Annotated in this window: 48 protein-coding genes and 1 pseudogene; 18 read left to right on the top strand and 31 right to left on the bottom strand. The window is 42.7% G+C overall.

Translation table 11 applies throughout. The features are described from left to right. Nucleotides 1-180: 180 nt before the first annotated feature. The 5 genes from AC1DIV_RS10005 to purT all read right to left on the bottom strand — a co-directional run bounded on the left by AC1DIV_RS10005 (nucleotide 181) and on the right by purT (nucleotide 4822). Nucleotides 181-561, bottom strand: a complete 381-nt coding sequence (locus AC1DIV_RS10005; protein WP_170946990.1) for a nucleotide excision repair endonuclease — start codon at nucleotides 559-561, stop codon at nucleotides 181-183. Between the two features lie 195 nt (nucleotides 562-756). Beyond that, a complete protein-coding gene (locus tag AC1DIV_RS10000; RefSeq protein WP_072272311.1) occupies nucleotides 757-909 on the bottom strand; it encodes a YpzG family protein in 153 nt (50 codons plus the stop codon). Nucleotides 910-1012: 103 nt separating this feature from the next. After that, nucleotides 1013-1660 (bottom strand): DUF4352 domain-containing protein, encoded by a 648-nt coding sequence (locus AC1DIV_RS09995; protein ID WP_340877928.1) that lies wholly within the window; start codon nucleotides 1658-1660, stop codon nucleotides 1013-1015. A 20-nt stretch (nucleotides 1661-1680) separates the two neighbouring features. Then, complete coding sequence (locus AC1DIV_RS09990) at nucleotides 1681-2997, bottom strand: alkaline phosphatase (RefSeq protein WP_445670173.1); 1317 nt, start codon at nucleotides 2995-2997, stop codon at nucleotides 1681-1683. A gap of 664 nt (nucleotides 2998-3661) precedes the next feature. Continuing rightward, nucleotides 3662-4822, bottom strand: coding sequence for a phosphoribosylglycinamide formyltransferase 2 (gene purT, locus AC1DIV_RS09985; protein WP_063595889.1), 1161 nt, complete (start codon nucleotides 4820-4822; stop codon nucleotides 3662-3664). Between the two features lie 276 nt (nucleotides 4823-5098). On the opposite strand from purT, the gene AC1DIV_RS09980 reads away from it, so the two are divergent. Beyond that, complete coding sequence (locus tag AC1DIV_RS09980) at nucleotides 5099-5425, top strand: hypothetical protein (protein WP_226990476.1); 327 nt, start codon at nucleotides 5099-5101, stop codon at nucleotides 5423-5425. A gap of 437 nt (nucleotides 5426-5862) precedes the next feature. Here the strand turns inward: AC1DIV_RS09980 and AC1DIV_RS09975 are convergent, their stop codons facing one another. The 4 genes from AC1DIV_RS09975 to katA form a co-directional block, all read right to left on the bottom strand. Continuing rightward, the gene (locus AC1DIV_RS09975; RefSeq protein WP_477576271.1) at nucleotides 5863-7056 is read right to left on the bottom strand and encodes a M14 family metallopeptidase; all 1194 of its coding nucleotides are present in this window, start codon (nucleotides 7054-7056) and stop codon (nucleotides 5863-5865) included. A gap of 60 nt (nucleotides 7057-7116) precedes the next feature. Continuing rightward, a complete protein-coding gene (locus AC1DIV_RS09970) occupies nucleotides 7117-7749 on the bottom strand; it encodes a glycosyltransferase (protein ID WP_477576270.1) in 633 nt (210 codons plus the stop codon). 138 nt (nucleotides 7750-7887) lie between these two features. Beyond that, entirely contained in the window at nucleotides 7888-8019 is a 132-nt protein-coding gene (locus AC1DIV_RS09965) for a hypothetical protein (RefSeq protein ID WP_477576268.1), read from the bottom strand. A gap of 198 nt (nucleotides 8020-8217) precedes the next feature. Then, on the bottom strand, nucleotides 8218-9672 hold the full coding sequence (gene katA / locus AC1DIV_RS09960; protein ID WP_477576266.1) for a catalase KatA: 1455 nt from the start codon (nucleotides 9670-9672) through the stop codon (nucleotides 8218-8220). 618 nt (nucleotides 9673-10290) lie between these two features. On the opposite strand from katA, the gene AC1DIV_RS09955 reads away from it, so the two are divergent. From AC1DIV_RS09955 to AC1DIV_RS09940, 4 genes are all read left to right on the top strand, one after another. Beyond that, nucleotides 10291-11181 (top strand): TetR/AcrR family transcriptional regulator, encoded by an 891-nt coding sequence (locus AC1DIV_RS09955; RefSeq protein WP_477576264.1) that lies wholly within the window; start codon nucleotides 10291-10293, stop codon nucleotides 11179-11181. A 471-nt stretch (nucleotides 11182-11652) separates the two neighbouring features. Further along, a complete protein-coding gene (locus AC1DIV_RS09950) occupies nucleotides 11653-12000 on the top strand; it encodes a phage holin family protein (RefSeq protein ID WP_048685276.1) in 348 nt (115 codons plus the stop codon). 200 nt (nucleotides 12001-12200) lie between these two features. After that, nucleotides 12201-13358 carry an endonuclease gene (locus tag AC1DIV_RS09945; RefSeq protein WP_477576262.1) on the top strand — a complete coding sequence of 386 codons (1158 nt, stop codon included), beginning with the start codon at nucleotides 12201-12203 and terminating at the stop codon, nucleotides 13356-13358. A 319-nt stretch (nucleotides 13359-13677) separates the two neighbouring features. Continuing rightward, on the top strand, nucleotides 13678-15045 hold the full coding sequence (locus tag AC1DIV_RS09940) for an amino acid permease (RefSeq protein WP_048685272.1): 1368 nt from the start codon (nucleotides 13678-13680) through the stop codon (nucleotides 15043-15045). Nucleotides 15046-15090: 45 nt separating this feature from the next. On the opposite strand, the gene AC1DIV_RS09935 is transcribed toward AC1DIV_RS09940, so the two are convergent. After that, nucleotides 15091-15954, bottom strand: coding sequence for a DUF4349 domain-containing protein (locus tag AC1DIV_RS09935; protein ID WP_477576260.1), 864 nt, complete (start codon nucleotides 15952-15954; stop codon nucleotides 15091-15093). A gap of 174 nt (nucleotides 15955-16128) precedes the next feature. Here AC1DIV_RS09935 and AC1DIV_RS09930 point away from each other — a divergent pair, with 174 nt between their 5' ends. Continuing rightward, nucleotides 16129-16527, top strand: coding sequence for a TspO/MBR family protein (locus AC1DIV_RS09930; protein WP_477576274.1), 399 nt, complete (start codon nucleotides 16129-16131; stop codon nucleotides 16525-16527). A gap of 348 nt (nucleotides 16528-16875) precedes the next feature. Here the strand turns inward: AC1DIV_RS09930 and AC1DIV_RS09925 are convergent, their stop codons facing one another. From AC1DIV_RS09925 to AC1DIV_RS09910, 4 genes are all read right to left on the bottom strand, one after another. Further along, complete coding sequence (locus tag AC1DIV_RS09925; protein ID WP_477576258.1) at nucleotides 16876-20694, bottom strand: bifunctional 2',3'-cyclic-nucleotide 2'-phosphodiesterase/3'-nucleotidase; 3819 nt, start codon at nucleotides 20692-20694, stop codon at nucleotides 16876-16878. Nucleotides 20695-21011: 317 nt separating this feature from the next. Beyond that, complete coding sequence (locus AC1DIV_RS09920) at nucleotides 21012-21470, bottom strand: DinB family protein (protein ID WP_477576257.1); 459 nt, start codon at nucleotides 21468-21470, stop codon at nucleotides 21012-21014. Nucleotides 21471-21510: 40 nt separating this feature from the next. Beyond that, nucleotides 21511-22329, bottom strand: coding sequence for a GNAT family N-acetyltransferase (locus tag AC1DIV_RS09915; RefSeq protein ID WP_477576255.1), 819 nt, complete (start codon nucleotides 22327-22329; stop codon nucleotides 21511-21513). A 410-nt stretch (nucleotides 22330-22739) separates the two neighbouring features. Further along, nucleotides 22740-22904 carry a YvrJ family protein gene (locus AC1DIV_RS09910; RefSeq protein WP_081088496.1) on the bottom strand — a complete coding sequence of 55 codons (165 nt, stop codon included), beginning with the start codon at nucleotides 22902-22904 and terminating at the stop codon, nucleotides 22740-22742. 156 nt (nucleotides 22905-23060) lie between these two features. Between AC1DIV_RS09910 and AC1DIV_RS09905 the strand changes: the two genes are divergently transcribed. Together AC1DIV_RS09905 and AC1DIV_RS09900 are read left to right on the top strand one after the other, a co-directional pair. Then, nucleotides 23061-23684, top strand: a complete 624-nt coding sequence (locus AC1DIV_RS09905) for a sigma-70 family RNA polymerase sigma factor (RefSeq protein WP_191929957.1) — start codon at nucleotides 23061-23063, stop codon at nucleotides 23682-23684. Next, complete coding sequence (locus AC1DIV_RS09900; protein ID WP_048678007.1) at nucleotides 23677-23895, top strand: hypothetical protein; 219 nt, start codon at nucleotides 23677-23679, stop codon at nucleotides 23893-23895. Before AC1DIV_RS09905 ends, AC1DIV_RS09900 begins: the two co-directional genes overlap by 8 nt. Before the next feature lie 52 nt (nucleotides 23896-23947). Here AC1DIV_RS09900 and AC1DIV_RS09895 read toward each other — a convergent pair whose 3' ends face one another. From AC1DIV_RS09895 to AC1DIV_RS09885, 3 genes are all read right to left on the bottom strand, one after another. Continuing rightward, a complete protein-coding gene (locus AC1DIV_RS09895; protein WP_477576253.1) occupies nucleotides 23948-26317 on the bottom strand; it encodes a penicillin acylase family protein in 2370 nt (789 codons plus the stop codon). 274 nt (nucleotides 26318-26591) lie between these two features. Continuing rightward, nucleotides 26592-27029, bottom strand: a complete 438-nt coding sequence (locus tag AC1DIV_RS09890) for a hypothetical protein (protein ID WP_477576251.1) — start codon at nucleotides 27027-27029, stop codon at nucleotides 26592-26594. A gap of 178 nt (nucleotides 27030-27207) precedes the next feature. Then, the gene (locus tag AC1DIV_RS09885; RefSeq protein WP_249598340.1) at nucleotides 27208-28071 is read right to left on the bottom strand and encodes an STAS domain-containing protein; all 864 of its coding nucleotides are present in this window, start codon (nucleotides 28069-28071) and stop codon (nucleotides 27208-27210) included. A 145-nt stretch (nucleotides 28072-28216) separates the two neighbouring features. Here AC1DIV_RS09885 and AC1DIV_RS09880 point away from each other — a divergent pair, with 145 nt between their 5' ends. After that, a complete protein-coding gene (locus tag AC1DIV_RS09880) occupies nucleotides 28217-28360 on the top strand; it encodes a hypothetical protein (protein ID WP_153246076.1) in 144 nt (47 codons plus the stop codon). Nucleotides 28361-28468: 108 nt separating this feature from the next. Here the strand turns inward: AC1DIV_RS09880 and AC1DIV_RS09875 are convergent, their stop codons facing one another. The 4 genes from AC1DIV_RS09875 to AC1DIV_RS09860 form a co-directional block, all read right to left on the bottom strand. Further along, entirely contained in the window at nucleotides 28469-28798 is a 330-nt protein-coding gene (locus AC1DIV_RS09875; RefSeq protein ID WP_048678011.1) for a hypothetical protein, read from the bottom strand. Between the two features lie 99 nt (nucleotides 28799-28897). Further along, nucleotides 28898-30091 (bottom strand): MFS transporter, encoded by a 1194-nt coding sequence (locus tag AC1DIV_RS09870; protein ID WP_063595872.1) that lies wholly within the window; start codon nucleotides 30089-30091, stop codon nucleotides 28898-28900. A 146-nt stretch (nucleotides 30092-30237) separates the two neighbouring features. Further along, nucleotides 30238-31560: an APC family permease gene (locus AC1DIV_RS09865; protein ID WP_477576249.1), complete on the bottom strand. Its 1323-nt coding sequence runs from the start codon at nucleotides 31558-31560 to the stop codon at nucleotides 30238-30240. A 375-nt stretch (nucleotides 31561-31935) separates the two neighbouring features. Next, entirely contained in the window at nucleotides 31936-32763 is an 828-nt protein-coding gene (locus tag AC1DIV_RS09860; protein WP_275452462.1) for an undecaprenyl-diphosphate phosphatase, read from the bottom strand. A gap of 153 nt (nucleotides 32764-32916) precedes the next feature. Here AC1DIV_RS09860 and AC1DIV_RS09855 point away from each other — a divergent pair, with 153 nt between their 5' ends. Further along, nucleotides 32917-33660 (top strand): glycerophosphodiester phosphodiesterase, encoded by a 744-nt coding sequence (locus AC1DIV_RS09855; RefSeq protein ID WP_477576247.1) that lies wholly within the window; start codon nucleotides 32917-32919, stop codon nucleotides 33658-33660. Nucleotides 33661-33720: 60 nt separating this feature from the next. Here AC1DIV_RS09855 and AC1DIV_RS09850 read toward each other — a convergent pair whose 3' ends face one another. Then, nucleotides 33721-33930, bottom strand: coding sequence for an alpha/beta-type small acid-soluble spore protein (locus tag AC1DIV_RS09850; RefSeq protein WP_034310322.1), 210 nt, complete (start codon nucleotides 33928-33930; stop codon nucleotides 33721-33723). Nucleotides 33931-34095: 165 nt separating this feature from the next. Here AC1DIV_RS09850 and AC1DIV_RS09845 point away from each other — a divergent pair, with 165 nt between their 5' ends. Both AC1DIV_RS09845 and AC1DIV_RS09840 read left to right on the top strand, forming a co-directional pair. Beyond that, nucleotides 34096-35382 (top strand): glycoside hydrolase family 18 protein, encoded by a 1287-nt coding sequence (locus AC1DIV_RS09845; protein WP_063595869.1) that lies wholly within the window; start codon nucleotides 34096-34098, stop codon nucleotides 35380-35382. 244 nt (nucleotides 35383-35626) lie between these two features. Further along, on the top strand, nucleotides 35627-36619 hold the full coding sequence (locus AC1DIV_RS09840) for a potassium channel family protein (protein ID WP_421163272.1): 993 nt from the start codon (nucleotides 35627-35629) through the stop codon (nucleotides 36617-36619). On the opposite strand, the gene AC1DIV_RS09835 is transcribed toward AC1DIV_RS09840, so the two are convergent. Further along, nucleotides 36616-37020 carry a YugN-like family protein gene (locus tag AC1DIV_RS09835; protein ID WP_048678017.1) on the bottom strand — a complete coding sequence of 135 codons (405 nt, stop codon included), beginning with the start codon at nucleotides 37018-37020 and terminating at the stop codon, nucleotides 36616-36618. The two genes, AC1DIV_RS09840 and AC1DIV_RS09835, sit on opposite strands and share 4 nt — an antisense overlap. A gap of 416 nt (nucleotides 37021-37436) precedes the next feature. Between AC1DIV_RS09835 and AC1DIV_RS09830 the strand changes: the two genes are divergently transcribed. Then, a complete protein-coding gene (locus AC1DIV_RS09830) occupies nucleotides 37437-38717 on the top strand; it encodes a M20 family metallopeptidase (RefSeq protein ID WP_477576245.1) in 1281 nt (426 codons plus the stop codon). 396 nt (nucleotides 38718-39113) lie between these two features. On the opposite strand, the pseudogene AC1DIV_RS09825 reads toward AC1DIV_RS09830, so the two are convergent. The 3 genes and pseudogenes from AC1DIV_RS09825 to AC1DIV_RS09815 form a co-directional block, all read right to left on the bottom strand. Next, a pseudogene (locus AC1DIV_RS09825) lies at nucleotides 39114-39476 on the bottom strand (cytochrome c biogenesis CcdA family protein); the annotation flags it as partial. Nucleotides 39477-39716: 240 nt separating this feature from the next. Continuing rightward, nucleotides 39717-41063: a glucose-6-phosphate isomerase gene (locus AC1DIV_RS09820; protein ID WP_048678018.1), complete on the bottom strand. Its 1347-nt coding sequence runs from the start codon at nucleotides 41061-41063 to the stop codon at nucleotides 39717-39719. A gap of 147 nt (nucleotides 41064-41210) precedes the next feature. Next, a complete protein-coding gene (locus tag AC1DIV_RS09815; protein WP_063595866.1) occupies nucleotides 41211-42374 on the bottom strand; it encodes an iron-containing alcohol dehydrogenase in 1164 nt (387 codons plus the stop codon). Between the two features lie 211 nt (nucleotides 42375-42585). On the opposite strand from AC1DIV_RS09815, the gene AC1DIV_RS09810 reads away from it, so the two are divergent. Beyond that, the gene (locus AC1DIV_RS09810; protein ID WP_034310308.1) at nucleotides 42586-42819 is read left to right on the top strand and encodes a DUF378 domain-containing protein; all 234 of its coding nucleotides are present in this window, start codon (nucleotides 42586-42588) and stop codon (nucleotides 42817-42819) included. Between the two features lie 137 nt (nucleotides 42820-42956). Here the strand turns inward: AC1DIV_RS09810 and yugI are convergent, their stop codons facing one another. Continuing rightward, nucleotides 42957-43361, bottom strand: a complete 405-nt coding sequence (gene yugI / locus AC1DIV_RS09805) for a S1 domain-containing post-transcriptional regulator GSP13 (protein WP_034310304.1) — start codon at nucleotides 43359-43361, stop codon at nucleotides 42957-42959. A 341-nt stretch (nucleotides 43362-43702) separates the two neighbouring features. On the opposite strand from yugI, the gene AC1DIV_RS09800 reads away from it, so the two are divergent. Together AC1DIV_RS09800 and AC1DIV_RS09795 are read left to right on the top strand one after the other, a co-directional pair. Next, nucleotides 43703-45046: a sodium-dependent transporter gene (locus tag AC1DIV_RS09800; protein ID WP_072272298.1), complete on the top strand. Its 1344-nt coding sequence runs from the start codon at nucleotides 43703-43705 to the stop codon at nucleotides 45044-45046. Nucleotides 45047-45185: 139 nt separating this feature from the next. After that, nucleotides 45186-45539 (top strand): helix-turn-helix domain-containing protein, encoded by a 354-nt coding sequence (locus AC1DIV_RS09795; protein WP_048678021.1) that lies wholly within the window; start codon nucleotides 45186-45188, stop codon nucleotides 45537-45539. A 158-nt stretch (nucleotides 45540-45697) separates the two neighbouring features. On the opposite strand, the gene AC1DIV_RS09790 is transcribed toward AC1DIV_RS09795, so the two are convergent. Beyond that, the gene (locus tag AC1DIV_RS09790; RefSeq protein ID WP_034310296.1) at nucleotides 45698-46867 is read right to left on the bottom strand and encodes an aminotransferase; all 1170 of its coding nucleotides are present in this window, start codon (nucleotides 46865-46867) and stop codon (nucleotides 45698-45700) included. Then, nucleotides 46864-47364, bottom strand: a complete 501-nt coding sequence (locus AC1DIV_RS09785; RefSeq protein ID WP_034310292.1) for an Lrp/AsnC family transcriptional regulator — start codon at nucleotides 47362-47364, stop codon at nucleotides 46864-46866. Before AC1DIV_RS09785 ends, AC1DIV_RS09790 begins: the two co-directional genes overlap by 4 nt. 304 nt (nucleotides 47365-47668) lie before the next feature. Between AC1DIV_RS09785 and AC1DIV_RS09780 the strand changes: the two genes are divergently transcribed. Further along, nucleotides 47669-48511: an alpha/beta fold hydrolase gene (locus tag AC1DIV_RS09780; RefSeq protein ID WP_340877968.1), complete on the top strand. Its 843-nt coding sequence runs from the start codon at nucleotides 47669-47671 to the stop codon at nucleotides 48509-48511. Between the two features lie 235 nt (nucleotides 48512-48746). Here the strand turns inward: AC1DIV_RS09780 and AC1DIV_RS09775 are convergent, their stop codons facing one another. Further along, entirely contained in the window at nucleotides 48747-49007 is a 261-nt protein-coding gene (locus AC1DIV_RS09775; RefSeq protein WP_340877969.1) for a DUF1871 family protein, read from the bottom strand. A gap of 103 nt (nucleotides 49008-49110) precedes the next feature. Here AC1DIV_RS09775 and AC1DIV_RS09770 point away from each other — a divergent pair, with 103 nt between their 5' ends. Next, nucleotides 49111-50286, top strand: coding sequence for a MalY/PatB family protein (locus AC1DIV_RS09770; protein WP_477576244.1), 1176 nt, complete (start codon nucleotides 49111-49113; stop codon nucleotides 50284-50286). 39 nt (nucleotides 50287-50325) lie between these two features. On the opposite strand, the gene AC1DIV_RS09765 is transcribed toward AC1DIV_RS09770, so the two are convergent. Next, nucleotides 50326-51081 (bottom strand): TraR/DksA C4-type zinc finger protein, encoded by a 756-nt coding sequence (locus AC1DIV_RS09765; RefSeq protein WP_340877970.1) that lies wholly within the window; start codon nucleotides 51079-51081, stop codon nucleotides 50326-50328. Nucleotides 51082-51161: the final 80 nt, after the last annotated feature.

Here is a 51161-nt window from a genome sequence, read left to right as displayed (position 1 = left end):
GTGAGTTGTGGTTGATTTCCCCTCCAGATGCTCGCTTTCCGCGGGGCGGGCGGTGAGCCTCCTCGGCGTAAACGCCTGTGGGGTCTCACCTGTCCCGCTGCTCCCGCAGGAGTCTCGCACTTCCGCTCCAATCAACCTTAAATAGTTTCGTTTTAAAACAACAATCTTTATGAAAACAGCTTATTTATAAAACACTTTATCGACGTTGTATTTAGCATGAAGCTTATTGATCATATACGTTTCATAGATTTCACGTTCCATAGCGTCTTCGACTAAAAGAATGTCAATTTTCTTGACTTCATTACGATGCTCTTTAATCGGAGAAACATTATCCTCAAAATGCTTCTTGACCCTTGGTCTTAATTTACGGGCTTTACCGACAAAAATCAGTTCATCGTTTTCATTGTAAAACAAGATGATGCCGCCTTTATCACGGGGAATCAAATGAAAATCGATAAACCCGTAAATTTCAGGAATGACAGCTTCGTCTCCTTCAATCACTTGCTTTCTTTGTTTGATGCTTATATCCGCTGCAGGGATTTCAATTTTAATCATTACAATTCACGTCCTCTATTTGTATAAGGTGAAACTTTCAATCGACTCCAGTTTCACGCCAAGCTCATCACTTCAATCTTAAAGGTAAATGGTATCATAATTATGAGTGAAAAGCCATGAATGCCTTGCTTGGTTTAAGCTGATTCTAAATATAAAGAAGAAGACTCGCTTGGGAGCCTCCTTCTTTATCGGAAATATCCGTTACCACCTGTGAGCCTTTGCATTGCTTCTTAGTATAATGTTTGTTTGTGATTCTTGCGTGTGGCCATTAACTTGAGATTTTGAACGCTTAGGTCTTGTCCAATTATGGTGAAACTTTTGAGAATGTGGATCTAATTGATCTTTATAGCTCATTCTGTGTCACCTCATCATTAGGATTTGGATATTCCGTTCAGTGATAGTAATCCCCATCACTTGTTCTAGTATTTTATTTTTCCCAGCCATTTATACATATTCTTTAAAAAGCGAATTCAGCTGACTTGCCTTTTGCAAGGACTTTCCCATCGTCATCCACCGCATCACTTGACATGACGGATATGCCTTTTATGTTTCCATCATTTAGAATGAAACCAATGTTTCCGCTTTTTGAACCGTTTCCTTCTATTTCACCAGTAAGTTCTTCCAAATAGATCTCATCTTCCCATGTCAGATGTTCTCCTCTGTCCGTTTCAAGGAAAGCAACTGGCGAAAACTTAATTTCTTTATCCGAATTGTTTTTGATTTCCACGTTCACTTTTACGATATCGAAATCTTCATCATGCGTATAGCCGTGGAAGAAATCGATCATGCTGTAATCCGGAGTGGCATGCATCACTTTCATTTCTTTGACTTTAACCTCGACCGGGCCAACATTCAACGTTTCATTCACTTTTTTATAGGCCTTCAAAGTTAATTCGCCTTTGGCATCGGAAACATTCTGATCGATTTGGTTCAAGTTTATATCATCAGGAAGCTGCGGATTCGGAACATAGACATCCTTTTTTTCCAGTGGTCGTGCAATTTCCTCTGTTTTTTCTTTAGCTGTTGTTTCTTCTTCGTAAGCTGGTTGGGTATTAAGAGCACCAAATGCCGTTAATAACAGGGCACCGATCATCAGTCTGTTCATTGAATCCCTCCCTGAAGTCATTATTTCTTTAATAGCTCAAAAATGATTTTGGCTTGATCCGTGTTATCGACTTGCCCGGCAAAACGTTCTTTATATGGCCCGTATGCGTAGACTGGAACATCTTCACCCGTATGTCCCCCAGTAGTCCAGGCAGTATTGGTCCGGTTATCGAATATGGCTTCGATGGCATTATCGACATTCGTCACATTTTTTGATTTGGCAGCTTCAGTTACCGTTTTGATTTCACCGTCAGTTAGCTTCACTACATTTTGGTTAATATATTGCTTTAACGTCTTTTCACCATCAGCGCCTTTGACGATGGCATCCGCCATGAAGTCAGGAGTGCGTTTGGCTGCCTTGATTGGCTCACCGTACCAGTTATATATTCCTTTTGCTCCGATCGAGAATCCTCCTGTAGAGTGATCCGCCGTAGCCACCACTAAGGTATGTTTGTCTTTCTTCGCAAATTCCATGGCCGCTTTGTATGCTTTTTCAAAGTCTTCCATTTCACTCATTGCACCTACGATATCATTATCATGTCCTGCCCAATCGACCTGGCTTCCCTCGACCATAAGGAAGAATCCATCTTTATCTTTATTCAAGCGCTGGATCGCCGAACTTGTCATGTCTGCCAAAGAAGGCGTATCACTTGGGCGGTCAATCATTTTCGGAAGTCCTTCAGAAGCGAATAAACCAAGGACCTGCTCATTTTTGTCCTTAAACATTTGATTTTTATCCGTCACATAACTGTAACCATCTTTTTCGAAGGCTTTCGCCAAATTGACATCAGGCCGGACAAAATTGGACTTCCCACCGCCCAATAGGACGTCAATTTTATGTTTGCCTTTGATTAATTCGTTATAATAATCGTCTGCGATTGAATTCATGTTTTTCCGATTTTCATCATGGGCGCCAAAAGATGCAGGCGTAGCATGAGTGATTTCCGAAGTGGCAACCAATCCCGTCGCTTTTCCTTTTTCCTTTGCTGCTTCCAATACGGTTTTGACTTCGGATTTATCATTATCCACTGCAATGGCAGCGTTATAAGTCTTCACTCCTGCAGACATTGCCGTAGCGGCTGAAGCTGAATCCGTTATATTTTGTGCAGAGTCTTCTGGGTAAGTCATCTGCTGGCCAACCAAGTATTTATCAAACTCTGTCCGCTCTGCCACCTTCGTACCAGGATTATCTTTTAAATACCGGTAAGCGGAGGTATAGGAAACACCCATGCCGTCACCGATCAGGAAAATAACGTTCTTGATTTCCGGTTCTTTATTTGGGTTCCCCTTTGCCGAAACACGATCCGCACCGGACCATGATAAACTTCCAAGTGCGATTCAAATGAATGACCTCCCGTAATGTTTTCTATTTAATTTAACTATAGGTGAAGAAAATGAACTCAATGTCAAGGCTATGTAAAAAAGCGACAGGATAATTGTTAAGACAAAGTAAAGACAGCATGCGGAATTGGTTATTCAGGGAAATCATCAGTAGCTGGGGTATATTACAGGCCATTCAACGTCTTCAAATCGGGTGGTTGTTAGGAGAGTTTAATGTGCTATTAATGGAGAAAAAAAATAAAGCATCCGAATAAGGATGCTTTAGAGTAAGACAGCAGACAAAGTCATCTTTGAGAAACGTTACATTTTTTTCGAAAATCCGCTTTTTTTCGCCGACTGACTGTCAAACCTCCTGTCGCAAGCATCTAGCGGAGTTTCGGCTAGCCAGTTATTCGGCAGGAAAATCATGAAGCACAAACTATTCTTAAACCGTTCGGGATGAGACCAGCCTACGTTTTACTTTAAAAACCATTCCAGTTGATTGGAATGGAAGGTACGAGACTCCTGCTGGAAAAACGTGTCCAAGGGAGACCCCACAGGTGCAAATGGCGCCGAGGAGGCTTCCGGACCGCCCGCGGAAAGCGAGTACCTGGAGTGAAGATCATGTTATTTATTTAAGAAATCCGCTCCCTCTTGTCGACAAGCTGGAGCGCTTTTTTCACTATTCTTTCTCTACAACTAAACATTCCAAAGCACGGGCCGCATTCACTCTCGCCACCTCGATGGAATCGGCAGACGACAGGGCGACCGCAACCCTTCTACCTGCCTTTGTAACTGGTTTTCCGAAAAGACGCACTTGTGTATTAGGTAAAGCCAAAGCCTGTTCAACACCGACTATTGAATATTCCGATAACTCATCTTGCGCTTTTAATGGACGGCTGGCACCCGGACTGATCAGCTTGATTTCCGGGATGGGGAATCCTAGAATCGCCCGAATATGAAGGGCAAACTCGGACAAATTCTGAGTCACCAATGTCACTAGCCCCGTATCGTGCGGACGTGGGGAAACTTCACTGAAATAGACTTTATCCCCTGAGAGGAAAAGCTCTACCCCGAATAATCCGTACCCGCCAAGTTCATCCGTAATGGCATGGGCAATTCTTTTCGCTTCCATTATTTGTGCTTCTGTCATATTATGCGGCTGCCAGGATTCAATATAATCCCCGCCCTGCTGAATGTGACCGATGGGAGCACAAAACATGGTACCATTTACGGTCCGGACAGTAAGCAGCGTGATTTCCGAATCAAAACGGATAAATTCTTCAATGATCACCCGTCCATTTTGAACCCGGCCGCCTTCCATCGCGATTTTCCAGCAATCCTCCAGGTCACCTTCCGTGCGGCACACACTTTGCCCTTTACCTGAAGAACTCATCAGAGGTTTGACGACATTGGGAAACCCAACTTCCTTGGCAGCTTGGACAAATTCTTCATAGGTGTTTGCGAATTTGTAGGCTGCTGTCGGAATCTCCAGCGTTTCAGAAGCCAGCCTCCTGATCCCTTCACGATCCATCGTCAATTTAGCGGCTCTTGCTGTCGGAATGACTTGAAAGCCTTCCTCTTCCAACTTGACTAATTCGGATGTAGCGATGGCTTCTATCTCCGGTACAATCAAATCGGGTTGTTCTTTCTCTACAACTCCCCTTAGTTGTTCCGCATCCAGCATATCGATCACATAACTGCGATGAGCGACTTGCATGGCAGGGGCATGTTCATAGCGGTCTACAGCAACGGTCTCCACACCAAGTCGCTGAGCTTCAAGTATGACCTCTTTCCCTAATTCACCCGAGCCCAATAATAAAATCTTTTTCGATTTATACATTCAGTCTCTCCTCCTTAATTCCTCAAAAACATTATATACGAACTATAAACGAATAAACATAAATATTTATTCGTATTTTCATTTAAAATCACACTGAAAACAGGAAATGAATATATTTATTTCCCGTTATCAAATACCAACTTGACAAATAGGATTAATACACTTTATACTGCTTTTATATAAGGAATATATATAAGCTGACTAGTCTACTGGAGGCTCTCTATTCAACAGGAATAGGGGGTTTTTTCGTTTTTATCAATGAGGGAGGAGTTTACTATGCAAAAGGAATTGCTAAGGACCATTTCCCCTGTCATGAATGAGAAGAAAAATGGAGGCTTAGAAGACATGGAGTACCTTAATCTTCCTGACAGACTATTTTTCCACTGGTGCCAGCAGAAATATCGACTGAATAGAGGGGTTTACAACACGATCGATCATTGGTTCTATGAATACGGCATTGTCCATATTCTTCACCGCCGGATCAACCTTTTAGCCTTCTTGGATTTCGCTTCTACCTCGGAACAGGAAGCCGGAAAGACAAAGTTCATTAAATTCGGCAATGGTGGCCTAAGGCAAAAGCTACAGGAATTCATTGCAGATTAACCTGAATCTTATAGGGCCCTTATCAGTAATATGCCCATTCTCCACCTACTGGTAAGGGACACTTATCGAATGTCGAAATTTGCAATACGATTACTTTTGAAAATGTAAGCGCTTTCTATTATAATGAAATTAGGTTGGATGGCATGCGTGGCCGTCACAGTATCTGGCGTAGGTGGGGCCAATACTAGCGCTAAGGAAGGTAACTTCTTTACCGTAAAACTATTAGATTCCTTTTGGTAGGGGCTGCAAAATCACCGGGGCATGGAAAATGTCCGTTCATTTCAAGCTAAAAAGCGAGTTAATCATGCAATCGATAAGTAAAGCATAACTTTACTTATTTTTTGCAGCAGCCCTCATCGTTTCAAGTCTGATAGTTTATAAGACTAAAAAGCTCTACCCCATGGAAACGGAGTTGAGCTTTTTCATTTGGTCAGATTTCACATATATAACCCTGCCAAGAAAATCCCAAGCGACTTCTGATAAATCTCATCGAACTGTGATATGGGAAGGGGATTCGTTCCTTTGCCCAGCTCCACGGTAAATCCCGGCCTGCGCCAATCCTGAATGAACCAATCCTTATACCCTGCATAACTATTGGCGGATTTGACAGGCTCATATCCACTGACCCTCGCAAACTCATTGACTATCGCTTCCGACTCGGGTGGTTCCAAACCTTCAAACCCCCAAAAAATCACCTCTCCTTGGGTGTGGAACGCAAGGACTTTGCCAAAATCACGTTTTTTTGTCAACTCTGACATTGCAATGGCCTCTGGCTGTGTAAGCGGCCCTTCCCCTGGATAATTAGCCGGACCTGGCTCCGTTACATTATTACGGGCTTGTTCCAGTTCCCATTCGGCGGGAAATTGATCATTCAAATCCACACCATTGATATTGGCTTTCCAGCCAGAGAAGTCTTCGCTTCCATTATTCCATTCGATGAGCCGTCCTCTCAATGTCTCATCTGCAGGCGGTCCTTTCAAAACCAACTCCACTCCGTCCGGATTCACCATTGGGACGATCGACAGCATCGTCTGTTGATAAAAGGGAAACATATCTAGACCGCGGATGTCGGCCTGATTCGTGATTGCGAGTAAATAATCATTTAAAAAGGTCATGATCACAGGCGTCGTTATCCACTCATTCGCATGAAAGGAACCATTATAGTGAACTCGTTTGTTGCCATTTCCAATCAGAACCTCGGGGATATCCCTTTCAAGCACGGAGTCCCCGATGGGGGAGGTTTTTATAAATGGATAGATTGTTTTCAAACGTCTAACATCGGTCATCATCGTCCCATAATCATATTCCCGATTACCTTGAATGAGCCTCCACGTAATCCTTAATGGCACAGAAATTGTCTGACCGACTTGCAAGGCATTCGGGTTGAGATTGGGATTAACTAAAAATAGGGCATCCATTGAAAGATTGCGTGACCTGGCAATTGCCCATAATGAATCACCTTGCTTTATGGTATAGCCGGTCGTCGTAAAGCCAGGTATTTTGATTTGTTGGCCAATCATAAGTGCAAGTGGATCAATCCCACTATTGGAATCAATGATAAGTTGGTAATTCACCTTGAATAATTGGCTATAATACCACAAGGAATCATTTTGCCGCACAAAAACGTCCATACTGCACCTCCTCTTAACCAAATGTATGCAGATTCGATTCAATTATTGCCAAAGCAAAAGTCACTCCTCAAAACGAACCAAATTGGGGTTTTCATCCAGAATGCTTTGATATTGCTCAGTACTTCCATACGTACCATCAGGGTCTAATTCCCGATATCTTTTGAATTTCGCCATCCGATCTTCTTTTTTGACCCAGCCCAGATGCTTCAATCGTATGTCGGATAACTTGTGAGGCAATTCAAAGACATTTTCCGTAAATCTACCGCAATGCTGCGGCCTATCGTTCCATTTGCATTCAAACCCCTCCCGATATCTGACCAGGAACGGCCGGTAATACTGGTGAGCGCACCAGTGTTCATCCCCCCTGTAATGGGTATCATTCCAAAAGTCATATAACCGGAAGCAATATACATCCACTTCTTGATCGCTTATCAGCTGCCTGACTTCCTCTTTGAAACTATTTTCAAACACTTCATCGGCGTCAAGATTTAATATCCACTCGGGATTTGACTTCACCGTCTCTTTCCATTGCATTTTACGAAGTTCAATTTCATTGGAGAACTTGGAGATATCATTCCTGATGATACGCACCGGCATCCCTTTCAAAACCTCTAAACAAACCTCTGCGGAATTGTCCGTGCTGCCGTCATCAATAATCACGGCTTCATCTTTTTGAAATCCGCGACCTTCCATACCAGATTTTCATTCCAGTAATGGGTAGTGCCATTACACACATAAATATCGCTTTGATTGGATGCTAGTAATTTGACATTGTTCTGCTCCTGACTGAAATCTTCGAGCATCTTGCTTGATCGCTCATCTTCATTGTCATCAATGAAGAAATAGGCAAGTTCCTTCCCCTCCGCATCCAACCGTTTGAGTGAAAGCAGAGAACTTTTGTAAAATATGTGATTTTTGGTAAATTGGACTGCCCACTAACACCCGAACCTTTTTACTGGTCATTAATACCACCCTTTACTGTTAATCTTGACTGGCCCCCAATTAATCTGACTGCAAGACTTTCCCTGAAGACATTTATAACTATATATTCTTACCGAACTTGTGGGGTGTCATTTAAAAACGGCGTCCTGTGTACACAAAACAGGCATCCATTCATGAATGGATGCCTGTTTGCATTTACTAGATTGGGAGTTTCATATTTTACACTTCTTGCGGTACAGATAAACCTAAACCTTCGGCTATGCGCGTTCCGTATTCCGGATCGGCTTTATAAAAATGACCGATTTGACGAAGCTTGATTTCCTCTAATTCCACAGGTTTCATTGCGCCCACGATCGTGTCAACAAGGCGCGTTTTCTCTTCGGCACTCAATAGACGGTATAAGTCACCTGCTTGAGTGTAGTGATCATCACTATTATGACCAACTTGTGCAGCTTTCCCGGTCACCTCGAAAGGAGTGACTTTATTTTCCTCTGATTCGGCAGGGCCGCCAAAACTATTCGGCTCATAATAAACAGATCCCTTGCCATTGTCATCTGCACGCATGAAGCCGTCACGCTGATAGTTGTTCGCTTCCACTTTCGGACGGTTAACCGGAAGCTGGTTATGATTCGAGCCCACACGGTAACGGTGTGCATCTCCGTATGCGAATAGACGACCTTGAAGCATCTTGTCCGGGGAAGCCTCAATTCCCGGTACGAATGTTCCCGGTGAGAATGTGGCTTGCTCTACTTCAGCAAAGTAGTTTTCAGGATTTCTGTTCAATTCCATACGGCCAAGCTCAATCAGCGGATAATCTTTTTGAGACCATACCTTCGTCACATCGAATGGATCGAAACGGTATGTATCCGCATCTTCCAGAGGCATGATTTGAACATATAATTTCCAGGCAGGGAAGTCCCCTTTTTCAATCGCATTGAAAAGATCTTCCGTATGGTAATCAGGGTTTTCACCTGCTAGTTTTGCAGCAAGATCCACATCAAGGTTTTTGATGCCCTGTTCTGTTTTGAAGTGGTATTTCACCCAAACGCCTTCTCCTTCAGCATTCACCCATTTAAATGTGTGGCTACCGAAACCATGTGTATGACGAAGTGTAGCAGGAATGCCCCGATCGGACATCAGGATCGTCACTTGGTGCAGAGATTCCGGTGAATGTGACCAGAAATCCCAAACAGCCGTAGGGTTTTTCAAATGTGTTTTAGGATCTCTCTTTTGTGTATGGATGAAGTCGGGGAATTTAATCGCATCGCGAATAAAGAATACTGGTGTATTATTACCGACGATATCGTAGTTTCCTTCTTCGGTGTAGAATTTAACGGCAAATCCACGCGGGTCACGGACTGTATCTGCAGAACCCAATTCACCTGCAACTGTGGAGAAACGGATAAAAAGATCTGTCTTCTTGCCCACACCATTGAAAAGCTTAGCTTTCGTGTACTGAGAAAGGTCGTTCGTTACTTCGAAAGTACCGTATGCACCGGCACCCTTCGCATGAACCACACGTTCAGGGACACGTTCACGGTTGAAGTGAGCTAGCTTTTCCAATAAGTGTACATCTTGAATGAGCACAGGGCCGCGTTCACCGGCAGTGATAGAGTTTTGATTGTCTCCAACTGGGGCTCCCCAGCTTGTAGTAAGGTTTTTCTTATTCGACATAATTGAACCACCTTTTCATTATTATTTATGTATATAATGATAAAGCTTCTCAGAAAAAAATCAATACTTATTTATAATAATTTTAATATAATAATCAATTCATTATTCACTCGCTGATGATATAACTCCAAAAACATCCATAATATGGATAGCCCAAAAGGTACAAACGCTGATGGAACAGCCTATTCAGATAATTGTATTCCTAATAATGGTATACGACCCTTATAGGCGATTTTCCTTCATGACGAGTGATTTTATCATTTCTCCTACCAATGGGATAGCAATCGAGAATGGTTAACGAATAATCATAGATACTTTGCGCTACTTCACCCTTTTCTTCTATTCATCTTATAACAAACCGAAGTGTTCTCCTGTGACTTTGTTCACTTCGTCAGCCTTTATTCACAGAATGACGAATAGCCGGATGCATAGAAACCGAATTTTTCATTGCTTTTGTAAACCCTATCTTTCAGCAGAACCCTTCCTGAATCCGCTGAAACAAAAGGCCATCCCCCTTATTTTACTAGAGAATTTGTAAACATACCGGTTTGTGTTCATATAGAAAATAAGATACTATTACGTTAAAATGACCGTCCAATAAGAGTAAGGGTGATATATATGAATGAGCGCAAACAACTGGTAGTTAAATATGCGCACCAATTATTTATTGAAAAGGGTTACCAAGCAACTTCCATTCAGGATATTTTAGATTATAGCGGCATTTCAAAAGGAACATTTTATAACTATTTTTCTTCTAAAAGCGAATTGCTTAAGGCAGTCTTCCTAACTTCGCAAGAAAAATTCGAAAAAGAGCGGAATGAATTGCTGATTGGGCAAAACCTTGCAGATATTGAAATATTCATCAAACAATCAGAATTACAAATGCACTCAAACAAAAACAACAAAATCTTTTTCTTATATGAAGAAGTAATGATTTCAAATGATAGCGAACTTAAGAACTTCATAACACATGCTAAATTCCAGCATATCCATTGGTTATCAAAACGGTTTCTGGACATTTTCGGTGCTGAAAAAAAACCTTATATTTTGGACTGTGCCATTCTTTACTCGGGAATGATGCATCAAACGATTCATTTTAATGCCTTGGCTAAAGAGCCTGAGTTCAACCCTACTGAAATTATCCGTTATTGTGTCGATAGGATTAAATCGATTTTCGAAGATGTCAGCAAGTCAAATGCACAGCTTTTGGAACCCGATCTCATCAAGCAATGGCTGCCTGAGTGCTTCCATAACCAGCAGGATTTTCATACAGCACTCCTGCACTCTGCAAATGACCTAAAAAAGATGATCTTGAGGCTTTGCCAAGATGATGAAGCGGAACGGGTTAAAAACTTAAAATTGATTCACTTTATCCAAGAGGAATTATTACAAAACGTTGAACCGCGAACCTTTCTTATTGAAAGTGCCCTTCTTTCCTTAAACACCAATCCCAAATTAAAAAACACTTTGGAATTAAGTGAATTCGAAAAGATCATTGCCAACAACTAAAGAGAACCTAATGAATCCCATTTTGTAGACAAATGGGGTTCGGAATGGCCTTATCACCAACCATAATTTTACAAGAAACCAAGTTATCCTTCATGGTTTTTTACTGTTTTATAAAATCCGCAACGAAGAAAACTAGCTGAAACGTCCTTTTTGAGGGTTTGTAAAAAGAAACGTTGATTTCCACTACAGGCACTCGCTTTCCGCGGGCGGTCCGGGAGCCTCCTCGGCGCAAGCGCCTGTGGGGTCTCCCGTGACGCGCTTTTTCCGCAGGAGTCTCGTACCTTCCGTTCCAATCAACTGGACTGTTTTTTAAAGAAGAACTCTTTTATGACCCTTAAAAGGGTTCTTTCCATTCTGGGGGAATGCTTATCGTATCCTCTTTTTTTTGTGACAATTCTGCAAACATATAACTGAAATTCATCAAATTTTAGTATAATGACTTGTAGAAAGTGACTTCAGGAGGAGTTTTTCATGAACATAATCATGCGTTTTCTTATCAACGGGCTGGTATTGCTCGTTATTGACTGGCTTCTCGACTCCATCACGATCAAATCTTACGGAACTGCCTTGCTGGCGGTTTTTATATTATCGATCATGAACTTGCTGGTTAGACCCATCCTCCAACTTATCACATTGCCGATCACCATCCTGACGTTCGGGTTGTTTTCTTTCATTATCAATGCCTTCACATTCCAAATCACTTCCTATGTTGTCAGTGGCTTTGTAATAGATTCTTTTTGGGGGGCTTTAATCGGATCATTGTTATTGAGTTTCATTCAAAGTCTTCTTATAAAACAGAGTAAAAAAAACCGTCAGTAGCATGCTGACGGTTTTTCATGTCATTTCCATGACAGCCTTCGATATTTCCCGGGCTATTTCACTAAATTCCGCTAAGCATCTCTAGCTGTTTTCTCTCATTTTTGACAATCCAGAAGGAAAAAGCGGCTAATATCCATAACTTTACATATACATGCCAATTTCTCTGGAAATGGGTATGAATCGAATTATGGAGGAATCACATGTTCACAAAACATGAATCAAGATTTGCCCTGTCCATTGTACTCGTGCTCGCTTTCCTTATTCCCGCTCTTTTCATCACTCCATCACTAGCCGCAGCTGGCGATGGCAGCTCGTCATCTCCTTACTCCGTTTCCCAAGCCATTACGAATCAAGACAGCATGATTAAAACGGTCAGTGGATATGTGGTAGGACAGCCCACGTCAGCCAATACCGTCATTACGAGCAGCTATCCGAATGATTATGCCATAGCACTTGCAGACAGCTCATCGGAAACAAACATTGCCAATATGGTTTATGTTCAGATTCCATCCTCCTTCCGCTCAGAATTTGGGTTAAAAACAAATCCTGCATTAAAAGGAAAAAAAGTCACCGTCACCGGTACACTGAGTGCCTATTTCACCCATCCAGGCTTAAAAGATGTATCTGCCATGTCTTCAGGGAATGATTCACCAGAACAGGAGACACCGGGGGTTGGCTCATACTATGATTCAGCCAGCGGTAAATCAGGGGCGTCATTAAAGAAAGCCCTCCATGAAATCATCGATGACCATACGGAAATATCGTATTCAAATGTCTGGGAAGCTTTACGGATAACCGATGAGGACCCGAATAACGCCAATAATGTCATTCTACTTTATACAGGGCGTTCCCAAGGAAAAACGCTGAACGGATCAGGTGTTAATGATTGGAATCGTGAGCATGTATGGGCAAAATCACATGGTGATTTTGGTACCACTTTAGGACCCGGCACCGACCTGCATCACCTTCGGCCTACTGATGCCTCCGTCAACAGTACAAGAAACAACCTGGACTTTGATAATGGAGGTTCTGAACATACCGAAGCGACAGGAAATTACTATGATTCTGATTCGTGGGAACCTCGCGATAGCGTAAAAGGTGACGTCGCCCGGATGCTGTTTTATATGGCGGTTCGTTACGAGGGTGATGCAGGGGAAGTCAATTTAGAGCTGAATAATCAAGTGAATAATGGCACCGCCCCTTATCATGGTAAATTGGCTGTCTTACTGGAGTGGAATGAACAGGATCCTGTAGATGCCTTCGAGCGTAACCGAAATGAGATCATTTATAATCAATATCAGCATAATCGCAACCCTTTCATTGATCATCCTGAATGGGCCTCCGCCATCTGGCAATGATGAAACGAATCAAGCTGTTGCTGATCTTCGGGACAGCTTTTTTTTATTTTTAAATGTCTAAATCTTTAGAAAAATCACATAATTATATTTTGTTTGTATAGCATTATAATTAGTTTCGAAAGATTATATTACGATGAAAAATCTTAGGAACACTTTCTTAGTAAGCGTTTTCATATTTTTCTTTACATTCTAACTATTAAAATATATTATTTAATTGTAATATTATGTGAAAAATCAATAAATAATATGTATTCACCTCTACTAGTGATAAAATGCTAGATAGAGAAAATTAAACTCCAACATAGAAAAGGGGAAAATTATGCAAAACTCCAAAGAATCTCAACTACATAGAGGTTTGGAAGAAAGACATATCGCATTAATGTCTCTTGGCGCAGCCATTGGAGTCGGTTTATTTCTCGGCTCGGCATCTGCGATTAAATTAGCCGGTCCAGCAATCATCATTTCTTATGCCATTGGCGGACTTATGATCTATCTTATCATGCGTGCACTAGGTGAAATGGCAATAAAAAATCCAGTCGCAGGCTCCTTCAGCCGTTACGCTAGCGAATTTGTCGGTCCTCTAGCCGGATATATAACCGGATGGAATTACTGGTTCGTTTGGATCGCCACCTGTATGGCTGAAATTACGGCAGTCGGAATCTACATGCAATTTTGGTTCCCTGATACTCCGCAATGGGCTTGGGCATTAGCCGCACTTGCCATCATGACAACGATTAACTTTCTTGCTGTAAAAGCTTACGGTGAATTGGAGTTCTGGTTCGCCCTTATTAAAATCGTAACAATCATCCTGATGATTGTCCTTGGCTTCGGAATGATCATCTTTGGTTTGGGGAACGGCGGAATCGCGGTCGGTTTCGGCAACCTTGTAGAAAATGGCGGATTTTTCCCTAATGGGATTTCTGGAGTCATCCTCTCGTTCCAAATGGTCATGTTCGCTTATTTGGGAATTGAAATGCTCGGTGTAACCGCAGGTGAAGTTAAAAACCCTGAAAAATCTTTAAAAAGAGCCATCGATACCGTTTTTTATCGGATTTTACTTTTTTACGTTTTAGCTCTGACGGTCATTTTATCGATCACTCCATGGGATGAAATGAATGGAGAAAACAGCCCATTCGTTATGATGTTTGATAAAATCGGTATACCAGGCGCAGCCGGAATCATTCAGTTTGTCGTACTGACAGCAGCCCTTTCATCTTGTAACAGCGGGATCTTCAGTACAGGAAGAATGTTATTCAACCTGGCACAGCAAGGTGAATCACCAAAAAGTTTCGAACGTACAACAAAGTCAGGCGTTCCTGGCGTTGCCATTATCGTTTCGGCTATCGTACTTCTTTTCGGCGTTTACCTTAACTACATGGAAGCCGATAAAGTTTTCACTTACGTCACAAGTGTCGCTACATTCGGCGCCCTCTGGACATGGGGAACGATACTTGTCACACAGATTATGTCTAGACGAAAAATGAGTCAGGGAGAAAAACAAGGCTTATCTTACAAAATGCCTCTTTTCCCATTCACTTCTTATTTCACTTTAGCCTTTTTGGTATTCGTAATGATAGTACTCGGTTTTTCAGCAGATACAAGAATCGCTCTAATCGTTGGTCCGATTTGGATCCTACTGTTGGTAGCCCTGTATTATGTGACCGGCTTGCATAAACGGAAAAGATAAATAGCAGAGGGTGCCCAGTCTAATTGGCACCCTCTATTAATTCCTTCACCTTTTACCCCTTCTTTTGATCACCCAATGGACCACCGCACCAGCTCCTCCTAAAATAATGAGGATCGGCAAGTTTCCTATTATAAAAACAATGATTCCTGAACCCGCTTTAAGTAATAGATTCGCACTCGTTGCAAGTTGTTTCTTCGTCCTCTCCCATGTATTCAATTCCTTATTATCAATGCCCGGCACAACTATCCTGTCCTGTGATAACGTGATGGTGACGGTGGAATACGAAGTCTGGTTTTCAAGATACTTGATTTGCCCGGTCAGCTGTTCTATTTCTTCTTGCACCACGGCAAGATTGGATGATATTTTCAGCAAATCTTCCGTCTTCTCAGCATCCTTCATGAATGCAAGCAACCTTTCCTCCACTGCCCTCTTTGACTTCAACCTTGCTTTTAAATCCACATATTGCTCCGTTACATCCTGTCCTGTCACATTCCTTCCGACCACTTCAGAAGCCTCGCCCTCGCTATCGGTTAGAAAAACCTGAAAATGGGCTTCAGGGACCCGAACAGTGATCGTTCCTTCCACCAGTTCTTCATCTTCCCTGTATACATTGGACTCAACAACATATCCGCCATATTCAGCCACCTTATTCTCAATCTTCATTTGTGCCTTTTCAAGGTTCTTCACCTTCAACTCAAGCTGGGCCTGATGGATGACCTTTCTTTCATCCGTCATCCCTTCCTTTTCCGCTACTTCTTCCTGCACCTTATTCCCGGAAATGGAAGCGTCCATTTTACTTTCCGCCTTTTCATCCTGTGATTCCGATGCTGAATCATCTTTTTCGTTACTGCTGCATCCAGCAAGTAAAAGGAACAAACTGAACAAGAGCATCATTGTTTTACGGTTCATCGGTATTCCCCCCCTTTTCTTACTAGTACCGACGTAAAGTTTGGAAGAAAGTTACACTTCTTGATTAAAGGGGATGTTTTATTTTCAGTTGCGAAGGTAAAGGTATAAGAACATACAAATAATGAAGAAAGAAGAGGATTGCATTATGAACTACGGAAAATTGGCTAAAAGTGTATTGGTACCTGTCGTCGGAGGTTCACTTGTGGGGATATTCGCCACAAGGAATTCAAAAGAAATGACAAACTCAAGAAACCTGCTTTTGCTCCTCCTTCCTGGACTTTCCCCGTTGCTTGGACCAGCCCTTATACAATCATGGGAATAGCGAAATATCGCATTGCATCCAAAGAAAAAGAATCGAAGTCCGCTGAACTCCTTTATGATACTCAATTAGGGTTGAATTTCTTATGGTCATTTTTATTCTTCAAATGGGGCTTGCGCGGAACAGCCTTTATTGAAATGGCTGCACTGCTGACCTTGATTACATTGACGGCATTCGAGTTTTATAAAATAGACCGTACATCAGGTTTAGCTTCAGAAACAATTAATCACAAAAAAGAGCGCCCCTTATATTAAGGAGCGCTCCCTTTTAGAGTTTCACGAGTAAAAGTTGAAAACTCACGAGTAAATGTGCATTTTTCACGAGTAAATGTGCTATTTTCACGAGTAAACCCGCTAAACTCACGAGTAAATGCCCAATTTCACGAGTAAACCTGCTAAACTCACGAGCAAATGCCCAATTTTACGAGTAAACCTGCTAAACTCACGAGTAAATGCCCAATTTTACGAGTAAACCCGCTAAACTCACGAGTAAATGCCCAATTTTACGAGTAAACCCGCTAAACTCACGAGTAAATCCCCAATTTTACGAGTAAATCCTCTGAACTTACGAGTAAATGTGCTAGTTTTACGAGTAAACCCCAACTAATTATTGATATTCGTAATTCTGCCTTCAATTTCTGCCGTGATCTTTCCGCCTTTAAAGGTTTCTTTCACATAGTTAACGAATGCTTCCAGGTCTGCATGTCCAAACACACGCTCTTTTCCTTTCAGGACGGTATAGTTATCACCGCCGCTTGCCATGAAATCATTGACGGCCACCGTGTATGTTTCGGTATCCTTGATTGGTGTTCCGTCCGCTTTCTTCAATAAGGTGACACGTTCCGTGACAGGTTTACTGAAGTCGGCTGTATAGCTCAGTCCAGAAATTTGCAAAGTTTTCGGAGATCCTTCCACGATCCATTGCTGTTGGAGCAGCGTTTTCACTTCGGCTCCAGTCAGTTCCAGCTTAACCAATACGTTTCCGAACGGCTGGATTTTCGCTAAATCGGAAAAAGTGACTTCCCCCTTTGGAATATCTGCACGGATTCCGCCTGGATTCATGAAGGCAAAATCGGAGTTCAAATCGGCCTTCATTGAATCGGCAATTAAATTCCCAAGGCCCGTTTCCTGCGTATAGGCATTGGTTCTTAAAATTTTCTCATCCGTTGTCCCAAGCGGAGCTTTCAGCTCGGGGAACATGTCCAGGTAGTCGTTGATGAATTTCGTCGTCCCGGCATCCGGTGTGATGCCATCTTGTGTAACCGTAACAATCTCAGCTGACTTTTTAACAATATCCTTTGTGCTTGGATCGATTTCCAAATCCACATCTTCAAAAGCCGTTCCATAAGAGTAAGCTTGTACGATCAATTTATTATCGACATAGTTATTGACCTTTGCATGATTATCTCCTGCTAAGATCACATCCACTTCATCATCCACGGCATTAGCAAGATCAGCCACTTCGCCTGTGATGACCCCTTCCTTTTCCGTGCCTGGGTCATGTGAGATGATCACGATCGATTTGACGCCTTTACCTTTCAACTCATTTACCGCCTTATTTACGGCAGGTGCCTGTTCTATGAATTCCACATTCTTAATGCCATCCGGACTTACTTTTTGAGGTGTGGCATTCGTGACTACACCTATGAACCCAATATCAACCCCGCCGACCTTTTTTATGACGTAAGGGTCCAAAATCGGTTTTTTCGTGTCTTTATATACGACATTGGCCACTACATATGGAAAGTTCAATTTATCGAATACCACATCGGATGTTGGCGACTTTCCGCCATTGATCTGAGCCATCAAGGTTTCTACCCCTTTGTCGAACTCATGGTTCCCGACAGTCCCGACATCGAATTTCATATTATTCAAAAACTGAAGCGTCGGTTTATCCTGGATCAAAGAAGAAACGGGTGCACTTGCCCCAACGGCATCCCCTGCCGAAAGTAAAAGTGTATTTTCAGGGTTTTCAGCTTTCCGCTGCTTCAAGTGTGCGGCTAAATAATCTGCACGCCCTTGTTTGATGCCGCCGAAATCGGAGGTGGTATCAAGCTGGCCGTGAAGATCATTGATCCCGAGCAGTTGCACCTTAACGTTTTCTTTGCCCAAATTGTATTTGTAAATGCCAAAGCCTTTATCATCCTTTTTGCCTGTATAGGAAATCGAGCTGTCTTCCTTTAAATATTCCGCACCTTTTGGCGATGAGGTGAAAGTAACGTTCACCTTGCCTGAAATCGGGGCTATCGACCAGTTATTATCAGCGGTTGGATTGATCTCACCCTCTTGTGTGATGTAATCCATCAAGATCTGGCGATTTTCATCCGCAGAGTCAACCACATATTCGCTGCCCTTGACTCCCGGGAAGTTCCCCCCGCCCGAAGCACGGTAATTATTCGTCACGACGATGAAATCTTGATTCGGGTCCACTGGTTCACCATTATATTTCAAATCTGCAATCCTGCTTGAATCCGACACTTTTATCCCTTTTTCATCATAGCGCGGAGCCTTGGTGACATCGATTTGGTACGTGACACCGTCAATCACATCAAAATTATAGACGGCAAACTTTCCATTAAGCAGCTCCTGTTCCTCAGACTTGGCAGGATCGATCGTATTATATTTCCCGGCTGACATCTCAAGCCACTCTTTAACCACGGACCCTTTGATCTTGATTGCCTTCAAGGTATTATCGTATAAATATAAATCACCGGCGCTGCGAATGGTCAGTCCGCCTTCCTTGATTTCCGTGAATTCCTCGACGCCATTGCGACCCGCTTTGAATGGGGCTCCTACAGAGAGGATGGGCAAGTCTTTGTATTCAGGGCGGTTGCTTTGAATGTATTTTTCTACATACCATTTCTGTGCGCTCGTCACGACCTGTACGGAAGGATCGTCTTGAACAAGGGCGAAATAACTATGAATTGGAGCTGTAGTCGTTCCGATTGGCGTGTTAACATACTTGATCGTTCCTTCGTGATCCTTCTTCACGGCTTTGACGACAGCTGCATCTTCAGCCGCTTTTTTTCCTGTTATTTTGTCGTTGATTGCCCGTGTTGATGAATCGGAATTGACGACTTTCCATTTTCCCTTGATATTTTGGATATCAAGATCGATGATCCCGAGATGACTGCCTCCATATCCTGCTTGAACGGCTGGTACACCATTGATGGTACCCTTTTTATTATCCACGCCTTCAAGGACTTTTCCTTGGCTATCTTTGAATAGGCTGTCTAAAGAAGCCTCATCTTGTGCCGGGAAGACTTTATGTGTGTGTGAGAACGTGATGGCATCGATGCCGGATACCTTGCTTAATGAATAGATGACATCCTCGGTATTCTTGGTATCGCCATTAAACCCGGAATGCGTGAGGGCCACGATGACATCCGCGCCTTTTTTCTTCATTTCAGGTACATATTTTTTTGCAGTCGTGACGATTTCCTTTGTCATGACCTTACCGTCTAGATTCGCTTTATCCCAATCCATGATTTGCGGAGGGGCAAATCCAATGTATCCTATTTTTACTGATTTTTCTTTTCCATTGATGTCCTTCACTTTCTTCGTGACGATTTTATAAGGAGCATATTTATTTTTATCATTCTTTGGATTATTGTCTTTATCCTTTTTATAAACATTGGCATTGACGTAAGGGAAGTTCGCATCGTTGATGGCCTCGTCCAAATAAGATAAACCATAATTGAATTCATGATTGCCGAATGTGGCCACATCATAGTCAAGCAAGTTCATCGCTTTATAAACGGGATGGACTTCACCCTTTTTCAGTGGCACTATTTTTGCTTTGTACGTACCTAGGGGGGTCCCTTGAATAAGGTCGCCGTTATCCACTAAAACGCTATTTTTCACTTCTTTTCGTGCCTGTTTGATTAAAGATGCCGTGCGGGAAAAGCCGACGGAGTCCGATACGGCATCCTTATAATAATCATAGCTCACCAGATTGGTGTGTATATCAGTCGTTTCCATGACCCTTAGTTCAAATGGGGCATCCGAAACGGAGGCTGCCAGGCTTTTGCCGAAGTCACTCGTATGGCCGTTATAATTGGAGACAACCGATACGTTAACCCAATAACCCGATTTGTACGAGTTGAAGTACGCCGAGAACTTTTGGGCCGATTTAATATCCGCCTCAACGGCTGATTGTGAAATGACCTTCGTCCCATTCATTAATTGAAAGACAACGGTTTCATTTCCTTTGTTCCCCTTTTTCGGTGTGACCGTTACAGTCGCTTTGGTGCCTTTTGAGTAATGAACAGTAGGAGCTGAAATGATAAATGGTTCAGTCGTGGCCGGTTTCTTATTAGACTCTTTGGCGGATGCCTCCCCCGGTACGGTAAATGGCGCTGTAATCAAACTCACAGCAAGGATCGGGGCGAGCATCTTCTTAACATGAATCTTGTACGACATACTTCACAACCCTTCTAGTTTTGTAAAATGCTAGAATAATATATCATGATTTTGTCGAATTATCGCCAAAATTTACCGTAATATTACGAATTTTGAATAAATGGTACTTTTTACTCATTCCCATCCAAAGCGCCTAGCTCGATATACCTTCAATCATGTAAATGAATCATCATAGAATCCCTATGAATCCTTAGGGATAATGTCCCCTGATAGAGAAAAGCTGGCCCATGAAAATGAACCAGCCTGCTAACATCGTATGGATTTTAAAGATCGTTCCTTACGCTCTTTTTTCAGGGAAACCCTTTGAAACGGCAAACCTATAAATCCCGATCTATTAAACTGGCGGATACCGGTTCGATGCCCATCTCCCTCGACCAGATGGACAGCTGGCCTATATGGTGAATTTCGTGCGCTATGAGATGGCGCAGTATCCTGCCTTTTTCATATGTCCCCTCCATCCAGGATGGCTGAACCATTCCATTCCCTTCTTCAATTGCATGCGAGTTCAAATAGTCCATGACCTCTGAGTGATATTGGTTAGATAAATCCTCCACTTTTCCGATCGTATCATAAGCATCCAAATCGATCGCGACATCAGGCCTCCCTTGTATGGCCCTGATCCAGCTGCATTCGACATCGATAATATGGGCAAGTGTCCGCAATATATTGCCCATCCCTCCCGTACGCTGCCGTTTCAGCTCCTCATTCGGTAAGGACCGGCACCACTTGAACCATTCCCTTCTCACCTGCCAGTTATAATGGAATAATGTCAACATCCATCCCAGCCCCCTAACACTCTTTGTCGTCAAATCCCCTTCAGCCTTTGTATTGATAATAATCCTGTCTTTGAATCGTTTTGAAGCCACAAGATTCATAGAGTCTTAACGCATGCTCATTAGTCGCCTCGACCTCGAGAAAAATTTCATATCCCAGCTGGCATTGTTCGGCTACAACCTTTTTCAATGCCTTTCTTCCAAGTCCTTTTCCCTGGTATTTTGGCAAAATGGAAAATCCATATATCCACGCTTCCCGGCCTGAGTGATCAACACGGATCTTACCGACTGCGCGTCCACCCTTTTCAATCATCATGGTTTTCAGAGTATCCTCATATAGGATGCGCTGATAATAATCCTTCGCCTCTCGTTTCGTAAATCGGAAACATTGAATATCCAGCTGAATTTCCGTTTCCTCATCATCTCTCCGTGAAGGGCGGACGACTGCATCATCATAATCATCAAGCTCCGTTTCGGACCACTTCATTTGAAACTCTGAGAAAGCAAACTCACATGGGAACTGTTTCAAAAATTCTGTCCCAGAATGTGATTGCGCAGGTGAGTTCAAGAGAATCACCTTATAGTTGCGCTCCACGGCGCTCCTTATCGCCTCTTCCAGCAGCTTAGTAAAAATGCCCTGCCTCCGGTAGTCAGGGTGCACCATCCCGCACATCTCCGCTTTGTTTCCAAAATCGTAAAGACCCAGAAAACCAACCAGCTTCAATCCATCATAGTGGAGAAAATCATTCTTATGAACACCATTTCGACTGCGAAGCGTTTCCCAATTCAGTTTTAACGTAAAACCTTCCCGTTCACATTCTTGCTGCAGGATCCGAATATCTTCCAGCTGTCCATTTTTCAAATTTGCCACCCCTTTTCCATATTATCAGTTTATTACCAAAAAATAAGAAAAGCAGCACCCTTTTACTTGGGTGCTGCAAACTATTCAGAAGTTTATTGATGAATGTTGTTTTTTTAAAAGTATTTTCACTTTAATCCATAAAACTAAAATCCTACGAGGGGAGGATTTCCTATCTAATTCCATTGACGGATGAATTATAGCAGTAAAATGATTCCAAATGACGATTATTTTTTACCTATTTTGTGCTATATTCCAAATAATGGTTTATTATTATTTTATTTTAGGTTAAGGGAGGGATTTAACAAAAGCTTGAATCAGTTAGTACCCATTTCTTTATACCCGAATTCCGGACCCTTTTTAGTATAGAATCCGAAATTCGGTGTTTACCATCCGGCACTTACGTCCTGAGGTTATCGTTTTTTCGTTTTATGAGCGGACTTTTTTAAGTTCTCTACGTCCGTTGTCAGTTCTTTTAATTGTTTACCGAAGCGGAAGAGCAAAAACATAGAAACGACGAATGGATAGCCAAATTCGCTAACTAATGAAACCCACATAGTAGCATCCTCAATCATCATCCTCTTCACCCCTTTTCTTGTATCTGATATCTAAAGTGAAACTTGTCAAAAAAAATCAATCTAGCACTATTGATTTATGGAAAAAAGAACGAATGTTCCTATATAATTGATTTATTCCCCTTGTCTATCACTTTATTAATAAAAGGAGGGATAACAATGAACCAATTAACTTCTCATTTTTTTTCTCATTCATTGGAGTTTCTGCAGCAACAGTACTCATCTTTCTTTGCACAACCGATCATTCAATTATTCTTACAGAACCCAGAGCATTTAAAGATTTTCACTGAAACTCTTGATTCCCCTTCTTCCCACAACATTGATCATCTCAACGAGACTTTCAAAATTTTCTATTACCGGGCTAAAGTATACAAATACATGTGCTCCTTAATTTACTTCTTCTCTGTTGATTTTGATAAAAGGGCACGGAAGCAGCGGGAACGCTATCATATGGTACTTGATGCGACACCAAGGGATACTGGCGGATTGATCGATCGAATCGGCACCTTGGATGTTCAACTTGAAAAGATGGGGGAATCGAATGAACTCGCTTCACACATAAGTGATGAAGAGATGATAAAAGCCTTGAAGAAGTTAACAGCCAAACAAAGCCTGGTGCTGACCATGATCTTTTCCTACGGCCTATCCAACAAGGAAATCGCTGCCTATTTCCAGGAGTCGCCACAGAATATCTCAAGCATTCGTAAACAAGCTCTAAAAAAACTTCGAAAGCACTATATGGATGAGGTATATGTTAGAAAGGAGAAAAGCCATTGTGGATAAAAAACTGTCAAAAGAAGAATTGTTGGACCTGATCGACTCTTTGAATCCTAAAATAAAAAAATCATTAAAAAACACGAACTATCAAGACCGGAATGATCTGGAGCAAGAAATTAAACTCAAGATCATTGAATCATATGAAAAAATCGCAGCAATCGAAGCCCCCAATTTTGAGGAGTTCCTTGCAGAATTCCTGACTAAGCAAAAACAATGAAAAAGTACCAAGTCCAGAGAAAGATGCTGGTCTTGGTACTTTTTTTTGAATCTCAGTATGATGGTTTCAATGTCAGCTTATCCCCTTTTGGATCGTCCATCGTGGTTTTGTGATAAGTACCCTCTGCCCAATCATCAAGCTGATCGTGATACCACTCACTTTTAACGTTACCTGATTGACCCGGACCAACAAGGTGATATCCTTGATTCATGTCGGCTAGGTCGATGACGAATCGCCAGGAGCCACCGTGATTAACGGTTCCATCATCTAAAAATGCTGCCGCCTGTACGGTGACACTGCTGCCGCCTACCGGAATGCCGCCGCCGCCGTTAAATAAATAATGTAACGGGGCGACACTTGATAGCGGGTGGTTAAACCTGACCTGATGATAGTCTCCCCATTCCCAATCTGCTATATCGTCACCTTGTGATTCTGCCAGTTCCGTTAACGTCACCTGTAACGACTTGGCAAGCACCTGCTCAAGTCCGCCTGCATCTTCAATCCAAGGGCCCGGCTTACCATCCAGTGCCCGCCTTAGCAGTTCATCAACGGCCGAACGCCTTCCATTAAAAAGGTTGAGGGTTTCTTCCGGTATTTCTTCTTTTAGCAGAACATCCCCTATATTTCGCATCCAGACATTAAAAATCATCGGTGCCGCTTCATCAGCGGAATCGATATGATTCCATTTCTTCAGAATCGTCAGTGCCTGGGCTTCCTGTTTCCCAGATGGACCTTTCAATACCTCCACGAATCGAGGAACAAACTCCTTAGCTTGCAAATTCACTTTATCCATCTGCAGGCTTTGCATATCCTCGGCCGTAAGCTTTTTATTCGCCTTTAAAAACTCCTGTATCCTCATCTGGCGGTATGGCTGTGCCCAGTTATTGCTGATATGGTAAGGGTAATCATCTGATATGACTTTATTATTCGCTGTCGAAATGAATCCCTCTTTTGGATTCACCGTTTTTGGAAGTTCATCAAAGGGAATATAGCCTTTCCACTCAAATTCATCCGTCCATCCAGGTACAGGCAGCATACTATCACCTTTTTTCCGGATTGGGATTTTCCCATTCGCCTTGTATGCAATGGTCCCATCGGCTGAGGCAAAGACGAAATTCTGTGCCGGCGTTTCGAATTTCAAGAGGGCCTTTTCGAATTCTTTCCAGCTTCCCGCCTTATTCATATTCAATACCGCTTCAAGCTCGGCAGATGGATCAAGTGCCGTCCACCTTAAGGCAAGCACGGTATCTTTTCCGCTTTTTCCGGCAAACTCGGAGACAACGGGTCCATGGCGGGTAACCGTCACTTGATAGTCAAGTGTTTTCCCATCCTTCACCTTGATGGGTTCGTCCAAGATTTCAGCTTTTTCCCATTTACCTTTGTAGGAGAATTCTTTCTCGTTTTCCGGGTTTCTCCTCTCAATATACAGATCCTGAACATCCGGACCGGTATTGGTCACACCCCAAGCGACCTTTTCGTTATGACCTAGTATGATTCCCGGAATCCCGGCAAAAATAACACCGCTCACATTGACTGACGGGGCCTCCAAATGCATTTGATACCAAACCGACGGTGTAGCCAATCCCAGATGGGGATCATCCGCCAATAACGGCTGACCGGATTGCGTTTTCTTGCCTGAAACGACCCAGTTATTGCTGCCGTTGAATTCATAAGGAATAACGGCCCCTGCAAAACTTTTTTCAATATCCAGTTCTTCCTTGCTGATGATATATGGAGCGTTCTTTGGATAATCAGGAAATAAATCATATGCCTTTTCCTTGGGGAACGTTTGCAGCAAATACTGCCTAAACGCCTGATCTTCCCAGTTCCCTCCTAAATCAAAGGCCATATATTTACCGATGGTCAGCGAATCGACGGGTGTCCAAGGCTCCGGTTCGTATCCAAGCAGAGTGAACTCCGCCGGCCATTTCCCATTCTCCTTCAATTCATCGATATAAAGATTTACACCCTCGGCAAACATATCCAAGGCTTCTTTTCCGTCACTTGAATATGCAGCATAAGAGGCTTCGGCCGCCCTCCTCAAACCAAGTGTGCGGAAATACTTATCATTTTTGACGGTTTTCTCACCAATCACTTCACTCAATCTACCTGACGCCTGACGCCTGCTTAAATCCATTTGAAATAAACGGTCCTGGGCTTGGATATATCCTTGGGCTAAATACAAATCATGTTCACTCGCTGCGTTTATATGCGGGACCCCACTTGAATCCCTCACCACCGTAACCGGTTTCAAAAGACCTGGAAGCGATATTTCCCCCTTTGTTTCCGGCAAGGATCTTGAAAGAAATACATTTGCGGCAATCAAGACTGACAGCGAAAGTATGATCAGGATTCCAAAACTCCATAGCGCCCGCTTTCTCCACTTCCGTTTTGGCTTTTGCTGAGGTACGGCAACTTCCATCGATTCATCTTCCTCTCCCCTTAAAACTCTCTTTCTTTCTATTTAAGATATTCCGCGTTTAACTCCATCTTTCCTACCACCCTCCTCACATTCTCTCTTTTTATTTCAAGAAGGAAGAAAGGCGCAAGTACGGATTATTTCGAGCAACGTCGAATTATTACACACAAGGTCGAATCAACTCGCTCAAGGTCGAATTTTTACCGTGAAATTACTCCGATAAACAGTAAATCAAATGCAAAAACACCGATACAATGTATCGATGTGGCAGGGAATGCTAGCTATTTGCAATAATGTATTCAATCACTTTATCTACATCGTCTGTATAAAAGAGAGCTTTATCAAAGTCATGGGCCGCCTTCGTCTCGGCTTCCATATATTCAATCGGGGAAAGGAGACCAAAGATCCTCTTCCATTTATGAGTTTTCTCCAGAAGTTTTCTTTCCTTTTTTATATCCTCTGGTATGAATTCATTAATGATAAACCATGGGTCGGAAAATGAGGGGTCCCCAAAACGTTCATTCAAGGCTCGCAATTTGTCCCGATCCCATTCCACCCTTACCAAGTCCGATATGACCGAGACATTTTGGACCGAGTCGAGGATGCGTTTGGACAAAACATCATATTCTTCATCCTCCAGCCCATTATCCGTCATGATTCCTACACAATACCATTTTTCGTAATGTTCAGGTTCTTCATTTTTCTTGAAAAACACTATTCAACCACCTTCCTTACACGCTTTACATGTCCTATTTAATTTAAATCAAAAACAACATGTCCGTCCACGCCACTTCACTATAACATGGAGAAATATCGATGGGCATTAAATATGGGGGCAGCAGGAATGTTAGCCTGACATAGAAAAAAAGATACCCTAAAAAAGGATACCTCCATCATACTGGCTGAAGAGCCAGCCCTCTTTGATTCAACAGATATTCAAGGGCCTGCCTGAACGATAGAAAGGCTTTTACCTGATTTGCAAAATCAAGTTTGACGATCTCTTTCACGACATCAGGGGTAAAACCGACAAACATCGTTTCCGTTCCCATCAAGGCCAATGCCCCCACTAATTGATCCAGCAGGGAGAGCATATCGCTTTCCTTCGTAAAGGTAATTCCCGAGAAATCCATGATCAATACTTCCGCATGCAGATCTGCACATTTTTGCAGCACCGTCGATTGAATCGACTCCATTCTCCAATCGTCAATGCGTCCGATCAAAGGTAAGAGCAGCACATCCTTTAATATGGTCTGAACAATCGGGGTGGACAATTCTTCCATGACTTCTTGGTTTTCTTTTATCTTCTGCAACGATTCGTTTGCCATTCTCGCCATTTCTTTATAATGATTCACGTAACTGATACTCACACAGTGTATGAACTGGTCCAGGATTGCATCAATTATTGAGCTTGCTTTTAACAGAATTTCAATGGAGTAATATCGGTTGCTCACCTCTTCTTCAATGAAACTCCAGAAAAGGTTACGCACAAGCTGCGCTTCCTCAATATTCTTATCTAAAGGAATGCCCATATCCACGATGCGCTTACCTATTTCCATACCCGTTATTTTCATGCTTTCCATCGCTTGTGCCTTTCCATGAATCAAGGCATCTGCATGAATTTGAATAAGTTTTGACCGTACCTCTTTACTGGTTTCTAAATCATAGAGCGGTTCCTCTTCTTCAAACAACTCGATATGCTCCACTAAGATATATTTAAATTTTTCAATTTTTTCGCCAATCATTCTTAATTCTTCCATATGGACCTCCCATACAGGGCTTTTATCATATTTTAGCAAATAATCGAGGGGTAAGGATATAAAATCCTTCTATTACCAATATGCTAATAGACGTTTACCCTTTTCTTGATAAGGGTATTATGATATATGACTTGGAGGGATGAACATGAAAAAAGATCAACAAGACTTCGAATCTGAAAACATGAGCGATTTAGTCGAGCTCATAAACAGTAAAAATAACAGCCGCAGAATCTTGAATGTACTTCGGCGTAATAAAAAGGATAAAAGTAAAGGCAAAGATAAAAAATGAAAAAGCCCAGTCCAAAATGGCCTGGGCTTTTTGAATGGGATCAAATAGAAGAGCTGAGCTGTTCATTAAGCAAACCCAGCTCTTTCGTCATTAAAAATCGATAAGCCACTACCTTTTTCTCCGGATCTCCTCAACATGGTTCCCTTCAGTAGTAATATAGACTGTTTCATCAATTTTGTATGTTAAATAACGGTCACAATCAATTTCAAACGTTTTCCCATTGTCGAATTTCATTGCGCAATTGGATCCCTCTTCGGTTTCCGTCACATCAATGACTTCGTTCGTCTTAAAACCGACTGCCTTGCCATCGGAGAAATGCGGATAGTATTTTTCAACAATCTGCACCTTTTGCAATCTGCCAGGACTTGTTAAGTATACAACGAATAATATAATTAAAACGGCTATTAACCCAATGAGAATTACTGCTTTTCGTTTCACTCTATCTAATACCCTCTTCTCTTATCAATCTATTATTCAATATCCATTTTCACTAGATTATATTCAGGATTCCGGAAAAACATGATAGAAAAGATCATTTTATTTAACGATTTTCACTTTTTCAACCATCATCGCACAAGCGGCAGCAAGGAGGATCAGAATGGATACAGCCGAGATGACCCCTCCCCAGCCGAACTTCATCAGGAATAAACCGCCAGATGCCCCCACTATACTTGATCCTGCATAGTAAAACAGGAGATATAATGCGGATGCTTGTGCCTTTTCACTCTTATCTGCCAAACTGCCGACCCAGCTGCTCGCAATGGAATGAGCTCCAAAAAAGCCAAATGTAAACAGGGCAAGCCCCATTATTTTCAGCAAAAGCGGGTCCAATAAGGTTAACAGGGCGCCCATCAGCATGATTGCGATGCCGATAAGAAGTACAACCCTCCGACTATATTGATCGGCAAGCTTCCCCATCCATGTTGAACTAAACGTCCCCACAAGATAGATTATGAATATGAAGCCAATCAATGTCTGTGATAAATGATATGGCGGTCCCATTAAAGGAATACCCACAAAGTTATAAACGGTAACGAACGAGCCCATTAATAGGAAGGCCATGCCGAATAAGAGTACTAGTCTGTTATTCCTTAAGTTATTGATAAGGGATGTTTTGATCCTTGATAATGAGACCCGTACGCGGACAGCATGCTGCGAAGGCGGAAGCATCCACCAAAAAGCCAGACTGATGATCAAACTTAAAGCTCCAAGGCTTCCAATCGCTATGTTCCATGAGAAATGGTCGGTCAGCACCCCGACAATCAGCCTGCCAGCCAAGCCGCCGATACTCGAACCGCTCACATAGATCCCCATCACATAGCCAAGGCTTTTCGGATGAAACTCTTCATTGATATAGGCCATCGCAATGGCCGGGAAACCTGCAAGCACCGCACCTTGAATCGCCCGTATTGCAATCAGGATGTATAGATCATCCTGGATGAAGCTGACACATATGGATAACAATGCAGACAGAGTGAGCGCCGTCCCCATTATTTTTTTCCTATCGATATTTTCTGAGAAAAAAGAAACAAGCAATAAACAGAGTGCAAGCGTTCCAGTTGCGAAAGATAATGTAAGGCTTGCCATTGCAGGAGAGACTCCGAATTGCTTGGCGAAAACCGGAATGACCGGTTGGGTACTATACAGATCCGCAAACGTTACAAAGCTACCAAGAAATAAAGCCAAGATCGTTTTCCTGAATGATTTACCAGCAGGCTCGATATAATTCACTTTTGTTCAGACCCTTCACTATTTAACTTTCCCCCTATGTTAATACGAACTTCCCGAGTTGTCTATTTCACCACTTTTGTCAAACGGGAAAATTTCATTCCAGCAACTAAAAAAAACCTTCACTGCATGCAGTGAAGGTTTTTTCATTAATTTGAACGTTTACCATCCCGCTCATTTTTCTTAAGGAGCCAGTACACTGGCATACCGATAATAAGGATGATCACTGAGTACAAGGCATTTAAAGGTGTTTGAATTAATGTGCTTAAAACAATATATATTGCACCAGCAATCGCCACAATGGGGATGAATGGGTAAAACGGCACTTTATACGTTTTTGCATCCGGATCTTTTCTGCGTAAGATGAAGACCGCAAAGAAGGCTAATCCATAAAAACAGAAGACAGAGAATACAGCCATATTGGTAAGTTTGTCAGGGTCTGTTGCAACCATCATGATGATTGCAATGATCACTTGCAATACCGTGGCATTTATAGGCGTTTTGAACTTGGGCGATATTTTTCCGATTTGTTTATGGCCTGGCATCATTTTATTAGTCGCCATCGCCAAGGTAATGCGCGGAAAGGTCAAAAGCTTTCCGTTCAAGCAACCGAAGATAGAAATCGCAATTCCGATCGATATCAATTTCCCGCCCAACTCTCCGAATAGAAGCGTTGCTGCAACATTCGCTGCATTCGTACCATGGGCTATGACTCCCTCCGCCCCCAATACATGAAGCATGGCAAGATTCACACCCAAGTAAGCGACCATGACCACGACCAATCCCGTTATGATTGCCCGCGGCAGCGTTTTCTGTGGATTTTTCATTTCCCCTGCCATGAAGCCGACATTCATCCAGCCATCATACGCCCAGAGCGTAGCCAAAATCGCACCGGCCATACTGATTTTCATTGAACTTTCGCTATCGATATTGAATACAGGCATATCACCTTGTGCGATACCGAACACCGCTATGAAAATGATCGGGATCAATTTAGCAACGGTCGATAAGGTTTGGATGATACCGCCGTATTTTGTCCCCAGCAAATTCATGCCTGCTATGAATACAATCGTCAGAATCCCTATCGCCAAAGAGTAGCTTGAAGCGATCTTAAATATTCCTGCAACTAATAACCCGAAGTATAAACTGAGGGCGCCCATGACTGCAGGTCCGTACACCAATGTCTGAACCCAGCCGCATAGGAATCCCCATGCTTTACCGTACACTTCTTCCATATAGACATATAAGCCGCCCGTTTTAGGAATTCGTGTACTCACTTCCGCAATCGTCAACCCGCTTGCAAGGGTAATGAGACCGCCTATCAGCCAAGCTAACAAGGCCATGGTTGAATTACCGCTCAATTCAAGCACGTCACCAGGTCTCATGAAAATACCAGAACCGATAACTGTACCAACTACAATAGATGTTCCTACCCAAAAGCCAATCGTTTTCTTCAATTGGTCATTTCCCATGTTGTCCTCCCCAGGTGTACACATGTACTTTATTTATACTAAAATTATATCATATAAACTATATGAAAATAGTTTATGTAATCATTTGAATATTCCGGAAAATACCCAAACACGTTGGTATCATTACGCTCAGGCAGCTTTATTTCATTTATATTTTTTTTACTAATTATGACTGGAACTGCACTAAAAACCGAATATTTTTTTGTTATAAAAAGATTTATTGAGTTTTTACTCAATAATAACGAATTAAAAACCCCAAAACTCAATTATCATTCGTAAAGAATTTTATGGGAATCCCGCTTATTTTCGGACACACAAAAAAACCACCCCGAATCAACGGGGTGGTCCATCTCCTCTTTCAAGCTTCATTTCGTATTACCAAATAATGAATAGAAGCACAACCGCCAAGACGATCCGGTAAATGGCAAAAGGAGTCAATTTAACTTTATTGATTAAAATCAAGAAAAAGCGGATACAGAATAACGCAAAGATAAATGCGCTGATGAAACCTGCAATAAAGAATGGCAGAACTTCAGGCGTGAAGCTATCCCAGTATTTCACGATTTTTAACAAACTGGCACCAGCCATGATCGGCACTGCCATGATGAACGTGAAATCGGAAGCAGCCCGGTAGCTCATCCCTAATAGCACACCGCCTGATATCGTTGAACCTGAACGGGAAAATCCCGGCCATAGTGACAAACATTGAATTAACCCTACACCAAAGGCTTGTTTATAAGTGATTTGGTCAACCGTCTCTGCAGTCAGCTTTGGACGGAATTTATCCGCAGCAATCATCAAAAACGCGCCAAGGAACAATCCGACGATAACCGTCTTCATCGTAAATAAATGATCATCAATGTAATCTTCGAATAATAGACCTAAAACGCCCGCCGGTAACAATCCGACAATGATCTGCAATAGGTTAAGCTTTTGGCCGTTCACAGCGGATGTGCCTTTCAGCTTCCTTAAACCAAGCAAGTCCATGAATCGCCCCCAGAAGAGCACGACAACGGCGAGTATCGATCCAAGCTGGATGACCACCTTGAAGGCATTAGCCACTTCACTCCCGAAAAGTTCTTTCGAATTCAACCATAAATCATCAACGATAATCATATGCCCTGTTGACGATACAGGAGCAAATTCAGTTAATCCTTCTACAAGACCAAGGATAACTGCAACAAAAATTTCCCACATATTCATTTTATTCACCTCATATTTCGAACACCTATTTATGGAAATATCATATGTATTTTACTCGTTGTTTAAAATATTGTCTATTAAACATTGCTGAAACAATTCAAGCGTACATGTATGATAGGGTTCAAGATAAAGTTTAAAGGGGAAGTGATGATTTTGCAAAACATACTGATTTTCGCCCATAGAGGGTCCAAGGGGACGCATCCTGAAAATACCATGGCAGCCTTTCAAAAGGCGGCAGAAATCGGGGCCGAGGGGATCGAGTTCGATGTCCACCTCAGTTCTGACGGGGAACTGGTCATCATCCATGACGAAACACTTGATCGAACGACCACCCTTACCGGTTATGTAAAAGATCATTCGGCACAAAAACTGAAAACGGCTGATGCCGGGAGCAAATTTTCCAATGAATTCCTTGGGGAGCGGATTCCTTTTTTAGTGGACGTTTTCGACTGGGCTAAGGGAAATGCTTTATTGATGAATATCGAGATCAAGACGGATAAACTCGCTTATGAAGGAATCGAACAGAAGATCATTGATTCAATTCGTCAATATGGAATGGAAAACCGGGTGATCCTCTCTTCCTTCAACCATCAAACCATTGAAAAAGTGAAGATGCTTGCCCCAGATCTTGAACGGGCCTTATTGTTCGAGGGGCTTCCTGAAAACTTCGAAGAAATCTTACGTGATAAAAAAGAATCGGGTTTTCATCCAGATAAAAACAGCCTGAATCCTGCGGTTAAAGAAAAAGCGAAAAAACTTGGATATAAAATCCGGCCTTGGGTCGCCAATGATGAAGCCGACATCGTCAGGCTGGCAGAGTTGGGAGTCGACGTCATCATGACCGATTTCCCTGAAAGGGCAATCAAGATTTTGAAAGCTTGTCAGTCACATGGCTGAGCCATGCGAAAGAGAAGGAGCGATGCCCCTTCTCTTTCTAATCCATATTTATTCAATTAATTAACGAGAAAAGTTTGAACCGCCTAGTTGTTGTTCAGCCATTTGAACCAAACGTTTTGTGATTTCCCCACCAACAGATCCGTTAGCGCGAGAAGTAGTGTCAGCACCTAGGTTTACACCAAATTCACTAGCGATTTCATTTTTCATTTGTTGTAGAGCTTGTTCTGCACCAGATACTAGAAGTTGATTGCTGTTATTGTTGTTTGCCATGTGTTTTCACCTCCTACTAATATTAATTAGCATTTTAAGCTTAAATTATTATTGCCAATTTATTGTATTTTTTTGTTTGCGTTTCTCTCAATCCTAAGCTCTTTATCATGAAATTCTTTTTATGCTCATAAACTGTTAGGAAACTTTCAGTAGGAGGGAAAAGAATTGCAAATACATGTGGTTAGGCCAGGCCAGACGTTATATGGCATCGCCCAGACGTACAGCGTAACCGTCGACAGGCTCGTTGAATCAAATAAGATCCCTAACCCAAATAATCTTGTTTCGGGGCAGGCCCTTGTCATTCCAATCGTCGGCAGTTATTATTTCGTTCAACCAGGTGATAGTCTTTATTCCATTTCCCAAAGGGTTGATGTCCCTGTTCAAGAATTGGCAAATATAAATGGCATTTCCGAAAATCAAATCCTATCCGTTGGATACCGGCTTTATATTCCGGCACGGAGGAAAAGGACTGCCGAATTCAACGGCTATGTCGAGCCGAGGGGCACGACGGTTGCACCGGCCCTTGAGACGGCCGCCAGGGAAGCTGCGCCCTATTTAACCTACTTAGCCCCTTTCAGCTTCCAGGCGCTGCGAGACGGCTCCTTAAAAGAGCCATTGCTCAATGACTTCCCTGCCATCGCCAGGGAAAATAAAAATGTCCTGATGATGGTGATCACAAATCAGGAGAATGACCAATTCAGCGATGAGCTCGGGCGAATCATCTTAACGAATACTTCCGTTCAGAATAAGTTCCTGAACAATATCGTTACAACGGCAAAGAAATACGGTTTCCGGGATATCCACTTTGACTTTGAGTATTTACGGCCGGCCGACAGAGAAGCCTATAATCAATTTCTCCGAAAAGCCAGGGATCGCTTCAAGAAGGAAGGATGGTTCATTTCCACGGCACTGGCCCCTAAAACAAGTGCTGAGCAAAAAGGCCGTTGGTATGAGGCCCATGACTATAAAGCACATGGTGAAATCGTCGACTTCGTCATCATCATGACATATGAATGGGGATATAGCGGCGGACCGCCAATGGCAGTGTCACCTATCGGACCTGTTCGGGATGTCCTCGAATATGCCGTCACCGATATTCCTTCCAACAAGATCCTGATGGGGCAAAACCTATATGGCTATGATTGGACCCTGCCTTTTGTACAGGGATCCACTGCCAGGGCCGTGAGTCCGCAGCAGGCCATCCAAATTGCGGCGGACAATGATGTTTCCATCGAGTATGACGAAACCGCACAGGCCCCTCACTTCAATTATACCGATATTGAGGATAGGCAGCATGAGGTGTGGTTTGAAGATGCCAGATCGATTCAGGCAAAATTCGATTTACTCAAAGAATTGAACTTAAGGGGAATGAGTTATTGGAAGCTCGGCTTAGCCTTCCCCCAAAACTGGCTGCTCATCAGTGATAACTTCAACGTACGGAGAAGGGTTTAACAAAAGATATAGGAATACCCAAGCTGAAATGGGCATATAATCAACCATCGAGCATGAAGTCCATTCAGGATACGTGACTCAGCACTATAAGCCTTCCGACATCTTCCGGAGGGCTTTTATCATTTACCGAAATTCGATCAGGCAATATGCCAATATTCATCATTCAAAGTTTGTCAGTCCGGACCCTTATGAGCCATGCCTTTTTTGACCATACTATAAGGAACAGCTCAAAGGGTGTGAAAAAATGATTAGAATCGGTCCATACATCAGTACCGTTCCCAGATTTCCGCGTTTCATCAGATTGCTTTCCATCATCGCATTATTTTTACTTTCATTCGGGGTCTTGATCCACATTGTGGAGCCGGAGAGATTCCCCACCTTACTTGATGGCATCTGGTGGGCAATCGTGACGATGTCAACGGTCGGCTATGGAGATTTCACTCCCGTGACCAATCTTGGCAAAATCATTGGGATGGTCCTCATTTTGTCAGGGGCCGGCCTGATTACTTCTTATTTTGCGTACATCGCTAAAATTTCCATATCCAATGAACAGCAATTTCTAACAGGAAAGAAAGTATTCGGCGGCGGCGGACATATTATCATTGTGGGCTGGAATGGCCGTTCCAAGAGAATCATCCAAAACATTCATGATCGCAAGCACCATCAATCCATTGTCCTTATCGATGATACACTGCAAAAGCACCCGCTTCCACGAACGAATATCCACTTTATCCAAGGAAAAGCTACATTGGATTCCGTTTTGCAGAAAGCCAATATTAAACAAGCCATACGCGTCCTTATTACGGCTGACCTTAAGCAGGACGAGCTGCAAACGGATATGTTCTCGATTTTAACGTTACTGGCCGTCAAAGGGCTGAATCCGCATGTGTATTGTCTTGTGGAAATTTTGACGCATGAACAAAAGGAAAATGCGTTACGGGCTGGGGCGGACGGCATAGTCGAAACGAATAAATTCGCGAGTGAATATATGCAGGATTGCTTATCGAAGGGGATCATAACGGAAGCCAGGGAACAAAATGAGCGGGATGGATTGAGCCTCAAACAGCTGCCCATCCAGGATGACTGGGTGGAATTGACGTTCAAACAGCTGAACGTTAAGCTATTCGATCAAGACATTTTATTGGTCGGCATCATTTCAGGAGGCAAGACCTTAATCAAGCCCCCCGGAGATGTAGTCATCCATCGTGATGACACTCTACTCATCATTGATGATTAATGTAATAAAAGCTTTTCCAGATCCCGGACAAGCGTTTTTCCTAATGAGATATAGTTTTCCGGAAATTCGGCATCCGGATTTTCAGGCTCGGCAAACTGATTGAAGGAAGCGGAGAGGTTTCCGATATTTCCTTCATCGTCAATCCCGTCCTCGTACTTATGAGATAACAAAAACGGTTGTAAGAGTTCGACCATTACCCCGTCCTGATCGAGTGAACCATCAACAGCCTTGAAAGGGACCCGCAAGAATTGGTAGCCATCACTGTCATCAATCTTATAATCAAAAGACCCGTGGTCATAATCCCATCCTCCGCCTATCGCATATCCTTCCGGTTTTAACTTTGTCTCCAGATCGAACAACCCGAATGTTTTCCCTTCCAACTGAGAAGAAATTTTAATCATTGTATAAAACCTCTTTCGCTAATTTTCTATTAGCTTAACCAAAGCGCTTAAAAAAAAACCTGGAATGACTCTATTGTCCCCTTGATCAGGCATAAAGGAAGATTGGCTTCCTCACTGATTTCCAAGCTTTCCTTACGCTTTTATTTCAGCTTCGTCGCTCCCTCCTCCTCCTCCATTCGTAATTACTGGACCTTCTGCTGGTAGCGTCAGGAAAATGCGGATATACAACGTTAAGCACATTTTCCTGACGCTACCCATATATAACTTTGGCTCTTTGGCTCATTAAGTTTAACTATAGCATTGAACGAGACTTTAAATTCCCCACTTTTAACCTCAGAAATATGAACTAGGAACAGCACATAGAATAGGTATAGAAATATTGCGGCTAATGCTGGACATGGAGGGGATGTATTTATATGAGTACCAGAATAATCCGGCAACTGATAAGGTCAAGGCAACAGGAATTAGTCGAACTTGCTGCTTCATTTATTCGAATTCCATCTGAAAATCCATCGCCCGAGTTTAAGAAGCGGTCAGCAGAAATGGGACGCCATATTAGCCGATACCTAGCAGCAAAAGGGTTCTTGATTACCGAGCACCGCCGTAGCGAAAATGCGCTGGTTACCGTGGTCTGTGATGCTCCCTTAACCAGGGTACCTGGTCCACGGCTCCTATTTTGTGGACATACAGATGTCGTACCTGCAGGCGATTGTTCACATTGGACCTTCGATCCTTTCTCAGGAGAAGTCAGAGCAGGTATGCTTTTGGGTAGGGGAGCCTCCGATATGAAAGGAGGCTTGGCAGCACTGATTTTTGTGGCTGGACTACTTCAGGAGTTCGCCCCCACTCTTAATTTGAAAGGTAGCCTAGGAGTTATTGCCTCTCCGGATGAAGAGACTGGCGGCATTGAGGTGGCCTCGCTCCTGGATCAAGGATTGATTAAGGGTGATGCTTGTCTGATTGGTGAACCAACGGACCGCTACCATCCGAATGCCGGTGAAAAGGGCAAGGCATGGATGCAGGTGATCATACCAGGTCAGACAGATCATGGCAGCCTACAACCGCTTTATGGAATCTCCGCCGTACGAAGGGGGGCAGCCGCGGTCGAAGCACTAACCAAGCTATGGGAGCTCAAGGCAACGCCTCCGCCAGAGCCTTGTCAACTTTTGTACAATACTGAGTGGCTCCTATCTCAGAGTCTAGGAAATCCCTTACTGTCACAGTTACTTTATCGTCCCTCTTACAATCCAGGTGTAATCCAGGGCGGAACAAATGTGAACGTCGTCGCAGACAAGTGTATCATTAAAGTGGATACCCGGGTTCCATTCGGTATGAAGCCCGAGTTTGTACTTGATATCGCTAGGAATCTTGTTAGTGCTGTAGCGCCAGGTGCGGTTGTAGAGCCAATGGTACCCTGTACTAACCCGAACTGGACCTTAGAGGATCGTCCAATTGTGAGGGCCATGGAACTGGGAATCCAGCGTGTCCTTGGAATGGAGGAACCCGTCTTCAGCGTACTTTTGCTTGGTTCAAGTGATGCCAGTCACTTCCGGCGCCATGGCATTGAAACCGTCCTTTACGGTCCTGGGCTGGAACACACTATCCATGGGTACGATGAGCGGGTTTCAGTGGAGAACTTAATAGAATCTGCCGAGATATATGCTGAGACTGCAGTCAAGTATCTTAGGTCATTTTAAATCTATTTTCACTAAACTTTATGCAGGTGCAGGGTATACTGCACGCGCTACTGCTAATGTTCTCTTTCAAGGTGTATATGGTGGTGGTGGTCATTGGTGGGAATATTTATATACTCGTTGGTATTAATTCTTTAGTTCAATGCTAAACTAGATATATTTATTGCGTGTTTTGATCAAACTTTGTTTCAAATTTACATGAAGACCAAAAGCTAAAAAAAGAGCCTGGAGCAGTAAAACCGCTTCAGGCTTTTTTCTTTTTGGGAAAAGTGGGAATTCCTTTTTTCTCTGAATGAACCAGGATTTTTTTTAATAATTCTTTGCCTTCTTTTTTAGTCAGGTTCACTTTTTGTATTATTAACATCTGACCTGTAGATAAACCAAGGGTTACAACGCCCCTAATATGGGGCCTATGCAAGGAGTCCAACCAGCAGCATATCCTATCCCAATTAAAATAGAACCTATCTAGCGGATGGGCGATTTTTATCCATCATTAAGAATTTTGGTTGAAAAACCCCAATAATCATTAAACCAAAAACAATTATCAAAATAGCACCTACTTGTCTAATTAAATCAATGTATTCATAAAAGAGATCGTAAATAAAATTGGCCTGCTATTTACTTTGTTATTATCTTCTTTTAATTCTGTAACTGATAATCCTGTAATATAAGATAAAAAGGCAGGATATACGGGCAAACAGCAAGGAGAGATAAAGGATAAACCCCAGCACCAAAAGATATAAAAATATTTAAGTCTCCCAATATGATTTCCTCCAGTTTTGATTTTGTCTTGTTTTAGCATCTTACATCTTCTTCTTTCCATCCGGCAGGCAGGCTTCTTGCGGACCGGGGAACCGTTAACAGTTTCTCTAGCTCCTCGATACTAATCACCCCCCACTTTCATATTCGATACCAGTATCGAATATGTTTATTCTTACCCTTTGGCGTTCAACAAAAAAAAGGCATCAAGCCGGATGTTATTCCGGCTTGATGCCTTTTATATTATAAGCGCTGTTCGAGCTCCGCTTTTTTCTTTTCATAACCCGGCTTGCCTAAAAGAGCAAACATGTTCACCTTATAGGCTTCCACTCCAGGCTGATCAAATGGATTTACACCCAGTAAGTAACCGCTCATTGCACAAGCTTTCTCGAAGAAATATACAAGGTAGCCAAAAGTATAAGCATCGAGCTGAGGAACCGTTACGATCAGGTTGGGAACGCCACCGTCCGTATGGGCTAACAGCGTACCCTCAAATGCTTTATTATTCACGAATTGCACCGTTTCACCTGCTAGGTAATTCAGGCCGTCCAAGTCATTGGCCGCTTCTTCAATCACGATTTCATGACGGGCCTTATCCACTTTGATGACCGTTTCAAAAAGATCACGCCGTCCTTCCTGGACATACTGCCCTAATGAATGCAGGTCAGTCGAGAAGTTAGCCGATGAAGGGAATATCCCTTTTTGATCCTTTCCTTCACTTTCTCCAAATAACTGTTTCCACCACTCAGAGAAGTATTGAAGTCCAGGCTCATAGTTTATCAGCATTTCAATCGTTTTCCCTTTATTGTAAAGGATATTCCGAACCGCCGCATATTGGTATGCCTGATTCTCCCCTAGCTCGGAAGAACTGAAGTCGGCCCTGGCACGCTCGGCTCCCTCCATGATTTGATCGATATCCGCCCCGCTGACAGCAATCGGAAGCAGCCCTACAGCCGTTAAGACCGAGTAACGTCCGCCAACATCATCAGGAATGACGAAAGTTTGGAAACCTTCCTCCGTTGCTACCGTTTTTAATGCGCCCTTCTCTTTATCAGTCGTAGCATAAATGCGGCTCTTAGCTTCTTCAACGCCGTATTTTTGTTCAAGCAGTTTCCTGAAAATCCTGAAGGCCAGTGCAGGCTCCGTGGTCGTACCGGATTTAGAGATGACGTTGATCGAGAAATCCCTATTTTCCAATAGGTCCATCACGTCCTGCATATATGTAGAGCTTATATTATTACCGACAAATAAAATTTGCGGTGCTTTCCTTTTATCCGAAGGTAGAATGTTATAAAAACTATGTTGAAGCATCTCAACTGCTGCCCGTGCTCCAAGATATGATCCACCGATTCCGATAACCAGCAGCACTTCTGAATCTTCTTTTATTTTCGCGGCCGCTTTTTTGATTCTTGAGAACTCTTCTTTATCATAATTGGCGGGTAAATCAAGCCAGCCAAGATATTCATTGCCTGCCCCTGTCTGCTCATGCAGGGAATGGTGTGCCACTTTTACAGCATCCTGTAGATAGGTAATTTCATGCTCCCCGAAAAACGGCAGGGCTTTTGAATAATCGAAACGAATATGGGCCATTCAAATTCCTCCTTGAATTCTTTAGTTTCCCTTTCACTTTATCTGATGTAATTCTCATAATCAAGAAATCGATCAAGTAAATAACGAATTATGCATATAAAGCAATCTCCCACCTGGCAAGGCGGGAGAGCGGATCATATCACTTGTTTATAAGGAAGCCCGTAAAATGGCAAGGACATCTTCACGGTTGAGGACTTTGAATCGTCCAAATTCCCCTCTGCTCATCGCTTTATCAGCCATGACTTCCAATTGTGAGTCATCGATGCCATAATCCGAAAGATTGGTCGGCGCCCCTAAGCTGCTCCAAAATGACCTAAGTCTTTCAATGCCTTCAAGGGCCGCTTCCTCATCCGTTTTACCTTCCGGATCTACATGGAATACACGGACTGCAACTTGTTTAAAGCGTGCGACATTTTCATGGAGCACATGCTTCATCCAATTTGGGAATAAGATGGCCAATCCTCCTGCATGCGGGATATCATAAACAGCTGAAACGGCATGTTCAATGTTATGCGTTGCCCAATCACCGCTATAACCAACCCCAAGCGACCCATTCAAGGCTAGGTTTCCGGCATACAGGATAGTGGCCCGATGCTCATAATCCTCCAGGTCTTCCAATAGTTTAGGTGCCGTTTCAATCACCGTCGATAACAGCGATTCACAAAAACGGTCTTGCAGCGGTGCATGCGTTTCCGGGTGGAAGTACGTTTCGAATACATGTGACATCATATCGACCATTCCGTATACCGTCTGGTCTTTTGGTACTGAAAAAGTATTTTCAGGGTCCAAAATGGAGAATTGCGGAAATACCAATGGACTTCCCCATCCATATTTCTCTTTCGTTTCCCAGTTTGTTATGACAGATCCCGAATTCGCCTCAGAGCCTGTTGCAGCTAAAGTCAGCACCGTTCCGAATGGAAGGGCCTCTTCGACTGGTGCCTTCTTAATCACAAGATCCCATGGATCCCCCTCATATTTAGCACCTGCAACGATGGCCTTTGTAGCGTCTATAACGCTTCCCCCTCCAACCGCAAGGACAAAGTCGATCCCATGTTCTTTACAAAGGTCAACACCCTTCCGGACTGTTGAGATGCGTGGGTTCGGCTCAACCCCGGAAAGTTCGTGCACCTCTGCATCGATCTCTTTCAAGGCATTGATCACTTTTTCATATAAGCCATTTTTCTTTATGCTTCCTCCACCATATACAAGTAAAACTTTATCGCCATAGGCGGGAATTTCAGTTTTTAAGCTTTCAAGCTGACCTTTCCCGAAAATTACTTTAGTAGGATTTTTATATGTGAAATTTTCCAATGGTATCTCTCCTTTAATGTTTAATGCCACATGGACTCCGTTTTCGAATGAATGACAGGGCCAAGTGCTAGTTTTTCTTTTATTCATTATGACCAATGTTCCATTTAAATACAAAATATCCGCCCGGAACTTTTGAGTGGATGTATATTTACATGCTGAAAATGCATGATAAGTAAAGAACTGATTTTTTCAAAAAAAAGGAGGCTGTACAATGAGTGGAATACAAAGAATTGCACTTGTTCTTACAATAATCGGGGCAATCAATTGGGGATTAATAGGGTTTTTCCAATTTGACTTGGTCGCTTCGATTTTCGGAGGGCAAGATGCTGGAATGGCCCGTATCGTTTATGGATTGGTTGGAATTGCCGGTCTCATTAATCTTGGTCTTCTCTTTAAACCAAGTCCTGAAATTTCCAGGGAGCCTGAAACCAAACCGACTCGTTGAGATCTTGATCATGGACAATGTTATGTTCTATAAAATAAAGCCGGACCATGGATAAACACATGACCCGGCTTTATTTCATTCATATGCCCCCTGGACAAAAAAAACCGGCTGATCAAGGATCTGCCGGTTCTAAAAAATTATTTTTTGATTAAGTCTTCGCGTTGAGATTGTTCAATCCACTCTTGAAGTTTGTCTTTCAATGTGTTGAAACCTTCAGTAGATTCGATGTGAGATGTCGCTTTAACAGATGCTTGGCGTTTTTTCGGAGCTTTTTTCGGAGCTTCAGTACGCTCAGGAGCTTCTTCTGTAGCGCGGATCGATAAGCCGATTTTTCCAGCAGCTGAATCGATGGAAAGAACTTTAACTTTCACTTCATCGCCCACTTTTAAATGTTCGTTGATATCTTTAACGAAGCCGTGAGTGATTTCAGAAATATGAACTAAACCTTGAGTTGATTCATCTAGAGCAACAAATGCACCGTATGGTTGAATACCAGTAACTTTACCAGCAACTACCGCACCAATTTCGAATTTTTCAGACATGGTAACACTCCTATTTTATATATATTTTTTCGTCTTTTCACGCAATAAAAAATTATATCACATAATTGGAAAATAATCAAAGTTAAGTATACCATACTTTTTGGGATTTTACTCATTAAAAATGTTTGTTTTTTGGAAATAATAAATATTATAAGATCTTTGTATATAACTTAACCTAAAAATTTGCAAATAACCTCTATTTCCCTTAAGATATTTATTCATTTTTCTAAAGATTGTAATATTAAACCTATCCAATTGCCCCTAATCATAGTAAGATGAGAAAATGTTTTAAAAAAAATATACAGCTAGATATTCTTTACATCTAAAGGAGTTTTTCCATCATGTCAAAACAAGATCAATGGACTTCAAAACTTGGGTTCATCCTGGCAGCCGCGGGATCCGCTATTGGATTGGGCGCCATCTGGAAGCTCCCGTATATGACTGGGGAAAATGGCGGTGGGGTCTTCTTCCTGCTCTTCATTATATTCACCCTGCTTATCGGGGCACCGATATTAATAGCGGAATTCACGATTGGCCGCAATGCACAGAAAGATGCCATTAGCGCATATAAACATATCGCCCCTGGAAAGCCTTGGGCATTGATTGGATATGGCGGTGTCGTAGCTTCAATCATTCTTCTTTCCTTCTTCAGTGTTGTTGGAGGCTGGATCATCTCCTATTTAGCAAGGAGCTTTACAGGTTCCCTCTCAAACTTGACGCAAGAGGAATATGGGAACTTCTTCAATACGATAATCAGTAATCCTTATGAAACGGTCATCGCTCAGTTATTATTCATGGTCTTTACCATTTGGGTCGTGCAAGGCGGCGTTTCCAAGGGAATTGAAAAGGCTAATAAATATATGATGCCTTCATTGTTCATTCTTTTCATCATCCTTCTTATCCGATCCTTGACTCTGGATGGAGCGATGGAAGGTGTTAAATTCTTCTTGAAACCGGACTTTTCCGCATTAACAGGGGAAACGATCCTATTGGCACTCGGCCAATCCTTCTTTGCACTAAGTGTCGGTGTTTCCGTAATGGTAACCTACGCATCCTATTTAAGTAAAAAAGAAGATATTACAAAATCGGCCTTTTCGGTAGTTGGACTGAATATCTTCATTTCCTTGCTGGCAGGTTTGGTCATTTTCCCGGCTGTTTTCGCACTGGGTTTCAGCCCTTCAAGCGGTCCTGGATTGGTATTTGTCGTGTTGCCTGCCGTCTTCAATGAAATGGCGCTTGGCGGGATCTTCATGTTCATTTTCTTCATATTATTATTATTTGCCACCCTTACGACGGCATTCTCCATTCTCGAAATCGTCGTTGCAGCCATGATCAAGGGGGATTCCGCAAAACGGAAGAAGGCTTCTTGGATTGCTGGTATCACCGTTTTCCTGATTGGAATTCCAAGCGCATTATCCTTTGGGGTGCTTTCGGATGTGAAGATTTTCAATTTATCCATATTCGATTTCGCTGATTATCTGACAAGCAATATCGCGCTGCCAGTCGGCGCCTTGTTCATATCCCTTTTCATCGGCTATCAAATGAAAAGGATCGAGGTACAAAAGGAGTTCGAAACTGGCGCTGATCCCGGCCGATCACTTTTTAAACTTTGGCACTTCCTGATTCGCTACATCGTGCCGATCATGATCATACTCGTATTCCTTAAGTCAACTAATCTCATTTAACAATCAACGTGCCGTTTCGTTAATCCCGATGCGGCATTTTTTTCACAAAACCTACATATTCCGTTCCTTCACTTAAGTAATAATATGGTAAAATAATTACATAATAAAAATATATTTCCTGAAAAAGGAGTGTCTGACCATGTCAAATATCGCGAAGAATATCCGTCAATACCGAGAAGATCACAACCTAACCCAACAGGAACTGGCTTTAAAATTACGAATCGGCACGAAGAAAATCGAAAAGTATGAATCGGGTGAATCGGTTCCTGATACACAAACCATTTTACGGCTTTCCACCGTTCTTGACATTCCGGCTTCAGAATTCCTGAAGGATGCCCAGACCGGTAACGCCGCTGGTATCGACGAGGACATAAAAAAATTGATTGAAGAAATCGGAACCAAAAAAGCGGAGCTCCTTTTAAGAACAGCCAAGGACTTTAGCGAAGAACAAATTCTGAAAGTTATGCATACTTTATATAATACACAAGCTTAATTCAAAAAATGGGTCGTAGTATGTGTATTTTTTTTCTGGGTACTGGATATACTATGATTAACACTTTCTATGTTAATCCATTAGATTAACTCTTTTTTCTAATTCCCCCTATGGAAAGGGATCCGGCAGCTAATGGCCGGATCCCTATTTTTTTGCTTTTATTGGCAATGGTTCTTCATGAAACGTTCCATTCTTCTGAGCGCCTCCTGAAGCTGTTCCATGGAGGATGCATAAGAACAGCGGATATGACCTTCACCGCTTTCCCCGAACACATCTCCCGGTACAACCGCAACAAGTTCTTCCGTCAAAAGTTTTTCAGCAAATTCCATCGAAGTCATCCCCGTTCTTTCGATTGATGGAAAAGCATAAAAAGCCCCGCCGGGATTATGGCAATCCAGACCCATATCGTTAAATGATTTCACGATATAATTTCGTCTTCTCCGATAACTCCGACGCATTTCTTCCACATCCTGCATCCCGTTCTTTAAAGCTTCCAATGCAGCATGCTGGGCAACGGTCGGCGCGCACATCATCGCATATTGGTGAAGCTTAAGCATCGCTTCGGAAATTTCCTTAGGTGCACAAACGAACCCAAGACGCCACCCAGTCATCGCAAACCCTTTCGAAAACCCATTGATGACAATTGTCCGCTCAAGCATGCCGTCAACGGCAGCAAAAGAAGTGAATTCCTCATCATAAGCAAGTTCGGCATAGATTTCATCGGAAATGACCAGCAAGTCATGCTTTTTAACGATGTCAGCAAGCATCACTAATTCTTCCTGCCCAAGCTGGGTTCCCGTCGGGTTATTCGGTGAACAGATTAAAACGGCCTTCGTTTTAGGCGTGATCGCCGCTTCGAGTTGTTGGGGAGTCAGCTTAAAGTCTTCTTCCTTGGATGTTTGGACCGTGACCGGTATTCCCCCTGCCATGGTCACAAGCGGTGCATAGGCGACGAAACAAGGTTCGACGACAATGACTTCTTCACCTGGATTCAAGATGGTCCTCAGGGCAATATCGAGGGCCTGGCTTGCTCCGACCGTGACAATGATTTGATCATCCGGTCTATACGAAACATGGAACTGCTTCTCCATATACCGGCTGATTTCCGACCTTAATTCAAATAATCCGGCATTGGCCGTATATGAGGTATATCCTTCCTCCAGGGAGTTGATCGCCGCTTCCCTTACCGCCCAAGATGTAACGAAATCCGGTTCACCTACACCAAGCGAAACGACCCCTTCCAAATTGGCTGCCAAGTCGAAAAAGCGGCGGATGCCTGATGGCTTAAGCTCTGCAATCGTTTTTGAAACATAACTCGTTTTAATCATGGTGACACCACTATCCGCTTATCTTCTTCAGTTTGATCAAAAATGGTGCCATCATGCTTGTATTTTTTCATTATGAAGTGAGTCGTCGTAGAAATGACGGAATCCAGTGTCGAAAGTTTTTCCGAAACGAAGCTTGCCACTTCGTTCATCGAACGCCCTTCGACAATGACTGAAAGATCATAAGCCCCAGACATTAAATAAACGGACTCGACTTCCTTGAATTTGTAAATCCTTTTTGCAACATCATCGAAACCGACGCCACGTTTTGGAGTGACCTTTACATCGATCATCGCTGTGACACCATGGTATTCATCCACTTTAGCCCAGTTAATGACTGTTAAGTAACGTACAATGACCCGCATATCTTCCAGTTTCTTCAATGTTATTTCAATGTCCGAATCTGATTGATCGGTCATTTTAGCCAAATCCTTCAGATCAATCCGGCTGTTATTTTCAATGATTCTCAAGACTTCCAATTCCTCTTCATTCAAGTGCATTGGAAAACCCCCCTTTTGGAATTCACTAATTTAGCTGTGATGGTTTGGCTGGCAGATAGTCTCACGAATTACCTTATTAGACTTTTTAAAAATCCTATATGACAATATAATTTAATAAGTCCTATGCTGTCAGGATAAACTTACACTATTATATCAAAATTGGCTGGTGACCTGTTATAGTAATTGTGTTTTTTCATCGTTATTATTACAATTACTGTTATGCAACAGTATTATAGGACCTTTTTTGGAATATTCAGGGTAACATAGGTTTTTATCATGGAACAATAACGGAGGAGGAGCTTATGTGGAAAGTCATACAACCAAAGGTCTCGAATGGGTAGGGAATATCGAAATCTATTTTGAATATGACCGAATCGATGATTCTCTCCCCACCCTTGTCCTGCTTCACGGATTTTTGTCATCGAGCTTCAGTTTCCGTAAATTAGTCCCCCATTTAATCAAGGAATACAATGTGATCTCCATAGACCTCCCGCCATTCGGGCAAAGCGGCAAAGATTATCGATATACATATTCATTCCGAAACATCGCTAAATCCATCGTTATGTTCCTGGAGGGAAAAGGAATCAGGAAATTCAGTATCATCGGCCATTCCATGGGCGGGCAGATTTCCCTGCAGCTCATCAAGTCATATCCTGACCTTGTCGACCATGCCATTCTACTTGCCGGCTCAGGCTATCAGCCCGGCTATTCGGAAAAAATGAAGATGGTCAGTTACCTGCCTTTCTTTTCATACGGGATAAAACGGTATCTGCAAAAATCAGGTATCGAAAAGAACTTGAAAAATGTCGTCCATGACCCGGCGATGATTGACGATGAAATGCGGCAGGGATATCTAAAGCCATTCATAAAGAAGCATGATATTTTCCGGGCATTGGGAAGAATGCTTCGAGATAAGGAAATCGATTTGCTGAAGGAGGACCTTAGTGATATTCATACACCATGCCTGCTTATTTGGGGAAGACATGATCGAGTGGTGCCATTGAATATCGGCGAAAGGCTCCATGAAGACCTGCCTAATTCCGAGCTTGTTGTCATTGAGGATACCGGGCACCTTCTTCCAGAAGAGAAACCTGAAGAAGTGTACCAACTAATTAAGGGGTTTATTGGAGTAGCCACCCCAACGTAAACTCACGAGTAAATCGCTGACCACTCACGAGTAAATCGCCAAAACTTACGAGTAAACTACACAAACTTACGAGTAAAAGCACAATTCACCAGTAAATCGCCGAATCTCACGAGTAAATCGCTGAAATTCACGAGTATACTGCACAAACCATCAGTTAACTGAACAAACTATGGGTATAGAGCAAAAAACTACGTAAAAAAGGTGCCCCTGATTTCCGGGTACACCTTTTTCACCTTTATATCGAACAGCTGGTATCATTTTTTATGATGAGCAGCTTTCGTGCAACGTCCAGGCACTTTTCCATCTGAATGGACTCATCAAATGCGAACTCGTAAATGGATTTTATTTTTTCCGCCAGTTCCTTCGGGTCATCTATATCCCGGATTGCTACGACCGTATCTGCAATTTCCGGCTCATATAGATCCCAACCTATCTTGAAAGGGTCCCATTCTTGTAAAACGGCAACCAACGCTAAATTCATTTGCTGTGTATCCATCTAATTTATCACCTGCTCAATATTTTCAAAGAACATGATATCATAGTATCATAACAACAGGCTTTTCGCGAAGACGACAAATTTTTATTCGGTGGTGGATATTTTGAACAAATCAATTTTTGAAGAACAAATCAACAGGGAAAATTCAGGGTCTGCAAAATGGGATAAAAACTCCCTCACATCCTTATATGGGCGCGAGGATGTTCTGCCAATGTGGGTTGCCGATATGGACTTCCCATCTCCTGAGGGCATTCAAAAGGCATTGATGGAACGCTTGAATCATCCGATTTTCGGCTATACCGTCCCTTCTGAAACGGTCTTCACTGAAATTCAAAGCTGGCTTAAAGACCGGCACTCCTGGCAAATCGATAAGAAGTGGATTTCATTCAGCTCCGGCGTCGTTTCCGCAATCGGTACAACCATCCAGGCATTCACGAACCCGGGCGATAAAATACTGTTACAATCTCCCGTCTATACCCCATTTTTTGATATGATCAAAAACAATGACCGGGAAGTGGTCAATAGTCCCCTTATCATTGAAAAGGACCGCTTCGAGATTGATTTCAACGATTTTGAGGACAAGCTGAAAAGCGGAGTGAAACTATTCCTTTTTTGCAGTCCGCATAACCCTGGCGGACGCGTTTGGACAAAGGACGAACTCCTACGGATCGGGGAGCTATGTGAAAAATATGATGTAGTCATCGTCAGTGATGAGATACATGCTGACTTATTCCATACAACATCCAAGCATTATCCGATTGGCTCCCTTTCAGAAAAATTAGCGGATAGGACCGTTACATTGATGGCGCCAAGCAAAACATTCAATATTGCCGGCCTTCAGGCCTCATTCCTGATCACCAGTAATGAAAGATTGCAGAAGCAACTGCAAATGGCGCAAACGAAACTGGCCTTCCATGGTCTTAACATCTTTGCCTTAACAGCAATGGAAGCCGCGTATCGGGAGGGCTTGGAATGGCTTGAAGACATGATAGGCTACATTGAGGAGAATATAAAAGTGGCAGAGGAATTCATTGCAGCCGAAATTCCTTCACTGCATGTCATGCATCCGGAAGCCTCTTACCTTTTATGGATTGACTGCCGTGACCTTGGATTGAACGACAAGGAAATAAAGGATCGGCTGATCCATCAAGGGAAGCTCGCATTGGAGCCTGGTTCTAAATACGGACCTGGCGGAGAAGGTTTCGTCCGAATGAATCTCGGTTGTTCACGCAGCGTCATGATGGATGGGCTAAACCGGTTGAAATTGGCTTTTTCTTAAATAAAAAAAGAACCAGGCTTAGAATCCTGGTTCTTCATTTTAATCTTTTTCTTCATCCACATAAGGATCATGCTCATATCGGGGCAAATCCCCAAACGGGGTTTGAATATTTTCTTCAAAAAGTTCTTCCTTCAATTCTTCATATTGGGAGTTTGGATAAACCGTTACCTCTTCCCCGTACATATCCACACCAACGAAATTTTCATAATTTTCGACATAGCCGACATTTTCTTCGGACTCGACATACATATCTTCGTAATCGTTTGGCGGATTTACGAAATCGGAAGGCGATTCAGATGTTCCATAACTGGCAACATCCTGCCAAGAATCTTCCGCATCGTAGGCAACCGATTCATGCCGGTCATCATAATCAAACCTCCCGAATGGGGGTCCGAGCACTTCCTCTTCCACCGGCCGATTGTCCGAAGTTTCCTGTGAGGGAGTATGCTCGACACAATAAGTCGTTGTAGGGATTGCTTTCAAACGTTCAAGAGGTATTTCCTTTGAACAAACCTCGCATTTGCCATACTCACCTGCCTCGATGGCAGAAAGCGCTCGTTCAATATCCCTTATTTCATCCCGATCATGCTCGGTAAGGGCCAAATCCTTTTCCCGTTCATATAACTCGGTTCCTTCATCTCCGGGATGATTATCGTAACTCGATAACTCACCAGTCGAATCCTCCAGGCTTCTTCTTAAATCGTGGTTGCCTGAATCATTTAATCGTTCTTCCAACTCTTGCTTCGTTTGCTGCAATTGCTGTTGAAATTCTTTTAGCTGCTGATTGGATAGCATGTGCAACATCCTTTCAAAATCGTTCTTCCCTCTAGTATTTCTCTCTTCCCGTCATTCCATAAAGGTACTTTTTACCTTAG

It is taken from the genome of Peribacillus sp. 05N428 (assembly GCF_056397085.1).
Note: the sequence above shows the minus strand (reverse complement) of the source record. Positions and strands in the feature narration are given on the sequence as shown.

Bases quoted from the DNA above. Each gene is read 5' to 3' on its own strand.
- AC1DIV_RS10000 (WP_072272311.1), bottom strand. From the start codon at position 909: ATGAGCTATAAAGATCAATTAGATCCACATTCTCAAAAGTTTCACCAT.
- AC1DIV_RS09995 (WP_340877928.1), bottom strand. From the start codon at position 1,660: ATGAACAGACTGATGATCGGTGCCCTGTTATTAACGGCATTTGGTGCT.
- purT (WP_063595889.1), bottom strand. From the start codon at position 4,822: ATGTATAAATCGAAAAAGATTTTATTATTGGGCTCGGGTGAATTAGGG.
- AC1DIV_RS09980 (WP_226990476.1), top strand. From the start codon at position 5,099: ATGCAAAAGGAATTGCTAAGGACCATTTCCCCTGTCATGAATGAGAAG.
- AC1DIV_RS09975 (WP_477576271.1), bottom strand. From the start codon at position 7,056: ATGGACGTTTTTGTGCGGCAAAATGATTCCTTGTGGTATTATAGCCAA.
- AC1DIV_RS09970 (WP_477576270.1), bottom strand. From the start codon at position 7,749: ATGGAAGGTCGCGGATTTCAAAAAGATGAAGCCGTGATTATTGATGAC.
- AC1DIV_RS09965 (WP_477576268.1), bottom strand. From the start codon at position 8,019: ATGACCAGTAAAAAGGTTCGGGTGTTAGTGGGCAGTCCAATTTACCAA.
- katA (WP_477576266.1), bottom strand. From the start codon at position 9,672: ATGTCGAATAAGAAAAACCTTACTACAAGCTGGGGAGCCCCAGTTGGA.
- AC1DIV_RS09955 (WP_477576264.1), top strand. From the start codon at position 10,291: ATGAATGAGCGCAAACAACTGGTAGTTAAATATGCGCACCAATTATTT.
- AC1DIV_RS09950 (WP_048685276.1), top strand. From the start codon at position 11,653: ATGAACATAATCATGCGTTTTCTTATCAACGGGCTGGTATTGCTCGTT.
- AC1DIV_RS09945 (WP_477576262.1), top strand. From the start codon at position 12,201: ATGTTCACAAAACATGAATCAAGATTTGCCCTGTCCATTGTACTCGTG.
- AC1DIV_RS09940 (WP_048685272.1), top strand. From the start codon at position 13,678: ATGCAAAACTCCAAAGAATCTCAACTACATAGAGGTTTGGAAGAAAGA.
- AC1DIV_RS09935 (WP_477576260.1), bottom strand. From the start codon at position 15,954: ATGAACCGTAAAACAATGATGCTCTTGTTCAGTTTGTTCCTTTTACTT.
- AC1DIV_RS09925 (WP_477576258.1), bottom strand. From the start codon at position 20,694: ATGTCGTACAAGATTCATGTTAAGAAGATGCTCGCCCCGATCCTTGCT.
- AC1DIV_RS09920 (WP_477576257.1), bottom strand. From the start codon at position 21,470: ATGTTGACATTATTCCATTATAACTGGCAGGTGAGAAGGGAATGGTTC.
- AC1DIV_RS09910 (WP_081088496.1), bottom strand. From the start codon at position 22,904: ATGATGATTGAGGATGCTACTATGTGGGTTTCATTAGTTAGCGAATTT.
- AC1DIV_RS09905 (WP_191929957.1), top strand. From the start codon at position 23,061: ATGAACCAATTAACTTCTCATTTTTTTTCTCATTCATTGGAGTTTCTG.
- AC1DIV_RS09895 (WP_477576253.1), bottom strand. From the start codon at position 26,317: ATGGAAGTTGCCGTACCTCAGCAAAAGCCAAAACGGAAGTGGAGAAAG.
- AC1DIV_RS09885 (WP_249598340.1), bottom strand. From the start codon at position 28,071: ATGGAAGAATTAAGAATGATTGGCGAAAAAATTGAAAAATTTAAATAT.
- AC1DIV_RS09880 (WP_153246076.1), top strand. From the start codon at position 28,217: ATGAAAAAAGATCAACAAGACTTCGAATCTGAAAACATGAGCGATTTA.
- AC1DIV_RS09865 (WP_477576249.1), bottom strand. From the start codon at position 31,560: ATGGGAAATGACCAATTGAAGAAAACGATTGGCTTTTGGGTAGGAACA.
- AC1DIV_RS09860 (WP_275452462.1), bottom strand. From the start codon at position 32,763: ATGAATATGTGGGAAATTTTTGTTGCAGTTATCCTTGGTCTTGTAGAA.
- AC1DIV_RS09850 (WP_034310322.1), bottom strand. From the start codon at position 33,930: ATGGCAAACAACAATAACAGCAATCAACTTCTAGTATCTGGTGCAGAA.
- AC1DIV_RS09840 (WP_421163272.1), top strand. From the start codon at position 35,627: ATGATTAGAATCGGTCCATACATCAGTACCGTTCCCAGATTTCCGCGT.
- AC1DIV_RS09835 (WP_048678017.1), bottom strand. From the start codon at position 37,020: ATGATTAAAATTTCTTCTCAGTTGGAAGGGAAAACATTCGGGTTGTTC.
- AC1DIV_RS09830 (WP_477576245.1), top strand. From the start codon at position 37,437: ATGAGTACCAGAATAATCCGGCAACTGATAAGGTCAAGGCAACAGGAA.
- AC1DIV_RS09820 (WP_048678018.1), bottom strand. From the start codon at position 41,063: ATGGCCCATATTCGTTTCGATTATTCAAAAGCCCTGCCGTTTTTCGGG.
- AC1DIV_RS09810 (WP_034310308.1), top strand. From the start codon at position 42,586: ATGAGTGGAATACAAAGAATTGCACTTGTTCTTACAATAATCGGGGCA.
- yugI (WP_034310304.1), bottom strand. From the start codon at position 43,361: ATGTCTGAAAAATTCGAAATTGGTGCGGTAGTTGCTGGTAAAGTTACT.
- AC1DIV_RS09800 (WP_072272298.1), top strand. From the start codon at position 43,703: ATGTCAAAACAAGATCAATGGACTTCAAAACTTGGGTTCATCCTGGCA.
- AC1DIV_RS09795 (WP_048678021.1), top strand. From the start codon at position 45,186: ATGTCAAATATCGCGAAGAATATCCGTCAATACCGAGAAGATCACAAC.
- AC1DIV_RS09790 (WP_034310296.1), bottom strand. From the start codon at position 46,867: ATGATTAAAACGAGTTATGTTTCAAAAACGATTGCAGAGCTTAAGCCA.
- AC1DIV_RS09785 (WP_034310292.1), bottom strand. From the start codon at position 47,364: ATGCACTTGAATGAAGAGGAATTGGAAGTCTTGAGAATCATTGAAAAT.
- AC1DIV_RS09775 (WP_340877969.1), bottom strand. From the start codon at position 49,007: ATGGATACACAGCAAATGAATTTAGCGTTGGTTGCCGTTTTACAAGAA.
- AC1DIV_RS09765 (WP_340877970.1), bottom strand. From the start codon at position 51,081: ATGCTATCCAATCAGCAGCTAAAAGAATTTCAACAGCAATTGCAGCAA.